The organism is Buttiauxella sp. A111 (assembly GCF_014189855.1).
Taxonomy (GTDB): Bacteria; Pseudomonadota; Gammaproteobacteria; order Enterobacterales; family Enterobacteriaceae; genus Buttiauxella; species Buttiauxella selenatireducens.
The window spans coordinates 57,672-115,342 of record NZ_BJFN01000006.1 but is presented as its reverse complement, the minus strand read 5'-3'; the positions used below and the strand labels follow the sequence as shown (position 1 = coordinate 115,342).

The 57,671-nt window shown below is 51.5% G+C and carries 54 protein-coding genes (2 of these 54 cut by a window edge); 34 read left to right on the top strand and 20 right to left on the bottom strand.

Annotation, left to right across the window (positions count from 1 at the left end):
- The 4 genes from BSPA111_RS17640 to BSPA111_RS17625 form a co-directional block, all read right to left on the bottom strand.
- On the bottom strand, positions 1–3,100 hold the 5' portion of the coding sequence (locus tag BSPA111_RS17640) for a response regulator (protein WP_183272461.1). Its footprint begins 131 nt before the window's first position; the window shows 3,100 of its 3,231 coding nt (coding positions 1–3,100); the start codon lies at positions 3,098–3,100; its stop codon lies beyond the left edge, outside the window.
- Positions 3,101–3,104: 4 nt separating this feature from the next.
- The gene (gene evgA / locus BSPA111_RS17635) at positions 3,105–3,719 is read right to left on the bottom strand and encodes an acid-sensing system DNA-binding response regulator EvgA (protein WP_183272460.1); all 615 of its coding nucleotides are present in this window, start codon (positions 3,717–3,719) and stop codon (positions 3,105–3,107) included.
- Positions 3,720–3,997: 278 nt separating this feature from the next.
- Positions 3,998–4,873 (bottom strand): diguanylate cyclase regulator RdcB family protein, encoded by an 876-nt coding sequence (locus tag BSPA111_RS17630; RefSeq protein ID WP_183272459.1) that lies wholly within the window; start codon positions 4,871–4,873, stop codon positions 3,998–4,000.
- Positions 4,873–7,236 carry a dynamin family protein gene (locus BSPA111_RS17625; RefSeq protein ID WP_183272458.1) on the bottom strand — a complete coding sequence of 788 codons (2,364 nt, stop codon included), beginning with the start codon at positions 7,234–7,236 and terminating at the stop codon, positions 4,873–4,875. The genes BSPA111_RS17630 and BSPA111_RS17625 overlap by 1 nt, the downstream gene beginning before the upstream one ends.
- 367 nt (positions 7,237–7,603) lie before the next feature.
- Between BSPA111_RS17625 and BSPA111_RS17620 the strand changes: the two genes are divergently transcribed.
- Positions 7,604–7,939, top strand: coding sequence for a zinc ribbon domain-containing protein YjdM (locus BSPA111_RS17620; RefSeq protein ID WP_183272457.1), 336 nt, complete (start codon positions 7,604–7,606; stop codon positions 7,937–7,939).
- A gap of 286 nt (positions 7,940–8,225) precedes the next feature.
- Entirely contained in the window at positions 8,226–8,666 is a 441-nt protein-coding gene (yjdN, locus tag BSPA111_RS17615) for a VOC family metalloprotein YjdN (protein WP_183272456.1), read from the top strand.
- Positions 8,667–8,717: 51 nt separating this feature from the next.
- Here yjdN and BSPA111_RS17610 read toward each other — a convergent pair whose 3' ends face one another.
- The gene (locus tag BSPA111_RS17610) at positions 8,718–9,932 is read right to left on the bottom strand and encodes a DUF2235 domain-containing protein (RefSeq protein ID WP_183272455.1); all 1,215 of its coding nucleotides are present in this window, start codon (positions 9,930–9,932) and stop codon (positions 8,718–8,720) included.
- A 192-nt stretch (positions 9,933–10,124) separates the two neighbouring features.
- Here BSPA111_RS17610 and phnC point away from each other — a divergent pair, with 192 nt between their 5' ends.
- The 14 genes from phnC (at position 10,125) to phnP (ending at position 20,957) form a co-directional block, all read left to right on the top strand.
- The gene (gene phnC, locus BSPA111_RS17605) at positions 10,125–10,907 is read left to right on the top strand and encodes a phosphonate ABC transporter ATP-binding protein (RefSeq protein ID WP_183272692.1); all 783 of its coding nucleotides are present in this window, start codon (positions 10,125–10,127) and stop codon (positions 10,905–10,907) included.
- 32 nt (positions 10,908–10,939) lie between these two features.
- A complete protein-coding gene (phnD, locus tag BSPA111_RS17600; RefSeq protein WP_183272454.1) occupies positions 10,940–11,956 on the top strand; it encodes a phosphonate ABC transporter substrate-binding protein in 1,017 nt (338 codons plus the stop codon).
- 144 nt (positions 11,957–12,100) lie between these two features.
- Entirely contained in the window at positions 12,101–12,883 is a 783-nt protein-coding gene (gene phnE, locus BSPA111_RS17595; RefSeq protein ID WP_183272453.1) for a phosphonate ABC transporter, permease protein PhnE, read from the top strand.
- Positions 12,884–12,899: 16 nt separating this feature from the next.
- Positions 12,900–13,625, top strand: coding sequence for a phosphonate metabolism transcriptional regulator PhnF (gene phnF, locus BSPA111_RS17590; RefSeq protein WP_183272452.1), 726 nt, complete (start codon positions 12,900–12,902; stop codon positions 13,623–13,625).
- Complete coding sequence (phnG, locus tag BSPA111_RS17585) at positions 13,626–14,087, top strand: phosphonate C-P lyase system protein PhnG (protein WP_183272451.1); 462 nt, start codon at positions 13,626–13,628, stop codon at positions 14,085–14,087.
- The gene (gene phnH / locus BSPA111_RS17580; protein ID WP_183272450.1) at positions 14,084–14,668 is read left to right on the top strand and encodes a phosphonate C-P lyase system protein PhnH; all 585 of its coding nucleotides are present in this window, start codon (positions 14,084–14,086) and stop codon (positions 14,666–14,668) included. The genes phnG and phnH overlap by 4 nt, the downstream gene beginning before the upstream one ends.
- Entirely contained in the window at positions 14,668–15,732 is a 1,065-nt protein-coding gene (locus tag BSPA111_RS17575) for a carbon-phosphorus lyase complex subunit PhnI (protein WP_183272449.1), read from the top strand. The genes phnH and BSPA111_RS17575 overlap by 1 nt, the downstream gene beginning before the upstream one ends.
- Complete coding sequence (locus BSPA111_RS17570) at positions 15,725–16,570, top strand: alpha-D-ribose 1-methylphosphonate 5-phosphate C-P-lyase PhnJ (protein ID WP_183272448.1); 846 nt, start codon at positions 15,725–15,727, stop codon at positions 16,568–16,570. Before BSPA111_RS17575 ends, BSPA111_RS17570 begins: the two co-directional genes overlap by 8 nt.
- Positions 16,567–17,325, top strand: coding sequence for a phosphonate C-P lyase system protein PhnK (gene phnK / locus BSPA111_RS17565; RefSeq protein WP_183272447.1), 759 nt, complete (start codon positions 16,567–16,569; stop codon positions 17,323–17,325). The genes BSPA111_RS17570 and phnK overlap by 4 nt, the downstream gene beginning before the upstream one ends.
- 9 nt (positions 17,326–17,334) lie before the next feature.
- A complete protein-coding gene (gene phnL / locus BSPA111_RS17560) occupies positions 17,335–18,051 on the top strand; it encodes a phosphonate C-P lyase system protein PhnL (protein WP_183272446.1) in 717 nt (238 codons plus the stop codon).
- Positions 18,038–19,174, top strand: coding sequence for an alpha-D-ribose 1-methylphosphonate 5-triphosphate diphosphatase (gene phnM / locus BSPA111_RS17555; RefSeq protein ID WP_183272445.1), 1,137 nt, complete (start codon positions 18,038–18,040; stop codon positions 19,172–19,174). Before phnL ends, phnM begins: the two co-directional genes overlap by 14 nt.
- Positions 19,171–19,761: a ribose 1,5-bisphosphokinase gene (gene phnN, locus BSPA111_RS17550; protein ID WP_255459306.1), complete on the top strand. Its 591-nt coding sequence runs from the start codon at positions 19,171–19,173 to the stop codon at positions 19,759–19,761. Before phnM ends, phnN begins: the two co-directional genes overlap by 4 nt.
- Positions 19,754–20,221 carry an aminoalkylphosphonate N-acetyltransferase gene (phnO, locus tag BSPA111_RS17545; protein WP_183272443.1) on the top strand — a complete coding sequence of 156 codons (468 nt, stop codon included), beginning with the start codon at positions 19,754–19,756 and terminating at the stop codon, positions 20,219–20,221. The genes phnN and phnO overlap by 8 nt, the downstream gene beginning before the upstream one ends.
- Entirely contained in the window at positions 20,199–20,957 is a 759-nt protein-coding gene (phnP, locus tag BSPA111_RS17540; RefSeq protein WP_183272442.1) for a phosphonate metabolism protein PhnP, read from the top strand. Before phnO ends, phnP begins: the two co-directional genes overlap by 23 nt.
- A gap of 65 nt (positions 20,958–21,022) precedes the next feature.
- On the opposite strand, the gene yjdP is transcribed toward phnP, so the two are convergent.
- The 4 genes from yjdP to BSPA111_RS17520 form a co-directional block, all read right to left on the bottom strand.
- Positions 21,023–21,367 carry a DDRRRQL repeat protein YjdP gene (yjdP, locus tag BSPA111_RS17535; RefSeq protein ID WP_183272441.1) on the bottom strand — a complete coding sequence of 115 codons (345 nt, stop codon included), beginning with the start codon at positions 21,365–21,367 and terminating at the stop codon, positions 21,023–21,025.
- Between the two features lie 376 nt (positions 21,368–21,743).
- A complete protein-coding gene (locus BSPA111_RS17530) occupies positions 21,744–24,308 on the bottom strand; it encodes an ATP-binding protein (protein ID WP_183272440.1) in 2,565 nt (854 codons plus the stop codon).
- A gap of 340 nt (positions 24,309–24,648) precedes the next feature.
- A complete protein-coding gene (locus BSPA111_RS22755; RefSeq protein ID WP_183272439.1) occupies positions 24,649–26,832 on the bottom strand; it encodes an autotransporter domain-containing protein in 2,184 nt (727 codons plus the stop codon).
- 205 nt (positions 26,833–27,037) lie between these two features.
- Positions 27,038–27,334 carry a hypothetical protein gene (locus tag BSPA111_RS17520; protein WP_183272438.1) on the bottom strand — a complete coding sequence of 99 codons (297 nt, stop codon included), beginning with the start codon at positions 27,332–27,334 and terminating at the stop codon, positions 27,038–27,040.
- Positions 27,335–27,858: 524 nt separating this feature from the next.
- Here BSPA111_RS17520 and BSPA111_RS17515 point away from each other — a divergent pair.
- The 7 genes from BSPA111_RS17515 (at position 27,859) to BSPA111_RS22765 (ending at position 34,590) form a co-directional block, all read left to right on the top strand.
- Positions 27,859–29,385 carry a sugar ABC transporter ATP-binding protein gene (locus tag BSPA111_RS17515; protein ID WP_183272437.1) on the top strand — a complete coding sequence of 509 codons (1,527 nt, stop codon included), beginning with the start codon at positions 27,859–27,861 and terminating at the stop codon, positions 29,383–29,385.
- Positions 29,375–30,397, top strand: a complete 1,023-nt coding sequence (locus BSPA111_RS17510) for a ribose ABC transporter permease (RefSeq protein WP_183272436.1) — start codon at positions 29,375–29,377, stop codon at positions 30,395–30,397. The genes BSPA111_RS17515 and BSPA111_RS17510 overlap by 11 nt, the downstream gene beginning before the upstream one ends.
- 45 nt (positions 30,398–30,442) lie before the next feature.
- Positions 30,443–31,375 carry an ABC transporter substrate-binding protein gene (locus BSPA111_RS17505; RefSeq protein ID WP_183272435.1) on the top strand — a complete coding sequence of 311 codons (933 nt, stop codon included), beginning with the start codon at positions 30,443–30,445 and terminating at the stop codon, positions 31,373–31,375.
- Positions 31,376–31,548: 173 nt separating this feature from the next.
- The gene (locus tag BSPA111_RS17500) at positions 31,549–32,232 is read left to right on the top strand and encodes a D-lyxose/D-mannose family sugar isomerase (protein ID WP_183272434.1); all 684 of its coding nucleotides are present in this window, start codon (positions 31,549–31,551) and stop codon (positions 32,230–32,232) included.
- A 22-nt stretch (positions 32,233–32,254) separates the two neighbouring features.
- Complete coding sequence (locus BSPA111_RS17495; RefSeq protein WP_183272433.1) at positions 32,255–33,115, top strand: ketose 1,6-bisphosphate aldolase; 861 nt, start codon at positions 32,255–32,257, stop codon at positions 33,113–33,115.
- A gap of 9 nt (positions 33,116–33,124) precedes the next feature.
- On the top strand, positions 33,125–34,132 hold the full coding sequence (locus tag BSPA111_RS17490; protein ID WP_183272432.1) for a carbohydrate kinase family protein: 1,008 nt from the start codon (positions 33,125–33,127) through the stop codon (positions 34,130–34,132).
- A 128-nt stretch (positions 34,133–34,260) separates the two neighbouring features.
- Positions 34,261–34,590, top strand: a complete 330-nt coding sequence (locus BSPA111_RS22765; protein WP_308738507.1) for a Hok/Gef family protein — start codon at positions 34,261–34,263, stop codon at positions 34,588–34,590.
- A gap of 209 nt (positions 34,591–34,799) precedes the next feature.
- On the opposite strand, the gene BSPA111_RS17480 is transcribed toward BSPA111_RS22765, so the two are convergent.
- Positions 34,800–35,534 carry a response regulator transcription factor gene (locus BSPA111_RS17480; RefSeq protein WP_183272431.1) on the bottom strand — a complete coding sequence of 245 codons (735 nt, stop codon included), beginning with the start codon at positions 35,532–35,534 and terminating at the stop codon, positions 34,800–34,802.
- Between the two features lie 290 nt (positions 35,535–35,824).
- Between BSPA111_RS17480 and fdhF the strand changes: the two genes are divergently transcribed.
- Positions 35,825–37,972 (top strand): formate dehydrogenase subunit alpha, encoded by a 2,148-nt coding sequence (fdhF, locus tag BSPA111_RS17475; RefSeq protein WP_183272430.1) that lies wholly within the window; start codon positions 35,825–35,827, stop codon positions 37,970–37,972.
- 84 nt (positions 37,973–38,056) lie between these two features.
- On the opposite strand, the gene BSPA111_RS17470 is transcribed toward fdhF, so the two are convergent.
- Complete coding sequence (locus BSPA111_RS17470) at positions 38,057–38,848, bottom strand: helix-turn-helix domain-containing protein (protein WP_183272429.1); 792 nt, start codon at positions 38,846–38,848, stop codon at positions 38,057–38,059.
- A gap of 140 nt (positions 38,849–38,988) precedes the next feature.
- On the opposite strand from BSPA111_RS17470, the gene BSPA111_RS17465 reads away from it, so the two are divergent.
- From BSPA111_RS17465 to actP, 4 genes are all read left to right on the top strand, one after another.
- Positions 38,989–39,900, top strand: a complete 912-nt coding sequence (locus tag BSPA111_RS17465; RefSeq protein WP_183272428.1) for a DMT family transporter — start codon at positions 38,989–38,991, stop codon at positions 39,898–39,900.
- A gap of 252 nt (positions 39,901–40,152) precedes the next feature.
- Positions 40,153–42,111, top strand: coding sequence for an acetate--CoA ligase (gene acs, locus BSPA111_RS17460; RefSeq protein WP_183272427.1), 1,959 nt, complete (start codon positions 40,153–40,155; stop codon positions 42,109–42,111).
- 305 nt (positions 42,112–42,416) lie between these two features.
- On the top strand, positions 42,417–42,728 hold the full coding sequence (locus BSPA111_RS17455; RefSeq protein WP_183272691.1) for a DUF485 domain-containing protein: 312 nt from the start codon (positions 42,417–42,419) through the stop codon (positions 42,726–42,728).
- Entirely contained in the window at positions 42,725–44,383 is a 1,659-nt protein-coding gene (gene actP, locus BSPA111_RS17450; RefSeq protein ID WP_183272426.1) for a cation/acetate symporter ActP, read from the top strand. Before BSPA111_RS17455 ends, actP begins: the two co-directional genes overlap by 4 nt.
- A gap of 230 nt (positions 44,384–44,613) precedes the next feature.
- Here the strand turns inward: actP and BSPA111_RS17445 are convergent, their stop codons facing one another.
- On the bottom strand, positions 44,614–46,170 hold the full coding sequence (locus BSPA111_RS17445; RefSeq protein WP_183272425.1) for a hypothetical protein: 1,557 nt from the start codon (positions 46,168–46,170) through the stop codon (positions 44,614–44,616).
- A gap of 86 nt (positions 46,171–46,256) precedes the next feature.
- On the opposite strand from BSPA111_RS17445, the gene BSPA111_RS17440 reads away from it, so the two are divergent.
- From BSPA111_RS17440 to BSPA111_RS17430, 3 genes are all read left to right on the top strand, one after another.
- The gene (locus tag BSPA111_RS17440; protein WP_183272424.1) at positions 46,257–47,552 is read left to right on the top strand and encodes a Gfo/Idh/MocA family protein; all 1,296 of its coding nucleotides are present in this window, start codon (positions 46,257–46,259) and stop codon (positions 47,550–47,552) included.
- Positions 47,553–47,793: 241 nt separating this feature from the next.
- Positions 47,794–48,162 carry a hypothetical protein gene (locus BSPA111_RS17435; RefSeq protein ID WP_183272423.1) on the top strand — a complete coding sequence of 123 codons (369 nt, stop codon included), beginning with the start codon at positions 47,794–47,796 and terminating at the stop codon, positions 48,160–48,162.
- On the top strand, positions 48,162–48,665 hold the full coding sequence (locus tag BSPA111_RS17430) for a YbjP/YqhG family protein (protein WP_183272422.1): 504 nt from the start codon (positions 48,162–48,164) through the stop codon (positions 48,663–48,665). The genes BSPA111_RS17435 and BSPA111_RS17430 overlap by 1 nt, the downstream gene beginning before the upstream one ends.
- Before the next feature lie 176 nt (positions 48,666–48,841).
- On the opposite strand, the gene BSPA111_RS17425 is transcribed toward BSPA111_RS17430, so the two are convergent.
- On the bottom strand, positions 48,842–49,531 hold the full coding sequence (locus BSPA111_RS17425) for an LrgB family protein (RefSeq protein ID WP_183272421.1): 690 nt from the start codon (positions 49,529–49,531) through the stop codon (positions 48,842–48,844).
- A complete protein-coding gene (locus BSPA111_RS17420; RefSeq protein WP_183272420.1) occupies positions 49,528–49,950 on the bottom strand; it encodes a CidA/LrgA family protein in 423 nt (140 codons plus the stop codon). Before BSPA111_RS17420 ends, BSPA111_RS17425 begins: the two co-directional genes overlap by 4 nt.
- Positions 49,951–50,053: 103 nt before the next feature.
- Between BSPA111_RS17420 and BSPA111_RS17415 the strand changes: the two genes are divergently transcribed.
- Positions 50,054–50,941 carry a LysR family transcriptional regulator gene (locus BSPA111_RS17415; protein WP_183272419.1) on the top strand — a complete coding sequence of 296 codons (888 nt, stop codon included), beginning with the start codon at positions 50,054–50,056 and terminating at the stop codon, positions 50,939–50,941.
- Positions 50,942–51,271: 330 nt separating this feature from the next.
- Here BSPA111_RS17415 and BSPA111_RS17410 read toward each other — a convergent pair whose 3' ends face one another.
- The 5 genes from BSPA111_RS17410 to soxR form a co-directional block, all read right to left on the bottom strand.
- Positions 51,272–52,918 carry a Na+/H+ antiporter gene (locus BSPA111_RS17410; protein ID WP_183272418.1) on the bottom strand — a complete coding sequence of 549 codons (1,647 nt, stop codon included), beginning with the start codon at positions 52,916–52,918 and terminating at the stop codon, positions 51,272–51,274.
- A gap of 253 nt (positions 52,919–53,171) precedes the next feature.
- Positions 53,172–54,521 (bottom strand): guanine/hypoxanthine transporter GhxP, encoded by a 1,350-nt coding sequence (gene ghxP / locus BSPA111_RS17405; protein ID WP_183272417.1) that lies wholly within the window; start codon positions 54,519–54,521, stop codon positions 53,172–53,174.
- 219 nt (positions 54,522–54,740) lie between these two features.
- Entirely contained in the window at positions 54,741–54,878 is a 138-nt protein-coding gene (locus BSPA111_RS17400) for a hypothetical protein (protein ID WP_183272416.1), read from the bottom strand.
- 218 nt (positions 54,879–55,096) lie between these two features.
- Complete coding sequence (locus BSPA111_RS17395; RefSeq protein ID WP_183272415.1) at positions 55,097–55,765, bottom strand: glutathione S-transferase family protein; 669 nt, start codon at positions 55,763–55,765, stop codon at positions 55,097–55,099.
- Positions 55,766–56,102: 337 nt separating this feature from the next.
- Positions 56,103–56,558 carry a redox-sensitive transcriptional activator SoxR gene (gene soxR, locus BSPA111_RS17390; protein ID WP_183272414.1) on the bottom strand — a complete coding sequence of 152 codons (456 nt, stop codon included), beginning with the start codon at positions 56,556–56,558 and terminating at the stop codon, positions 56,103–56,105.
- An 85-nt stretch (positions 56,559–56,643) separates the two neighbouring features.
- Here soxR and soxS point away from each other — a divergent pair, with 85 nt between their 5' ends.
- Together soxS and BSPA111_RS17380 are read left to right on the top strand one after the other, a co-directional pair.
- A complete protein-coding gene (gene soxS / locus BSPA111_RS17385) occupies positions 56,644–56,967 on the top strand; it encodes a superoxide response transcriptional regulator SoxS (RefSeq protein WP_183272413.1) in 324 nt (107 codons plus the stop codon).
- A 237-nt stretch (positions 56,968–57,204) separates the two neighbouring features.
- Complete coding sequence (locus BSPA111_RS17380) at positions 57,205–57,486, top strand: YjcB family protein (RefSeq protein WP_183272412.1); 282 nt, start codon at positions 57,205–57,207, stop codon at positions 57,484–57,486.
- 71 nt (positions 57,487–57,557) lie between these two features.
- On the opposite strand, the gene BSPA111_RS17375 is transcribed toward BSPA111_RS17380, so the two are convergent.
- Positions 57,558–57,671: the end of an ABC transporter substrate-binding protein gene (locus BSPA111_RS17375; protein ID WP_183272411.1), read on the bottom strand. Its footprint extends 663 nt past the window's final position; 114 of the gene's 777 nt are visible here — the last part of the coding sequence; its start codon lies off the right edge, out of view; it ends in the stop codon at positions 57,558–57,560.

Genomic DNA, 57,671 nt, shown 5'->3' with positions numbered 1-57,671 from the left:
CCTGAAGCGCTGTGATTTCCAGAATCTGTGCCGAGCCATGCAAACGGTGTAACGCGTGCAAAAACATCTTAGGTTCATCCTGCTCAATTGAGCGCACGGCGACTTGCAAATCATTGGCCGACGCTTCGCGGAACGTTTCCAGAATCTCGTTCATCAACGTCCTGTCACCACCGGTGTTCTCAGTCAGAATACTCAGTTTCAAATGTCGCGTGTTGCCAGAGGACGCACGCCCCATATCGAGTTTACTCAGCTCATGAGTCAACGTTTGAATCGAAATCGGTTTAAACAGGCACTGATTCATCCCACTTTGCAGGCATTGCTCGCGTGACTGCGAAAGTGCACTGGCGGTAAGTCCCCAGATTTGCAGCCGCACATTCTTGCGACGTAAAGATGCCGTCAGCGCGAGGCCATCTTTTTTCGGCATGTTCAGGTCAGTTATCAACAAATCGTACTGCTTGTGGGCGATTTTGGCTTCAGCCTCCTCGCCGTCACAGGCTTCATCCACGTTGTAGCCAATGGCATTCAACTGGCGTTTTAGCAGCAGTCGATTCGTCGGGTTATCGTCAGCAATCAAAATCGACAAACGAGGCAGTGGCGACAAAGCGGCTGGAGTATTCTTCATCGGGGTACGGGTTTGCTGTGCGATTTCAACCGCAAGCGTAATGGTGAAAGTGGAACCTTGCGACTGCTGGCTACTGAGTTCCAGCGTGCCGCCCATCAGCGTCACCAACTCTTTGGTGATAACCAGCCCCAGCCCAGATCCGATATGTTTACGCCCCTGACCTGCCTGAACATAACGGTGGAATAATGTCTTCTGTTCTTCCGTACTGATCCCGCAGCCGGTATCGCTAACCGTCACGGTCAAAGTCCCATGTTTATCCTCACCGGGTGTCAGACGGCAAGAAACCTCTACATGCCCTTGCTCGGTAAACTTCAGCGCATTGCCGACCAGATTGTTGAGAATTTGCCTCCAGGCTTGCGGGTCAATCAGCACACGATCATCCGCCGCAAGATGACTGCTAAAACGCAGCTCTACGCCTTTCTGTCTGGCCAGTGCGTCAAAAGAGTGGCACTGAACGTCGATAAGCTGCGACAAATCCGTCCATTGTGGGGCAATCTGGTATTTGCCGGACTCAATCTTATCAACGTCCAGGATCTTCCCGATCAACCCCAGCAGCGATTGTGCAGTAGCCGCGGCAAGCGCTATCGCCTCTTTGCGCTGAGCGGCGTTGAGATCCGAACTCGACAGCAGCTCTAAAAAACCAACAATCGAACTCACCGGAGTACGCAGTTCGTGGCTCATACTCGCAAGGAATCGACTTTTCGCTTTCGTGGCTTGAATCGCTTTATCTTTTTCAGCCTCCAGCTCATGTGAGAGCGCCTCTTTAAGCTGCAATTCTTCTTCGAGTTGCCGTTGTGACTGTTTTCTTTTGCGCACCTCACGCGAAAGCGATAACCCCCATCCCAGGCTAATGGCAATCAGCACTAACGCGAAGAACACCAGCTGATAAAACTGCTTGCTATAAAGGCTCCAGGTGTCTTTCTGTACGCTAGAAATTTTCGACCACTTCTCCGTCATTTGCAGAATATCGCGTGGAGGAATCGCTTGCAGCGCCTTACTCATAATGGCGTTCAGTTCTGGTTCATCGCGCGCCATCGCAAACCTCAGCGAGGCGCTCGGCATTCCGGGTAGCCGCATGTAGTACATTTTTTGCAGATAATAATGATCAATCATGTAGCGGGCGGATAGCTCGCTCGTAATCGCCGCATCGACCTCGCCCTTCTCCACCATTTTCATTGCCTCAACGATGTTTTCCGTTTCAACCAGGGTCGCCTGCGGATAACGTTGATGTAAATCGTTGGTCAAAATAGTCCCCGCGGCGACGGCAATGCGCAGGGGTTTTGTGAGCAACAGGTCGGCGTTTTCCTGGTGTGGAGTGACAATCACATACGAGATACTCATCAGCGAATCGCTAAACGAGATGAATTTCTGCGGCGCATTATTTAGCGTAGCGGCGGGGATCATGTCCCATTGGTCTGGTGCCATTTTGTTGCCGGAATTAACCATCACCGGCTGAAATTCAAGCCCGGTTTGTAGCTGAATAATATTGAGTAAATCAGCCATGATGCCGCGTAGCTCGCCACCCTGGTCGATAAGCGTAAACGGTGGATAGTTAGGGTTAATCAACACCTTAATATTACGATGTTTTTTAAGCCATTCCTGCTCTTCCTTACTGAACGGAATAGGTGAATTCAGGTAGGAAAGATTGCCGCGATTCAACCAGTTCTGCATCATCCGCATATGCGTTTCATTACTAATAGAAGTAATGAAAGCTTCGAGGATATTTCGCAACAACGGCTGGTTCTTACTGGTGATAAAGTAATTGTATTGCTCTTGCTTGTTGAAGTAGTGAGTTATAACCAGCGATTGCGAGAAGTATTTAGAAATATAATTCCCGGTGGTTACGTTATTACCTATAAAATATTGATTTTTACCGTCCCGCACCGATGACAATGCCTGATAGTCATCATCGTAAAAGGCCATTCTGGCGTTAGGGAAGGCTTCTTTGGCGACACTGGAAAATGCGCAATCCTGCACGCAGGCAAGGGTCACTTCCTTATCCGTTTTTAGCGGCAGCAAGGTATTTTTGAGCGAAGTCACAAGCGTCGGCCAGGTTTTGATCAACGCCGAAGTCGTCAACAGAGCGCTTCCCACATCTTTGTGGACAGACAGCTGAGTGAGCAGCGTATCGACTTCGTGCCTCGAAAGCGCCGCAAGGGCTTCTTTCTCGCTATCGTACTGTTTAATAGTAATTTTAATATGCAGATTTTTTTGCATCAGGGCCAGGTAATCGGCATTCACTCCCTGATAAATTCCCCCGGTACTTTCATAATCGATAGGGGAAACTTCCGGCAACCAGGTACCGACAGTGAGGTTTTTTTTGTGCTCCAGCCAAAACCGTTCTTCCGGGTTTAAACGAATATCCAGCACTGCGGGCTGGTAGTTACTTTTAAGCTCAATAACTTGTGTCGCGCCAAAGGTGGAAAAACTGCTCAAGCCAAAAACAATCATCAAATAAATAAACAAACGAGCCAGCATCTCATTACCCTATTTTATTTCTTTGCGCATAATCGTAGAGTTCCATCAATGAGGAGCAATCTAGTTTTTCCATTAAGCGGGTTTTATACGTGCTCACCGTTTTATTACTGATATTCATTTTGCTGGCGATGGTGGTGTAATCAATGCCATTGAGAATATAACGCAGCACCTTCATTTCCTGGGTCGATAACGTATCCAGTTTGTCTTGCTCAGTAATGCTGGTACCAATAAAACGTTCAAGAGAGAAAGGGAAATAGCTATAACCATTCTTTGCCGCGTCGATGGCGGCGAGAATATTGTTCATCCCCTCTTTTTTACTGACAAACCCATTCGCGCCACACTCTGCGCTACGCTTGCCATAAAACAGTTCGTTTTTGGCCGAGATGATAATGATAAAGCCCGCGAAATGGCGTTTGCGTAATTGTTCCAGCACCTCAATGCCGCTAATGCAGGGGATATCAACATCGATTATCAGCAGATCCGGTTTGAGCCTCTCCGTGGTTTGCACCGCATGTTCGCCGCTATCGAGCTCAGTGATGACGGTGATGCCATTAGTATCGAGTAAATTGCGAATGGCGATCCGCGCCAATGGATGATCGTCAACGATTATCGCGTTCATTGCGTTAAGAAATCCTGATGTAATAAAAAATAGCGAAGTTAGCTATATTATTACTTTTTAGAGAGGATTCAGGGGTGGATGACATTTAGATATACCAGGAAAAGGTGTCCTTAAATATTTACACTGTGTACAACCCAGCAAAGAAAATGGCTTCTATTTATTCAGTTCATTACCTTTCATTTAAATTAATCCTGCTTAATATGATATCGATCATATTCTTGATGACATGTGTAGGAAATGTCTTCAGATATTTTGCCGCATATTCAATCCTGAGATCATCAGATAAACACCTCATCGACCATCGCACTTCCCAGACGCATTGCGGAACAAATGCGTGGCATGCCGAGAGAAACTCCCAAATGCGTTTGGGTGGTAGCAAAACTCACCGGCTGATACTCGCGGTCACAATCGTCACCCAGCCATGTCAGCGCGTCTTTGCTTTCCATCATTGAAGGCGTAGACGGAAACATCAGCCATTCATAATAGTAATGACGAGTGCGAGCGGAGGCATTCACATCTTGCGCCAGCTGCCTGATGGCCAACGCTCGCGCCTGTTCTATCAGCTCACTTGCCTGTAACGTGCTGCCGAAACGCAGCGCATCGCCAAAAGTGCCCCAGTACAGCTCCTGCAACGCGACATAACAGCGTCCAGCGGGCGAAAATGATAAATAGTGTCCAGCCTGCCAGCGGGCAAAAACTTGCTCGCAATGCACGATCCCCAGATGCGTGAGATCGGTGCCGTTTAGTTGCGCCTCCAGCTTGCCAATGCGCAGCGCCAGTTGCTGTTGCACGAGAGCAAACAGCTGTCGAGTTTCCAGGGCCTCGTTATTCATTCGCGCAGAAGCGGCGGACATAGAACAGACGCTGTCATAGACTTTCGTCATCGCCCGATGTTTTTTCACCACACGTTGGCAGAGCTGCCCGAGCATCGCTAACGTGAATTCAGGCGTCTCGAGTAACACATCGTCCACCGCCCATTTTTGCAACTGGCTGCTGCCAATAAACTCGCCGGTCAGCCGTTGGAAATACGCTTTGCTTTGCTGGCTGTGCCACAACTCACGTGTAACCCCCCTATTTTTTGCAAAATCGACGACAAATTTCTCTGCAACACATTCCAAAGCGCGGGTTTGAGTACCCTGTACCAGGCTGTTCATTACTGTTCTACCGTAAATAGCGTCTGAATATCGTCCCGCAGCAGGCGGGTGTCTTCGTGGATGTAGCGCGTGGTTCGCACGCACAGCTCAAGCCGCTGACGCAAAGCCATTACCGCGTCTTCATTTTGCTGACGCGCCAACAAACTTTGTTGCAGATTCAGGCGTATCGCATCCAACGTCTGGGAAAAATCGGCAAAGAAGGCTGTCATTCCCTCACTCACTGCATTCTCAATTTGCATAGCCAGGGTGCGATTGAGCTGCAACAGGAAACTGGCAACATGCTCGCACAGCTTGCGTTGTACATCGGGCAACGAAATGACATAGCGACTTTGCATCACGGTGTACCCTTCCCAACCCCACTCCTCGCTATTGAGCCAGCGTGCGACGGTGCCTCGCATCCCAGCCGGACGGCGTAATTGCGCGACCGGAATATCCTGCTCTTCGATAAGCTCATTGAATGCTTTATGGGCATTGAAATTTAACAATCCGACATGGAACACCGGCAGGCTGAAATGGGTACGAAACCCTGCCTGGGCGAGCCCTTGTGAGACTCGGGATTCAATGGGTTTTAAGATGTTACGCAGCGTATCCGCCAGTTCAACTTCCAGATAACTGAACAGATGCATCAGCTCCTCATTCATCTTTTCTTGCGCAGCGGTCAGGATGATTTCGCATGAGGCGCGGATTCTGTGCAGCGCAATTTGCGCCGATTGTTCATCGTCAAAATTCAGCGTTTCATCGCGGGCGTCAAAATCGACACTGCGACGAGTTCCAAACGACATCACCGGGCGAGTCAGTTTTTCAGGCACCATGCCTTGCTGGAAATAATCGGCTACGTTGGCATTAATCTGTTGCTCATAACGGCGGATAAAATCCCCCATCGCTTGCACAGCCTGGTTTACGTTACTGCGCGCAACCGCACTTGCCGACTGCTGGCTTTCAGCGGCCAGGCTCATGTCCTCTTCAATTGCCGCAATATTCTGCTGCAATTGCTCACTGGCGATGCGCAAGCCCTGGCGGCGAAAATTCAGGTATTCTTCCGCGCCCTGCGTGTAGTTAAGTAATTTCTGGCAGGCAGACCGCAGTGCGTACATCGAGGCATTGGCGTGTGCGGCATGAAGCACCTTTTTGATGGGTTCGGCAAACTGCGAGTCTTGCCAAAGCAGTTCCGCCGCCTGGTGCACAACATCGCTATCCGCCAAATCATCACGTTTCCAACGACGGCCCAGCGCGGCATCAGCAAAATCTTGCACCCAGCGATGTTCATCGGGGTTCGGCAACTGAGTGTGTAATGCCAGTTCATGACGCGCGCGATTGGCCAGATATCCCCACATGGAAGAAACCGGGAAAACATGGCTCGGCTCAATCATCCCTTTCATCAGCGTGCCGGAAATCAATGCTTTAATTTGTTCTTCGTCGTCGCCGTTTCTGTCTTTTTGATCAAACTTGTTCACCAGCGCGTACAACGGCACGGAAGAACCGGTGCCTAATATCGCTTTTCGCACATCTTCGTCAGAAACTGACTTCAACTGGGTGTAATCCAGTACTGCCAGCACAGCAGACGCTTGCGCCAGTTGTTCCTGTAGCATTTTTTTCAGATGCGGTTGCCCGGCTTCATTCGGGCCAGGCGTATCTAATAATGTCAGTTGCCCATAACCTTCATTAATTCCCGCTAAATGGACAAACTCCACTTCAATTACCGGAACATGTTCAATTGCTGCATAGGCTTTAAAGGGAAAAGCAACATCCAGCGCTTTGGATAAACGCACTAAATCATTAAGGCTTTTCAGACAATGAAAAATAGGCTGAGCCCCCAGATAATGTTTAGCGAAAGATTCCCCTTCAGTTATTCTGGTTAATAACGCCGCCATATCCCGATCAATTTCTAAATGCCTGCCAAGCGTTGCTCTGTCGGTTTGTTGCAAACGAAGTTGCAACGCATGCATTAATTGGTCGATGGGTTGCACGTAAGGAAAATGCAAAACTGGCTCACGCTGGCCTGGCGTGTGACGAATCAATGTCGGTAATGCTGTCATCGGGCGATTGCGATTAGGCAAAACTTCTGTGCCAATAATGGCGTTGATGGTGGTGGATTTCCCTGCTTTTACCGTGCCTACAATGGCCAGCACCATCTCATTCTGGGTGATTTTGCGTAATTCATTTTGCAGCATTGCCTGCTGCTGTTGAAGGGTGTGCGGGCAAAACGCAGACGGGACAACCGGCCCCATTTGCGATTGCCCAGCGTTATTTTCTTCATTCTGTGTAGTAAAAGAGGTTGCTTTTAAGGAATTAAGGTTTTGCAGGGCGAGTTGTAATAGCCGCTCAGCCTCCTGACTTAACTCAAATATTGCTTGTGTGTGCATAAAAAATCCTTACTTAAATAAAATTATCCGGATTTTTATAAAAATAGTTATATTTACAGGTCAATTCAGTACCGGAAATTATAATTTCGTGCGGAAATCAATTATTCGATATTTTTATTAAGCTTACGTTTCAAAAAAATTTATCTGATGATATAGACAAAGAAAGAAACAATAGCGCATTTCAATAAGCTAATTCTGTATTTTCATCCCGAATTTAGCAATTGATTACAGATACAAAATATCAATCTTTGCGTTCAACTCATCCTCATGGCGCAAGGCGTAGCGGCAATAATCCCTGCAAAAGTAGGGTTTTAATGTATAATTGCGCTACTTTTGGCGGAAAGCCGCTATTTTTGAGGATATTAAGATGACTCTCCCTCATTGCCCGAAATGCAGTTCCGAGTACACCTATGAAGACAACGGTATGTTTGTCTGCCCGGAATGTGCGCATGAATGGAATGATGCCGAACCCGCACAAGACAGCGACCAGCTGATTGTTAAAGATGCCAACGGCAACCTGCTGGCTGACGGCGATAACGTCACCGTAGTGAAAGATTTGAAAGTTAAGGGCAGTTCTTCAATGCTGAAGATCGGTACCAAAGTGAAGGGTATCCGTCTGGTTGAAGGCGACCATAACATTGATTGCAAAATCGATGGTTTTGGCCCGATGAAATTGAAGTCAGAGTTTGTGAAAAAGAACTAAGTCTTTTCCCTCTCCTAATGGGTGAGGAAGAACACCGAACAATCCCCTCTCCTTCAAGGAGAGGAAGAACTCCAGACCATCCCCTCTCCTTCAAGGAGAGGGTTAGGGTGAGGATGGTTTTCAGTTTTAATGAGAATTGCCCTCACCCCAGCCCTCTCCCCCAGGAGAGGGAGAAACCGTACCATCCCTTCTCCTTCAGGAGGGTGAAAAGCGTCCGTCCCCCGCCTGGCTTGCCCTTATTCCCACATCTACACTTCATATGCACTCCGCATATGAGGAAAAAACCATGTCTGTTGGCCCCTACATCTTTTTTGACGGCACCTGCGAAGAAGCTATCGCGTTTTATAAACAAGCTATCGGTGCTGAACTGCTGTTTAAAATGACTTTTGGCGAAATGCCAAAGGAGGAAGCAAACAATGCAGCAGAAGGCTGCAACAGTGGATTTAACTGGCCTGATGATAAAATCATGCATGCCAATGTCCGAATAGGTGACAGTGAAGTCATGATGAGTGACGGCAATATGGCCACCGATCAGGTGAAACATTCAGGCTACTCACTGAGCCTGACCAGTAAAGATGTCGACGAAGGTAAACGGTGGTTTGATAACCTGGCCGCCGGTGGAAATGTCACTATGCCATGGGGCGAAACATTCTGGGCCAAAGGCTTTGGCATGTTGACCGATAAGTACGGTATCCCGTGGATGGTGAATGTCGAAAAACCGATGTAAAACGTTTTAGGGTGCTGCCGCCTGCGATGACAGACGGCAGCACCTCTACACCTACCGCGCTATTGCCCAGTTAATAGGGATGGCGCCCTGCCCATGTAAATAGTTCTGTAACGGTTGCGGCGCATAAGGTCCTGGCAGACATTCCCCGGTTATCGCTGACTGCTGCAACAACATTGGGCCGCCACTTAGCCGCTCGATAACCGACTGGTGAACCATCATTGACGAAGTCACCGGTGGAGGAAGCTGTCGAGGGGTGATGCGCAAATATCGGGTTGGTGGATACCAATCGCAATGCAGCAGCCCAAGCGGGTCTGCAATAACCTCGCTGGGTGCAAGATTAATCCCCAAATCGTCGAGCGCATCATGCATCCACAAATACGCGCCATTCGACAAACCGCGGTCCTCCTGAGTGTTTTGATATCCCCCACCCACATCCTGATGAATACCAGGAAACATCACCTGCAAAATACGATCGCGGTTGTCCCACAATACGGGTTCTAAATCGACACGCTGCTCATCAATCGCCAGTGCTTGTAGCCCGTATTTCACCCGTGGATGCAGCTCGGTATTGTTAAAGCGGAAAACGTTGTAGCGTTTATCGGTGAAATACCTGGGGATGCCCATCAGCCCGACCGTTTCCCACACCGCGACAGCCTCAATGGAGGCCGGACGCGAAATACAGGTAGGGTCAACGCTGTCGCAAAAAAAACCCGGCAACTCGCGCACCACGCTCCCTAGCAGGCTCGGGCTCATTTCCGGCGAATGGGCAAGAAACTGCGCACACACCGACGCGGCAAACCGCCACGCCTCATCTTTATTGCGCTGATTTAATTTCAGCTTTTCACGATTTAATAAGCCACGATCGATGATCATCTCCGCCAGAACACGCGCGGTATAGGCACCGTGGCTAAATCCCACCAAATAGATCCGATCGCCCGGCTGCCAATGGCGGCTGATAAAGGTGTACCCGCGAATGATCGGCACGATCAAATCTGCGCCAAATGCGCCACCCAATCGCTTGATCAGGCCATTATGCGGATCACCCATTCCATAAATGTATTTCGCGACTTGCACCACATTGCCGCTGCTATCCGTCAGCGTTTTTTCTTGCTCATTGGCTAACAACAAACTTTGCTGGTCAACAATACCTTTAAAATCAATAAATAACTGATAAACATTACTGGCGACGGTTTCATCATCCGGCTTTGATTCAAAACCGGGAGCGGTCCATGTGCCATCGGCACAAAAAATAATATTCTTGCTCATTGTTACCTTCCCAATGACCGGCGGGTAACTGTAAGCAAAGCCAAAAACGAAGCGCCAAACAATACGACAAATAGCTGATTAGCTTGATGACTTCCAGGCTACCGCTCACTCTTCATCATATCGAAACTTATCTTTAACAAAATCGTCACATTCTATCGGCACCATGAGGCAACTTTTTTAAGGAGCCGAATGATGCAAACAATTATTCGCGTCAACAAACTGAGCAAAACCTTCAACCAACATCAGGCGCTGAATGCGGTTGATCTGGTTGTTAATGAAGGTGAGATGGTTGCTCTGCTGGGGCCGTCTGGTTCAGGCAAATCTACCCTCTTACGTCACCTGAGCGGCCTGATTACTTCCGATAAATCAGCAGACTGCCACGTTGAATTGCTCGGCCGCACCGTACAAAAAGCGGGTCGCCTGGCAAGTGACATACGCAAAAGCCGCGCCCACACCGGCTACATCTTCCAGCAGTTCAACCTGGTGAATCGCCTGACGGTACTGGAAAACGTACTGATTGGCGCGCTCGGTTCCACGCCGTTCTGGCGTACCTGTTTTAACTGGTTTACCCGCGAGCAGAAACAACGCGCATTGCAGGCACTGACCCGTGTCGGCATGGCGCAGTTTGCGTATCAGCGCGTCTCCACCCTGTCCGGTGGGCAGCAGCAGCGCGTGGCAATTGCCCGTGCGCTGATGCAGCAGGCGAAAGTGATTCTGGCCGATGAGCCGATTGCCTCCCTCGACCCGGAATCTGCACGCATAGTGATGGAAACCCTGCACGACATTAACCGTCTGGACGGCATCACCGTGGTGGTGACGCTGCATCAGGTGGACTACGCCCTGCGCTATTGCGAACGCATTGTCGCACTGCGCCAGGGTCATGTGTTTTACGACGGAAGCAGCTCAGCGTTCGACAACGAACGGCTGGGAAATCTTTACCGCAGTATGAATCGCGTCGACGCGGTCGCTGCTTAATACTTTTATCCACCTTCAGGAATAAGTCAGCCATGAGCTACAAAGCCGCTAAAGCCCTTGTCTTTACCAGCCTGTTAAGCGTCAGCACCCTGTTCAGCGCAGCTCATGCGGATGAACAAGAGAAAGCGCTGAACTTCGGCATTATCTCGACAGAATCGCAGCAAAACCTGAAACCACAGTGGGACCCGTTCCTCAAGGATATGGAGAAGAAACTGGGCGTGAAAGTGAATGCTTTCTTCGCGCCGGACTACGCAGGGATCATCCAGGGGATGCGTTTTAACAAAGTGGATATCGCCTGGTACGGCAACCTTTCCGCGATGGAAGCGGTAGACCGCGCTAACGGGCAAGTATTTGCTCAGACCGTTGCGGCAGACGGTTCTCCGGGTTACTGGAGCGTGTTGATCGTCAACAAAGACAGTCCGATCAACAACCTGCAAGACATGCTGGCGAAGCGCAAAGAGCTGACTTTTGGCAACGGCGATCCTAACTCTACATCGGGTTATTTGGTCCCTGGGTATTACGTCTTCGCTAAGAACAACGCGGCTGCCAATGAATTTAAACGCTCCGTGAATGCCAACCACGAAACCAACGCCCTGGCCGTCGCCAACAAGCAAGTGGATGTCGCGACCAACAACACTGAAAACCTCGATCGTTTAAAGAAAACCGCACCTGAGAAATTCAAAGATCTGAAAGTCATCTGGAAATCCCCGTTGATCCCAGGTGATCCGATCGTGTGGCGTAAGAACCTGTCCGAAACCACCAAAGACAAAATTTACGACTTCTTTATGACTTACGGCAAAACCCCGGAAGAAGCGGCCGTGTTGAAAGGCCTGACATGGGCACCGTTCCGCCCATCCAGCGACCTGCAACTGGTGCCAATTCGCCAGCTTGCTCTGTTCAAACAGATGCAAGGCGTGAAGGACAACAAAGGGTTAGCCGAGCCGGAAAAAAACTCCAAAGTCACCGAGATTCAAAACCAGCTTAGTGATCTGGACCGCCTGACCGCCGCGCTTTCTGCGATGAGCAGTGTGAATAAAGCGGTTCAGTGATCGATTAGCCCTCACCCCGACCCTCTCCCCCAGGAGAGGGGGAAACTACTCGGTCAGCCCCCTCTCCCTCAGGGAGAGGGTTAGGGTGAGGGTGGTTTTCAAAGGGTGAGGGCGTCCGAACTCATACGATTAACGGAGCACCACATGCAACAAACCATTCAAGTCGCCGCACCCAAACGTAGCTGGTTCTCGCTACTCAGCTGGGCGATTTTGCTGGCGGTACTCGTTGCCTCCTGGCAAGGCGCGGAAATGGCCCCGCTCACCTTGTTCCGCGATGCGGGCAATATGGCGACCTTCGCCGCCGACTTCTTCCCACCTGATTTCAGCCAGTGGCAGCAATACCTCAGCGAAATGGGCGTCACGCTGCAAATCGCCGTCTGGGGTACCGCACTTTCCATCGTCCTTTCCATACCTTGTGGACTGATGTGCGCCGACAACCTGGTGCCATGGTGGGTTTACCAACCGATGCGCCGCCTGATGGACGCCTGCCGCGCCATCAACGAAATGGTGTTCGCGATGTTATTCGTGGTCGCCGTCGGCCTGGGCCCACTCGCAGGTGTTTTAGCACTGTTTATCCACACTACCGGCGTGCTCTCGAAACTGCTTTCTGAAGCGGTGGAAGCCATCGAACCCGGCCCGGTTGAAGGCATTCGCGCCACCGGTGCCAACAAACTTGAAGAGATCATTTACGGCGTGCTGCCACAAGTGATGCCACTGCTTATCTCCTACTCGCTCTACCGCTTCGAGTCGAATGTCCGCTCGGCAACGGTGGTCGGCATGGTGGGCGCAGGCGGGATTGGCGTAACACTTTGGGAAGCGATTCGTGGATTCCAGTTCCAGCAAACCTGCGCGCTGATGATTGTCATCATCATCACCGTCAGCCTGCTGGATTTCCTGTCGCAACGACTGCGTAAGCACTTTATTTAACGAGGCTTTGTTGACGATGCACTTATCCAGACATCCGACCAGTTACCCGACGCGTTATCAGGAAATCGCCGCCCTGCTCGAACAGGAGCTGCGTAAAAACTACCGCTGTGGCGACTACCTGCCAGCCGAAAGCCAACTGGCGGCACGTTTTGAGGTGAATCGCCACACGCTGCGCCGCGCCATCGACCAGTTAGTCGAAAAGGGCTGGGTACAGCGCCGCCAGGGAATCGGCGTGCTGGTGTTGATGCGTCCGTTCGATTACCCGCTGAACGCGCAGGCTCGTTTTAGCCAGAACCTGCTCGACCAGGGAAGCCACCCCACCAGCGAGCGCTTACTCGCCGTATTGCGCCCGGCCTCAAGCCATGTGGCTGACGCGCTGGGCATCACCGAAGGTGAGAACATTATTCATCTGCGCACATTGCGCCGCGTTAACGGCATCGCGGTGTGCCTGATTGACCACTACTTTGCCGACCTTTCCTGGTGGCCCACGCTGCAACACTTCAACAGCGGTTCGCTACACGACGTTATCCAGGCACAGCTCGGTATCAGCCTTAAACGCACTCAAACACGCATCAGCGCACGCCGCGCTCAGGCCAAAGAAAGCCGCCTGCTGGAAATCCCCAATATGGCGCCGCTGCTCTGCGTACGCACCCTTAACCACCGTGAAGGCCACGCCAGACCTGCGGAATACTCCGTCAGTCTGACCCGTGCCGACATGATTGAATTCACCATGGAGCACTAAATGGACGCACCGCATTTTGATGTCGCACAGCGCCAGCAGTGGATGGCCGTGCTCGCCCACAGCCAGCCACAAGAACTGGCAGCACTTTGGGCAGAACAAAAACTGAATCCTGAATATCAGGTTATCCGCCAACCCGAAACTGGGCTGGTACAGATTCAGGCGCGGATGGGCGCAACCGGGCAACGCTTTTTTGCCGGTGATACCACGCTAACCCGCGCCGTCGTGCAGCTTGCCAATGGCACTTACGGTTACAGCTATTCATTAGGGCGCAATAAAACCCACGCTGAACTTTGCGCAGTCATCGACGCGCTGATGCAGGAAAAAGTTCGATTTCGGACTTTGCAGGAAACCTTAATTGCGCCGCTGGTAGCAAACCGCGAACAGCGCCTGGCCGCACGCCGCACACAAATTAATAGCAGCCGAGTCGACTTCTTCACTCTGGTTCGCGGAGATAACGCATGACCCTGATGACCGCTTTTAACCTACCCGTGCAGGATGCCCAACAGAGTTTCCGTCGTCTGCTCAAAGCGATGAGCGAACCGGGCGTGATCGTCGCCCTGCATTCGCTGCAACATGGCTGGAAACCGTTGAATGTCGCCTCCACCAGCGTGCTGCTCACACTTGCCGACAACGACACGTCGGTATGGATTAGCGAGGCGTTAAGCAATGACGTAGCGCTGCAAAATGTCCGTTTTCATACAAATGCCCCTGTAACTCAAACACCAGAACATGCGCAGTTTGCCGTCGCCGATAGCACGATTACTGCCGAGCAACTCAACGCACTGGCGCAAGGCACCGACGTCGCTCCCGACACCAGCGCGACACTGATTTTGCAAGTGCCAAGCCTGAGCGGTGGCCGCATGTTGCGCTTAACCGGTGCGGGTATTCGCGAAGAACGCATGATTGCCCCGCAGTTGCCGGACTGCGTGATTCACGAACTCACCGAGCGCCCGCACCCGTTCCCGCTGGGCATCGACTTAATCCTGACCTGCGGCGACCGCCTGCTGGCTATTCCTCGCACCACTCACGTGGAGGTGTGCTGATGTACGTCGCCGTCAAAGGGGGCGAAAAGGCGATTGCCGCCGCCCACGAACTCCAGGAACACAACCGCCGTGGCAGCCAAAACCTGGCTGAACTGAACGTCGCACAAATCGAACAGCAGTTAGGGCTGGCGGTTGACCGCGTGATGACCGAAGGCGGCATTGCCGACCGCGAACTGGCGGCACTTGCCATCAAACAGGCCAGCGGCGATATGGTCGAAGCCATCTTCCTGCTGCGCGCTTACCGCACCACGCTGCCGCGTCTGGCCGTAAGCGAACCGCTGAACACCGCCGATATGCGCTTAGAGCGCCGTATTTCCGCCGTCTACAAAGACGTGCCGGGCGGCCAGTTGCTCGGCCCGACTTACGATTACACCCACCGTCTGCTGGACTTCACCTTGCTGGCAAACGGCGAAACGCCACAGCTTAAAAAGGATGACGACAACGCAGAGCCCGCACCGCATGTTTTCAGCCTGCTGGAAAAACAGGGGCTGGCAAAAGCCGAAGAAGACAACGGCGAACAGCCTGATGACATCACCCGCCAGCCGCCGGTTTATCCGTGCTCACGCTCCTCGCGCCTGCAACAACTGGTGCGCGGCGACGAAGGTTATTTGCTGGCACTCGCCTACTCCACCCAACGCGGTTACGGGCGCAACCACCCGTTCGCGGGGGAAATTCGCAGCGGTTATGTGGATCTGGAAATCACGCCGGAAGAGCTGGGTTTTGCGGTGAACATCGGCGAACTGCTGATAACCGAGTGCGAAATGGTGAACGGCTTTGTGGCACCAGAGAACGAAGATCCACACTTCACCCGTGGCTACGGGCTGGTGTTTGGCATGAGCGAACGCAAAGCGATGGCGATGGCGCTGGTTGACCGCGCCCTGCAAGCCCCGGACTACGACGAAACCGTCGCTGGCCCCGCGCAGGATGAAGAGTTCGTGCTGGCCCATGCCGATAACGTCGAAGCCGCTGGCTTTGTCTCGCATCTGAAACTGCCGCACTACGTCGATTTCCAGGCCGAACTGGAACTGCTGAACCGTCTGATTAAGGAGCGCGCAAATGGCTAATTTAAGCGGCTACAACTTTGCTTATCTTGATGAACAAACCAAGCGCACCCTGCGCCGCGCCATCCTGAAAGCGGTCGCCATTCCGGGTTATCAGGTGCCGTTTGGCGGGCGTGAAATGCCGATGCCCTACGGCTGGGGAACCGGCGGCATTCAAATTACCGCCAGTGTGATTGGTGAAAACGACGTGCTGAAGGTGATTGATCAGGGCGCAGACGACACCACCAATGCGGTGTCGATTCGCAACTTCTTCAAGCGCGTGACCAACGTTGCCACTACCGAATCTACCGCCGACGCCACGCTGATTCAGACGCGCCACCGCATCCCGGAAACGCCGCTGACTGAAGATCAGATCCTGATTTATCAGGTGCCGATCCCTGAGCCGCTGCGCTTTATCGAACCGCGTGAAACCGAAACCCGCACCATGCACGCGCTGGAAGAGTACGGCGTGATGCAAGTGAAATTGTACGAAGACATCGCCCGTTTCGGCCACATCGCCACCACTTACGCCTACCCGGTGAAAGTGAACCAGCGCTACGTGATGGACCCGTCACCAATTCCGAAATTCGACAACCCGAAAATGGACATGATGCCCGCGCTGCAACTGTTCGGTGCCGGGCGTGAAAAACGCATCTACGCGGTGCCCCCGTATACCCGCGTCGAAAGTCTCGATTTTGACGACCATCCGTTCACCGTTCAGGAATGGGAAGAACCGTGCGCCATCTGCGGCTCTCACCAAAGTTACCTGGATGAAGTGGTGCTCGACGATGCGGGCAACCGCATGTTCGTCTGCTCCGATACCGATTTCTGCCGCCAGAACAGCGAGGCCGCAAGCCAATGACTCAACCCTTACTTTCCGTCAACAATCTGACGCACCTTTATGCACCCGGCAAAGGCTTCAGCGACGTTTCATTCGAGCTTTATCCCGGCGAAGTGCTGGGGATTGTGGGCGAATCTGGCTCTGGCAAAACCACGCTGCTGAAATCGATCTCGGCGCGCCTGGCACCGCAAAACGGCGAAGTGGTTTACCTGGATTCGTCGCTGTACGGCATGAGCGAAGGCGAGCGCCGCCGCTTACTGCGCACCGAATGGGGCGTGGTTCACCAACACGCGATGGACGGCCTGCGCCGCCACGTTTCGGCAGGCGGCAATATCGGCGAGCGTTTAATGGCAACCGGTGCGCGCCATTACGGTGACATTCGGGCCACCGCCCAGCGCTGGTTAGAGGAAGTGGAAATCCCGGCCTCGCGTATCGACGACTTGCCAACGACATTTTCTGGCGGCATGCAGCAACGCCTGCAAATCGCACGCAACCTGGTGACGCACCCGAAGCTGGTGTTTATGGATGAGCCAACCGGTGGGCTGGACGTTTCGGTACAGGCGCGTTTGCTCGATTTATTACGCGGCCTGGTGCGCGAGCTGAACCTGGCGGTGGTGATTGTGACTCACGATTTGGGCGTGGCGCGTTTGCTGGCTGACCGCCTGCTGGTGATGAAGCAGGGGCAAGTCGTGGAAAGTGGCCTGACTGATCGCGTACTCGACGACCCGCACCACCCGTATACCCAACTGCTTGTTTCTTCCGTCCTTCAGAATTAGGTGCACACGATGACCAGATTACGGGTTGAAAACCTGAGCAAAACCTTTGTGTTACACCACCAGCACGGCATTCGTCTGCCGGTGCTGTCGAACGCCTCGCTTGAAGTGAAAGGTGGAGAATGCGTCGTGCTACACGGCCACTCCGGCAGCGGAAAATCCACGCTTTTACGCTCGCTGTACGCCAACTATTTGCCGGATGTTGGGCATATCTGGGTCAAGCATAACGAGCAGTGGCTGGATATTGTGCAAGCTCCGGCGCGTGACGTGCTGGCAGTGCGCCGTCAGACCATCGGCTGGGTCAGCCAATTCTTGCGCGTTATCCCGCGTATTTCAGCGCTTGAAGTGGTGATGCAGCCACTGCTGGATTTAGGCGTATCGCGTGACGTCTGTGAAGACAAAGCCTCCATGTTACTCACCCGTCTGAACGTGCCGGAGCGCCTGTGGAACCTCGCTCCGTCCACGTTTTCCGGCGGCGAACAACAGCGTGTGAATATCGCCCGTGGCTTTATCGTTGATTACCCCATTTTGCTGCTGGATGAACCGACTGCCTCGCTGGATGCGAAAAATAGCGCGGCGGTCGTAGAGCTGATTCTGGAAGCCAAAGCACGAGGTGCTGCGGTAGTTGGGATATTCCACGACGAGGCCGTGCGTAATCAGGTCGCAGACAGACTGCACAATATGGCAACCCCGATGGCAGCAGTGGAGGCACAGCATGATTATCAATAACGTAAAATTAGTGCTGGAAAATGAAGTGGTGAGTGGGTCGCTGGAAGTGAGTGAAGGGGTGATTCGTAACTTTGCCGACAGCCCAAGTCAATTGCCACAAGCGCAAGACGGCGAAGGCGGCTGGTTGCTGCCAGGGCTTATCGAACTGCATACCGATAACCTCGATAAATTCTTCACCCCGCGCCCGAAAGTCGACTGGCCGGCGCATTCTGCGATGAGTAGCCACGACGCGATGATGGTCGCCAGCGGTATTACGACGGTGCTGGATGCCGTGGCGCTGGGCGATGTACGCGACGGCGGTGACCGTCTGGAAAACCTGGAGAAGATGATTAATGCGGTGTTGCACAGCCAGGCGCGTGGCATCAACCGCGCCGAGCACCGCCTGCATCTGCGTTGCGAACTGCCGCATCACACCACATTGCCGCTGTTTCAGCAGTTAATCCAACGTGATGGCGTGTCGCTGGTGTCATTGATGGACCACTCGCCGGGCCAGCGCCAGTTCGCAAATCGGGTCAAATATCGCGAATATTATCAGGGAAAATATTCACTGAGCGACGCCGATATGAATAGCTATGAAGCCGAGCAACTGGCTCTGGCCGAACGATGGTCGCAGCCTAATCGCGTGGCGATTGCCGCCGAGTGCCGCGAACGCAATATCGCCCTTGCCAGCCACGACGATGCAACTAAAGCGCACGTCGCAGAATCCCACGAACTGGGCAGCGTGATTGCCGAATTCCCCACCACGCTTGAAGCCGCACAGGCCTCACGCGAACATGGCTTGAGCGTACTCATGGGCGCGCCGAATATCGTGCGAGGCGGCTCGCATTCCGGCAACGTGGCAGCCCATCAACTGGCACAAGTCGGCCTGCTGGATATTCTCTCCTCGGATTATTATCCGGCCAGTTTGCTGGACGCGACTTTCCGCGTGGCGCAAGACGAAACCAACAGCATTACGTTGCCGCAAGCCGTCGCGCTGGTGACGCGTAACCCAGCCAAAGCGCTGAATCTGGCCGATCGCGGCATACTGGCAGAGGGTAAGCGTGCCGACATGGTACTGGCGCATCTTCATAACGATCACATCCACGTCGGCCATGTCTGGCGTCAGGGAATACGGGTGTTCTGATGAGCAAAATAGTCTGGTTGATGGGGCCGTCAGGCTCAGGAAAAGACAGCCTGCTGAGCGCGCTGCGCCAGCAGGAGAATAATCAACTGCTGGTGGCTCACCGTTACATCACTCGCGCCGCCGACGCGGGCTGTGAAAATCACGTCGCGCTGAGTGAAAAGGAGTTCACCCAGCGCCAGCAGCAAGGTTTGTTCGCTTTGTACTGGCAAGCGCACCACCAACGTTATGGCGTCGGCATTGAGTTGGATATCTGGCTCGAGTCTGGCTTCGATGTGGTGGTGAATGGCTCACGCCAGCATCTGGCGCAAGCGCGGGCGCGTTATGGCGAAGCACTGGTGCCGATTTGTCTGCATGTTTCGACCGATGTTTTGCGTAAGCGGCTCGAGCAACGCGGGCGCGAAAGCACACAGCAAATCGAGCAACGCCTGCAACGTGCGGCCTTCTATGCCCCGGATTTAGACGATTGTCTGGTACTTAATAACGATGGCAGCCTGGCGGAGGCTGTCTTATCGTTTATGCGTATGGTAGAAAGCCAGCGCAATACCAATATCGTCCATTTTTACAAAAAAGAGCCGCGCCATGTCTGACACTATTGAATTACGCCCTGCGACACTTGCCGACACCGATGCCGTTTACGCTTTGATTTGCGAGCTAAAGCAGGCCGAATTTAACCGCCAGGCGTTTAATGCTGGGTTTGCGGCAAACCTCGCAGATAGCCATTTGCATTACCAACTCGCGGTGCTTAACGGTGAAGTGGTCGGCATGATCGGTTTGCATATGCAGTTCCACCTGCATCATGTGAACTGGGTCGGTGAGATTCAGGAACTGGTGGTGATGCCGCAGGCACGCGGCTATGGCGTGGGCAGTAAATTATTGGCCTGGGCCGAAGATCATGCGCGTCTTAACGGCGCGGAACTGACCGAGCTTTCCACCAGCAAAAAGCGCCTCGATGCCCATCGATTCTACGAACGAGAAGGTTATCAACCAACGCATGTTCGCTTTACCAAACCGGTGGAGAACCCCTATGAGCCTGACACTCACGCTTAGCGGTACCGGCGGTGCACAACTGGTTCCTGCTTTTGGTTGCACTTGTGCGGCCTGCGAGCGGGCTCGCAAAAAACCGCAATATCGCCGCAAGCCTTGTAGCGCAGTGGTGAAGTTCAACGATGCGGTGACGCTTCTGGATGCGGGCATTCCTGATTTGATGGACCACTGGCAGCCTGGCGAATTTCAGCAATTTTTACTGACGCATTACCATATGGATCACGTGCAGGGCCTGTTCCCGCTGCGTTGGGGCGTGGGCGAGAAGATCCCGGTTTATGGCCCCGCCGATGAACACGGCTGCGACGATCTGTTTAAACACCCCGGCATTCTGGATTTCAGCCACCGGCTTGAACCCTTTGTTGGGTTTACGCTGCAAGCGCTGCGCATCACGCCTCTGCCACTTAACCATTCAAAACTCACGCTCGGTTATCTGTTCGAAACGCCGCACAGCCGCGTGGCATGGTTAAGTGATACCGCCGGGTTGCCGGATAAGACGTTGAAGTTTCTGGCAAACAACAAGCCGCAGGTTATCGTGATTGATTGCAGCCACGAGCCGAGAGCGCAAACGCCTAACAACCATTGCGATCTGAATACCGTCGTTAAACTGAATGAATACATCGGCTGCCCGCGAGTGATCCTCACGCACATCAGCCATCAGTTTGATTGTTGGTTGATAGAGAACGAACTGCCAAAAGGGTATGAAGCTGGGTTTGATGGAATGGTGATTTGCGAGGCGTAGCATGAATTGAGAGCAGATGACGTAGCAACTCGCCACCCGCCCGAAACTCATCTCATACAAAAAACTTAACGATAATCCTCATCCAGGCGGCGTTCATCGTCTTCAAGCTGGCGACGTTGATTATCTAACTGGCGTTGCTGCTCATCCAACTGGCGACGCCGGTCTTCAAGCTGCCGCTGGCGATCCTCATACCGACGTCTTTCATTGTCGTTATTACGCGCGCGCGAATCATCCTCATACGAGTTATTGTCGTCATTGTTGCGGCCATTGTCAGGATGGTAGGCATCATTAAGTGCCTGCGAAATTGAGCTGACAATGGAATTATCAAACAGACCATCCAGCGCATCAGCACGGGCAAATGTTGCCATGGTCAGGCTGCCGAGCAGCAGTAAGGTGGAGTATCGATTCATAAGCCTGTCTGATGTCTGGTAACTCTGAAAACGATAGGGAAAGTCCCCGCATCTCAACAGCGGAGTATTCTCAATTCGTAGAACAACTCTTTTTCAGTGATACCAGGTGTCGATAATTTAATAACGTGTCATTGACGTTGATTCAACAGGTGACATGCGGAAAGAGGGGTAAAGTCAGCCCCTCTTTGCAGAGGGGCTTAGTCCTTGCTACAGGATGATCAATGAGGTGCATAACAATAAATGTGGCGGCTAAGTTGTGTTCCTAAACCCACCCACTTCCTCCTGGGATACTGGAAGGGGTCTTTCTATTAATGTCTTCTTCTGGACTCTGAGTCAATTGTTTGCGAGTGACCTTTTCATTGATTTGCAATGCAGCTTACGAATGTCTACTTCTGCGTAAAGATTGTGCCAGTTTTTGCTGATTAAAAGGTTTGCGCAGGAGCTCCACCTGGGGAAATTGCTGGCTGCTGCGGCGCAAATCCTGGCCGCTGATCAGCAAGCACGTGAGATGTGGATAGTTATCGCGAGCGTGTTGGATAACATCAGCGCCACTCATCGGCCCGGGTAACATCAGGTCGCTAATCAGAACCTGAATCTCCGGTACATCCTTGAGAAATTGCAGCGCCTGCTGGCTGTCGCCGGTTTCCAGCGTCAGATAGCCCAATTGATGTAACTGCTCACACAGCGTCTGGCGCACGTCGAGCTCATCTTCCAACACCAACACCAATTGATCTTCATCGGTATTCGCCGCCAGCGGCTCAGGCAAGGCTTCGCTGAGCGCTTGTGCGGGCGCTCGTGGGAGCTGCAAACGCACCAGCGTTCCTTGCCCAGGCGCACTTTCAATTTGTACTCGCCCCCCTGACTGGCGCACAAATCCATAGACCATCGATAAACCCAGACCACTTCCGCTGCCGGTCTGTTTGGTGGTGAAGAACGGCTCAAATACCTGGGCTTTGACCTCCTCTGACATACCATGACCACTGTCGATAACCTCCAGCGCCACCATGTCCTGTTTGCCCCCATCCGTGCGCACAACTCGCTGATTCCAGGTGCGGATCTTAATCGTGCCACTTTGCCCATCCATGGCATCCCGCGCATTCATCACCAGATTGATAATCGCATTCTCAAGTTGATTCACATCGATCCATGCAGGCCAGGCGGGATGCTGCGCTTCAATCTCAAGCGTCAGGGCTGCGGGGAGCGAGTGACGAATCAGTGGATCGAGATTTTCCAACAAGTTTTTCATCGAAACGGCGTGCGGATGCAGCGATTGCTTGCGAGAAAACGCCAGCAAACGCTGAGTGAGTTGCGCCCCCCGCTCAGCGGCTTTTAAGGCTCGCTGGATGCGTACTGCGTCGGGTGAATCCACCGATGTCAGCTCAAGGCTGCCGATAATCACCGCCAGCAGATTATTAAAATCATGCGCCAGGCCACCGGTTAACTGCCCTACCGCTTTCATTTTTTGGCTGTGAACCAGCGCTTCTTCCAGTGCTTTGCGCTCGGTACGCTCCAGTACGACGTTCACCATTCCGCGCCCCGGCACAGGGCTAAAACGCAACTCAATAGTGCGATTATCTGCCAGCCGCAGTTCTTGTGGTTTGGGTAGCGGGCGTGAGAGGTTTTCGAGAATATGCTCCTGCAAGGGCGTCACGTGTTTGAGCAGGCTTAAATAGTGTTGTCCGCGCTGTAGCCGCTCTGCTGGAAGCCCCAGCAACAACGGATATTGCGGGTTCCACACGACTAAGATCCCCTCGTTATCAAACAGGGCAAAACCGTCGCGCATCGCATGAAAAGTGGTTTCCAGTTGGGTGCTTTTTTCTTTGAGTAATTTAGAGGTGTGTTCAAGCGAGGCGGTATTACGTGCAAAAACGTTAAATGCTCGCGCCAGTTCGCCCAGTTCATCACGCCGCTGTAACGCAGGTACGCTGACATCCCTCTCGCCACGGGCCAGCCGCGTCATGGCATGGGAAATCGCCGTGAGATTTGAGCCAAGATTGCGGTAAATGTACCAGCCAGCAAAACCGGTGATCACCAGCGCCAGTAGGGCAAACAGACCGATAAAAGCAATCATCGATTGCAGCTCTTTATGGCTTTGGTCTGTACGGTTGAGCGACTCCTGCGCCACCTTTTGCACATACTGGTTGATGTCCTGATTCAGGAACGCCACTAGCGCTTTGATGTGATACATAAACCAGGCGATGCCTAGATCGCTGTTATCCAACGCCTGAGAAAGCGGCAGCAACTGACGCAAATGCGCCGTGAACTCCTGCAATATGCCATCAACCAGTGGCGAATCGGCATGGGTCGGAAGCTGTGTCATCACTTCAGTAAGCTGCACCACGGTGGCTTTTGGGGAAGGCGTTTGAATGGCGATCAGAATCAGCCGGTCCATTTCAGTTAACAGCCGGGCTTCGGGAACGTCTAATCCGTCCCGGGCATTAATATCCTGAATATGATGCAGATAACTTTGGTTCTGATACAGCGCACTGAGTAGCGCATTACGTTCCAGATGGCGGCGATGGCCGAGTTCCAGCATGCGTGTCACGCTGCTTTCCAGTTCGTTGCTCCGCTCGGTAATGCGTTTGACCAGCGCGGGTTCGTGGTGAGCTAAAGGCGCATTCGCCAGGTGATTAAGTGAGTTTTGCAACGCAAGCTGTGTTTGTTTCAAACGCTGCGCTTCACTTTGGTATTCCAGCGCACCAACCACCTGCGTGAGGCGCACCGCTGCCGTCGCCACATTCGCTGTATCCCGCGCCAGCTCCATGCTGCCAGACATGTCACTGAGCGTTTGTCCCTGAACCTGTTCTTGTAAACGGCTGGCGTGATTAAACCCCAGCACCGCCACGCCACACACCAACAATGTTACCGCCACCACCAGAAGGTTGAAGGACAACAGGCGTCCTCGGGCGCTTGCGAAGAACGGTGTGCGGGGTTGCGGCATGGTTGGCTCCGTGCTGATTTGGCTCCCTCGCTCTTTGCAAGGGAATGACCCGGCTTTCCCTTCGTCATAACAACCGAAAACAGAATCGCCTGATTCTCCAACCTATGTCTAGTATTCCTCCCAGCAGAAGTAAAGCACCCACACCTTAAATAAAGAGATGAATAAGCGAATCAGCCTCTCCTCTAAATTTAATGGGCGAAAAAAAACCGGAAGTGAATATTCCTTTCCGGTTTTGTTCGATGCTTTATATTCAGCGTTATTTTTTAGACTGCTAATGAATACCCAAACCCTTCAGGTTGCAGTCAACGTACCTGCAACCTGAAGGGCAGAGGGAATAAAATTACCAGTGGTAAGAATAACTCAACCCAACCTGCATACCGTCATTTTGGTAATCGGTAGTCTGGTAACCCACATTGCCACGCAGAGTGGAATTAGGGGTAATGTAGTAATTGACGCCAACTCGTGCATAAGGCTTAACGCTTTGGCTATCTCCACGATCGTAAATAGAGTCTGCGTCGTTTACATACTGAATCAGCCCAGTAAATGCATCACGCTTGTGATTAAGCTTAATATCAGCACCAATACCACCGTCTAATTCGATAGTTTCCGTGAGCTGATGATTCATATCAACGCCTAATTGAAGATCGAAGTTTTCATTCCCCATGCGCCCATAAGTGGCAGGGAAATTAATATTATCTTGTTCAGTGTAACCCGCACGATAAACATTATGATATTTCAGCGCAGCCAAAGGTGTGATGCGTGTTTGTTCACTGGCAACAATACCGTAGCTCGCGGTTAACTTCGCGTAGTAACCTTTAATCTTAGAATTTCCTTCACCTGCTTCAGTACCATATTGAGCGGCACGGGTGATATCCAGCCCTTGTTGCAGGAAGGCTGCGGAAATTTCTGAACTGAAACCAGCGTTATCTTTATTCTCCTGGTAACGCAACCATGTGCCCACACCAGGATGGTTGTTACCACTGGTTTTATAACCTTCGACCAGATTCGTGTTATTGGCTAAATTCAGGGATGCACCCATAGTCCAGTTTTCTGCCGGGAAGCGGAATGAACCAAACAGGCCCGTAGCAATACGGTTATTTTGGTGAACATTATCATACTGAGTAAATAAACCTACGCAGTAGTCGCTATCGCCCAGCTGGCAGCGACTTTCAGCCAGGTTGTATAGCGCGGTCTGATAAAGGTCGAGGATCCTGTAGCCATTTTCTGCCATTTTGTTGATTGACTGGCGCGTTTTATTGATATCAATAGGGTCTGATATTGAAGGCCCACGCGGTTCCGGCGGCGCAATTGGGTCAACTGGCGGCTGCGGAGCAACAGGGTCAACCGGTGTAGTTGGTTCAGCAGGGTCAACTGGCGTCAGCGGTTCAACAGGGTCCACGGGCCTGGACGGCTCAAGTGGCAGCATGTCCGGGGTATAATTTAATTTCCACAGCACCGCACTCGTTTCGCCATTGTTCGCCTCAACATAACCGGCAACGACTTTGCCATCATCAGAAATCGCCTCGGCACTGGTCTCGCCACCCTGTTGATTACCCAGAGGTTTGAGCTCATACATTTTTTTCGCGCTGGAGACATAGACAAATCCGCGCTCAGAATCATCTTCGTTCCACGAAGAACCGACAATAAATTCACCATCATGCGAGACGCCGGAAGCGGATGAATAACCGGTATTATCTTTTTTCAGAGTACCCAGATCTTTCATGCCTTCTGCATCAGTATGGCGAATGGCATGCATTTCATTCTGGTCATTTTCTGAATAACCAACAGTCACCAGCCCATTTGAAGAGACGGCATTAGCGCTTGATGCACCATCATTGGCTTTACGCAATGTCCCTAAAGAGACCATACCTTTAGCTTCGGTATATTTAAATGCCTGAGCTTCGTTATTAAATGTCGCTCTGCCAACAATAACATTGCCATCATAATTGACACCATTGGCGCTAGAAAAACCAGAATTGCTGTTAGATAAAAATGAAAGCCCTTGAGTTTCTGAGAAGCGATATGCGCGCTCGTCGGCTAAACCAACAATGGTGTTACCATCACCAGACACCGCAAGTGCAGAAACTTCCTTAAGGCCTTTATCTTTACCTACAATTTTTACGCTGTCCGTTTTCAGATTATAAATATAGGCTTCTGATTCATTGGATTGAACATCATTAAAATAACCGGTGGCGACCTCACCATTATCTGAAATACCGGTAACATAAACGTTACGGCCATCATTGTTTAATACTGAGATATCAATATCTTTCCCGTCTTTACGAATAAAGGAACGGTAAACATCATTAGATAGCTCATACGTACCACCGGTCACGCTACCATCGGATGATATGGCTGCAGCTTGTCCAACATCTTTTAAAACCGAGAGATCATAATCCATTTTCGCATGAGAAATGGAGACATTAGACACGGTCAAATACGCCAGTAATGACAATTTAAAATTGTTACGTTTATTTAATTTCATAATCTTATATATTATTTTTAGAAAATAGGTGCTCAGCATAGATATAATACTTATCTATACCCTATATAATTCGAGTTGCAGAACAAAATACAATATCGCATTTGAATTATACAAATGCTGGCTCATACAACTTGAATGATGACAAAGAGTTGCGCTACTTCTCTCGAAGGTGCATGTTCTGCTTGAAATGATTTTTTTTCATAACTTCCTGTAATAACAATATCCGTACATAACCAGAAACTGCTTAAGAGAGGTCATAAGCAGACTTACTACCTGAAATGGGATGAAACTGTATCGGGGCGAAATATAATGCAACATATGCACAATAGACAAGGTAATTATCATTATTTTTATTAAAAAAATAACAGTCATAACTAATATGACCAAATAAGAAAGTGATTTCTGGAAATAATAAAATAAATACATCTTTTCCATTATCTGATTGAAAAACATGACTTAAGTCACACTTTTCAACGACGCATTCAGCCCCATTAACATACTTTTTCTCTGCTGCCGGGAGCATCAGCTTAGCTCCAGGCATCAGCATAAGATCAAGTTGATTGTATTGATAATTACTCTCAACACAGCAACAACAACCAAGTTAAAGAGGTAAAAAAGCACATTTTACACTACAAAAAAACACAAACAGCAGACTAATAATCTATCTCTATAACCGTTCATTTTGTGTTGATTTTGGCCCTTTCCGTTACGGATCCTCAAGCTGAGCGGTGTTCATTCGTGATATACGCGTTACAGATATGCTGGCTGATTTAATAGCTTATTCACTGAGTATGCTTTCAGTGGATCAACATTATCGTCACCCAATAATAAATGGCTAATAATGTCTTTATTGAACTTCATTTATATGGGTCAAAATTAATTGTCGTAAATAATAATCAAATAGCCCACAAACAATTTACCCATCCTCATACGCGTTGCAACCAACACACCAGCATCCTGAAGAAGAATAGATATATGACAAATATGAACGGCTTTTGACATCTTCCATTTACCTGGGCGTGTTTAACTGCGAGCAATGAAAACTTCACCCGCAGGAGTCGCGCCATGAATCGCGTTCCCATTCTGGAGATGCGCAATATTGCCAAGTCATTCGGCAAGTTTTATGCGTTGAAAGGTGTCGACTTAACGGTATTCCCCGGTGAAATTCACGCATTAATGGGGGAAAACGGCGCGGGGAAAAGCACGCTGATGAAGATTTTGGCCGGTGCCTACACCGCCACCAGCGGCGAAATCCTGATTGAAGGAGTGCCTTACAGCATTAAGGGGCCAAAAGACGCACTCAGCGCAGGCATCACGCTGATTTATCAAGAGATGCAACTCGCCCCCAACCTGACGGTCGCCGAGAACATTTTTCTGGGCAGCGAGCTTTCACGTGGCGGTTTAGTGAAACGCAAAGAGATGGTGGTGCAGGCCCAAACGGTTATTGACCGTCTGGGTGCGCAGTTTAAGGCCAGTGATTTAGTCTCACGTCTGACGATTGCCGAGCAGCAACAGGTGGAAATTGCCCGCGCACTGCACCGCAAGAGCCGCATCCTGGTGATGGATGAACCCACCGCCGCCCTTTCTTCTCGTGAAACTCACCGCCTGTTCGAACTGATTATGCGACTGCGCGATGAAGGGATGGCGATTATCTATATCAGCCACCGCATGGCGGAAGTGTACGAACTTTCTGACCGCGTAAGCGTACTGCGCGACGGACAATACGTCGGCAGCCTGACCCGCGAGCACCTTAACGCCAATGAACTGGTGCGCATGATGGTGGGGCGTCCGCTGAGCGATCTGTTCAATAAAGAACGCGATATTCCACTGGGCAGCGTGCGCCTGAATGTTCACCACCTGACGGATGGGGCCAAAGTTCAACCGGTGAGTTTACAGGTGAAATCTGGCGAAATCGTCGGGCTGGCGGGTCTGGTCGGTGCCGGACGTTCCGAACTGGCACAACTCATTTTCGGTGTGCGCAAATCCACCGGTGGGAGCATCGAAATTGACGGCAAACCCGTCAAGATTCATTCACCTCGTGAAGCTATTCACCACGGCATTGGCTTTCTCACAGAAAACCGCAAAGAGCAGGGTTTGTTCCTCGAACTCGCCGCACAAGACAACATCACTATGGCAACGATTGAGCGTGACGCGCACTACGGCTGGCTCGACCGCAAAAAAGCCCAGACCATTTCTGACGATGCCATCAGCCTGCTGAATATCCGCGTACCACATGCACAAGTTCGCGCTGGCGGTTTATCCGGAGGCAATCAGCAAAAGTTGCTGATTTCACGCTGGGTGGCGATCGGCCCGCGTATTTTGATCCTTGATGAGCCCACGCGCGGTGTCGATGTCGGCGCGAAAAGTGAGATCTACCGAATCATGAGCCAGATGGCAAAACAGGGCGTGGCGATCCTGATGATCTCCAGCGAATTGCCGGAAATCGTCGGGATGAGCGACCGGGTTTATGTGATGCGCGAAGGTAGCATCGCGGGCGAATTACACCCCGCCGACATCACTCAAGAAAATATTATGACGCTGGCAACCGGTGTCGAAGATGCCCACAAAAAGGCGGTTCACCATGGCAATTGATCAACGTAAAGCAACGCCGCTGGCGCCAACCACACCGCAACACGTCGGCAAATCCGCCTCGTTGAAAAAAGCGTTATTCGGCGATTTGATGCAAACCGTCGGTATTTTGCCGATTTTGATCCTGATCGTGGCGGTATTTGGTTTTATTACGCCGAACTTTTTTACCGAATCTAACCTGCTGAACATTGCCCGCCAGTCGTCGATCAATATCGTTCTCGCCGCCGGGATGACTTTCATTATTTTGACCGGCGGTATCGACCTTTCTGTCGGCTCGATTCTTGGCACCACAGCGGTGACTGCGATGGTGGTTTCGCTGATGCCGGGCTGGGAATCGCTGTCGATTCCTGCCGCACTGATGATGGGTACCGGGCTTGGATTGTTTAATGGCATGTTGGTCGCCTGGGCAGGATTACCGCCGTTTATCGTCACGCTCGGCACCTATACCGCTTTGCGCGGTGCGGCCTATTTACTGGCTGACGGCACCACGGTGATTAATTCCAATATCAATTTTGAATGGATTGGTAACTCATATCTCGGACCGATTCCGTGGCTGGTAGTGATTGCGCTGGCGGTGATTGTAGTGTGCTGGTTCATCCTGCGGCGCACCACGCTCGGCGTTCATATTTATGCGGTCGGCGGCAACATGCAGGCGGCACGTCTGACGGGGATTAAAGTCTGGATGGTTCTGCTGTTCGTTTATGGCATGAGCGGACTGCTTTCAGGCCTGGGCGGTGTGATGAGTGCATCGCGATTATATAGCGCCAACGGCAACCTCGGCGCAGGTTATGAGTTGGATGCCATTGCGGCGGTTATCCTCGGTGGCACCAGTTTTGTCGGTGGTATTGGCACGATAACCGGCACGCTGGTTGGCGCATTGATTATCGCCACGCTTAACAATGGCATGACGCTGATGGGCGTTTCGTATTTCTGGCAACTGGTGATCAAGGGTGCGGTGATCATCATTGCGGTGCTGATCGACAAATACCGTACCCGTCACCATCAAAGTGCATAGCTGTATCCATAACAACAAAACTCAACCCTACGTGAGGAAAACAACATGCGTTTAAAGCTAATAGCCGCTGCACTCCTGATTGCGAGCGCGCCATTTGTTCAGGCAAAAGAACTGAAATCCATCGGGGTGACGGTGGGCGATCTCGCCAACCCGTTCTTCGTGCAGATTACCAAAGGGGCGGAGCTTGAAGCCCGCAAACTTGCAGGCGATAACGTGAAAGTGACGCTGGTTTCCAGTGGTTACGATCTCGGCCAGCAGGTTTCTCAAATTGATAATTTTATCGCTGCCAAAGTCGACATGATAATCCTCAACGCGGCGGACTCTAAAGGGATCGGTCCTGCGGTGAAACGCGCGAAAGATGCCGGGATCGTGGTGGTAGCGGTTGACGTTGCCGCGGAAGGTGCGGATGCAACGATCACGTCGAACAACACCCAGGCGGGTGAAATGGCCTGTAAGTACATTTCGGATCGTCTGAAAAACAAAGGCAATGTGGTGATCATCAACGGGCCTCCAGTTTCCGCCGTGCAGAACCGTGTTGAAGGCTGCGAAACCGAGTTTAAAAAGCATCCAGAGATCAAAGTGCTTTCATCTAACCAGAACGCCAAAGGCAGCCGTGAAGGTGGTCTGGAAGTAATGACGTCATTACTGGCGGCGAATCCGAAGATCGACGGCGTATTTGCGATCAACGATCCGACCGCGATCGGCGCCGATCTGGCAGCGAAACAGGCACAACGTAATGAGTTCTTTATTGTTGGCGTGGATGGCAGCCCGGATGCGGAAGAAGCGCTGAAACGTGGTGGAAGTACGCTGTTTGTGGCAACGCCTGCGCAAGATCCGCAAGTGATGGCGGCGAAAGCGGTAGAGATTGGTTACGACATTCTGCAAGGCAAACCTGCGCCGAAAGAGCCAGTGCTGATCCCGGTGACGATGATCGATAAAAACAATATCGGGACTTATAAGGGCTGGACGGTGAAATAACCTTTTCCCCTCACCCCGGCCCTCTCCCAAAGGAGAGGGGGAAAATCGTACCGTCCCTTCTGCCAACGGTGAGAGGGAAAACGATCCCCGCGCCTTCATCCCCTCTCCGCACTGTCCCCTCTCCCCGTGGGAGAGGGTTAGGGTGAGGGCGAAGGTGGTTTTCAGGAGACAAAATGAAACGCTCCGAAGTGAACGAGATCCTCTCACAGACGCGTCATTTCTTTATGCAGCACGACGTTCATCTGCCGCCATTCGCCTCATTTGACCAGGCAAAATGGCAACAGGTGGATAAACAAATCTGGCAGGAAGTGTTCGATCTCAAATTGGGCTGGGACGTGACAGCGTTCGGTGGTAACAACTTTCTTGCTCAAGGCCTGACGCTGTTCACGCTACGTAACGGTTCACCCGATGGCACGCCGTATGCCAAATGCTATGCCGAAAAAATCATGCATGTGCGTGAAGGACAGCTCACGCCGATGCATTTTCACTGGCGCAAACGCGAAGACATTATTAATCGCGGCGGCGGTAATTTGATTGTTGAACTGTGGAATTCCGATCAGTTCGAGCAGACCGAAGAGACCGACGTCACGGTCGTTATCGATGGCTGCCGCCAGACTCACGCGGCGGGTAGTCAGTTGCGCCTCTCACCAGGGGAAAGCATTTGCCTTATACCGGGTATTTACCACAGTTTCTGGGGCGAGCCAGGCTATGGCGACGTGCTGGTTGGGGAAGTGTCGATGGTCAATGATGACGACCGCGACAACCGTTTTCTTAAGCCACTCGAACGCTTTAACACCATCATCGAAGACGCTCCCGTGCAGCAGTTGCTGTGCAACGAATATCGCCAACACCTTTAATTTATGTTCAAGGGGGATCCTCATGGCTTTAATTTCACTCGCAGATGGATTGGCTCATGCACGTGCAAACGGCTATGCATTAGGGGCGTTTAACGTGCTCGACAGCCATTTTCTACGTGCCCTTTTTGCCGCTGCAAAACAGGAAAACTCACCCTTTATTATCAACATCGCTGAAGTCCATTTTAAGTATGTGTCACTGGATTCACTGGTTGAAGCCGTCAAATTCGAAGCGGCGCGCCACGATATTCCGGTGGTGCTCAATCTCGATCACGGTCTGCATTTTGAGGCAGTCGTTCGCGCTTTACGCCTTGGTTTTAGTTCAGTGATGTTCGATGGTTCTACACTTGAATATGAAGAGAATGTTCGCCAGACCCGTGAGGTGGTGAAGATGTGCCACGCGGTGGGAGTTTCGGTTGAAGCAGAACTTGGCGCAGTAGGCGGTGATGAAGGCGGCGCGCTGTATGGCGAGGCCGACAGCGACAAATTCACCGACCCTTCTGTTGCGCGTGATTTTGTCGACAGAACCGGTATCGACACGCTGGCCGTCGCCATCGGTAATGCTCACGGCAAATATAAAGGCGAGCCGAAACTCGATTTTGATCGTCTGGCCGCTATTCGTCAGCAAACTGGTCTGCCGCTGGTGCTGCACGGTGGTTCAGGTATTAGCGACGAGGATTTCCGCAAAGCGATAACCCTCGGTATCCACAAAATCAATTTCTATACCGGGATGTCGCAGGCTGCTCTCGGCGCGATAGAGCAACGGATGAATCAACGACACGCCATTTATGACGAATTCGCCGAGTTACTGTTGGGGATTGAGGAGGCGATTACTGACGTTGTCGCCCAGCAAATGCAGGTTTTTGGCAGTTCAGGCAAGGCGTGAGGAGGGACTATGACAGAGCGCAGCGGGATTATTGCCGCCGGAAATATGTTGGTCGATCATGTGCATCAAATTGTGCAATGGCCGCAACGCGGGTGGCTTGCGGAAATTGTCCACAGTGAACGTTCAACCGGTGGCGCACCTTTAAACGTGTTGCTGACGCTGGCGAAAATGCACGTCGGCCTGCCGCTTCAGGCGGTGGGTCTGGTGGGAGACGACCACGACGGCGACTACATTATGGCGATGTTGGATCAGTATCATGTGAATCGCCAACACGTGCACCGCACCACTTTCGCGCCGACGTCAATGTCTCAGGTGATGACTGACCCGAGCGGACAGCGCACGTTTTTTCACTCACCGGGTGCCAATCGCCTGCTCGATTTACCCGCCTTTGACCGCCTTGAATCGTCGTTCAAAATCTTCCATCTCGGTTATTTATTACTGCTCGATAGTCTGGATATGGAAGACGCGGAGTATGGCACGCGCAGCGCCAGATTGTTGGCGATGATGGCGCAGCAAGGTTACGAAACATCGCTTGATTTAGTCTCACGCCAGGGCGACCCGCGCTACCGCCCGATGGTGCTCCCTGCCCTGCGCTGGCTGGATTATCTGGTGATTAATGAACTGGAAGCCGGTGAGTTTAGCGGGCTGGACATTCGCCACACGGATGGCTCACCCCATATCGAACATATCGCCCAGGCAGCAAACCAACTGCTGGAAGCGGGCGTGCGGCAACGCGTCGTTATTCACTGCCCAGAAGGTGCATGGGGTGTTGAACCGGGAAGCGAAGGGATTTGGGTGCCGTCGTTTATGTTAACTCAGAAAGAAATTATCGGCAGCGTCGGTGCCGGTGATGCGTTCTGCGCCGGAATATTATATGGCTGCCATGAAAAATGGCCGCTTATCGATAGCCTGAAATTAGCCCACGCCTGCGCCCGCGCGAATCTTTTATGCGCCAATGCGATTGATGGTGCAAAAACCCTGACGGAATTACAGATATTTATTAGTGATAATGGTTAGTCTTTATTAGACGATCCATTAATAATAACGGCATCAATATTTAGAATTTATTTTGCGAGAGAGATTCCAGAACAATGTAATTTTAAATAATAAATTACATTATTAATTTCATTTGAAATAAATAAAAAATGCGTAGAATACGCGTCGGGTGCTTAGGGCTTTCAGTCCTGAGCATGAGTGAGGGATATTCTTTGAATTCAAGGAATAAGAAAGCCCCGGGCAACTTTGACGTTAACCCGAGGCTATCCCCAACCCCTAGACAAGTTGAGGTTAGCCTCTTACTCACCGAAAGGCAAGGAGTAACAGGCATGAAGCCGACAAAAACTGTTGTCATTTGTTTATTAATTGTTTGTGTAACACTAATAGCGATTACCTTATTAACACGACGTAATTTATGCGAAGTGAAAATAAGGAATGACAAACAGGAGGTAGCGGCCAGGCTGGCCTGCTCCGAATAGTAAAGCTATCCGGGCGGGGTTCGCCCCGCCCAACTTGTGAAGGAGAAGGGATAAGTCTTAAGCACCCATTTTATACTCGTCATAATTTAAGCCGCAGCGTTGTTGGCTGCCCTCGCGCACCCCAGTCACTTAATTTAGTAAGCTACTCTGGATTTGCCCACTTGCCGCCTGGCTGCGACTTCAATTATTTAGAGAATATAATTTCTGTATTACGCAGCACTATTCTCAGCCTGAATAACATCTGCCGAAAATACATAACCTATGCCACGAATAGTTTTAATTAATGCAGGCTGGTGTGGGTTTATTTCTATTTTCCTGCGCAAGCGCATAATGAGCACATCTATAGTTCGGTCGAATACTTCCAGGCTTTCGCTGTGAGTCAGTTCCAGCAATCTTTCACGCGATAGTACTTTGCGCGCGTTTTGCATCAGCGCCAGTAATAAGCCGTATTCGCCCTGGGTTAGGTCAATCTGTTCAAGCTGTGGGTTTAAAAGCTGGCAACGTTCGGTATCCAGTCGCCAGCCATTGAAATGCAGGCCACTGGTTTTTGTTGTGGTTGTTTCGATCGCCAGCGCCCCGCTGCGGCGCAGCACGGCTTTGACGCGAGCCACCACCACACGCGGGTTAAACGGTTTGGCGATGTAATCATCTGCGCCCATTTCCAGCCCGACAACCACATCGGATTCGCTACCCAGCCCGGTTAGCATCACCACCGGTAAATCCGGGCGCTGGCGCTGAATGTGTTGCAGCACAAGCAGCCCATTGATATCAGGTAGGATCATATCCAGCAGCACCAGCGCGATTTCCGGCTGTTGGGTTATCGCTGTCAGCGCGTCGTTCCCCGAATGGCAAACCCTCACCTCAAAAACGTGTTCATTGAGCACGTCGCGTAGCACATCACAAATTGCCAGATCGTCATCCACCAGCAATATGGCAGGCTTCATGGTTCATCTCCGTGGAGGATGCAGGTTTGAAATAATCATTGTGGGTGATAGTTGAAGGAGTGCCGCATACCCATGCTGAATTTTCAACCAGTGTCACAAACCCTGCTTAAGTCGACACGTCACTTTTGACGATGACCTGTTTTTCGTCAGCGTTTTGCCGTTTTTATCGCCGTAAGATGGCTGTTATTCCCTTTCTTTTTATATGGCATAGATAATGCATTGGAATGGGAAGATGTGATCAGCTGTTTAGTGTCACACCACCTATAACAGCATTGACTGGAGCAACACTGATGAAAAAAGTCGTCACGGTTTGCCCCTATTGTGCCTCAGGTTGCAAAATCAACCTCGTGGTCGATAACGGCAAAGTCGTCAAGGCGGAAGCGGCTCAAGGTAAAACTAACCAGGGCGATCTTTGCCTGAAGGGTTACTACGGCTGGGATTTTATTAACGATACTAAAATCCTTACCCCGCGCCTGAAATCACCGATGATTCGTCGCCAGAAAGGCGGCAAACTCGAAAATGTTTCCTGGGATGAAGCACTGAACTACGTCAGCACTCGTCTTAGCGAAATCAAAGCGAAACACGGCTCCGATGCCATCATGACCACCGGTTCTTCCCGTGGTACTGGCAACGAAACCAACTATGTGATGCAAAAATTTGCGCGCGCCGTTATTGGTACCAATAACGTTGACTGCTGCGCACGCGTCTGACACGGCCCATCGGTTGCAGGTCTGCACCAATCGGTCGGTAACGGCGCTATGAGCAACTCAATCGTCGAGATTGAGGATACCGATTTAGTGTTTGTGTTCGGGTACAACCCGGCAGATTCACACCCTATCGTTGCTAACCGCGTGATTCGTGCGAAGCAAAAAGGGGCGCAAATCATTGTTGTCGATCCGCGAAAAATTGAAACCGCGCGCATCGCTGATATGCATTTGCAGTTAAAAAATGGTTCTAACATCGCCCTGCTTAACGCAATGGCGCATGTGATTATTGAAGAAAACCTGTATGACCAGTCCTTTGTGGCTGCCCGTACCGAAGGTTTCGACGAGTATCGCAAAATTGTTGCAGGCTACACGCCTGAATCCGTTGAAGAAATTACTGGCGTGAGCGCGTCGGAAATTCGCAACGCAGCGCGTATGTATGCAAACGCAAAAACGGCCACAATTCTGTGGGGCATGGGCGTGACCCAGTTCTATCAGGGTGTGGAAACCGTTCGCTCGCTGACAAGTCTTGCGTTGATGACCGGTAACCTGGGTAAACCAAACGTTGGTGTAAACCCGGTTCGTGGCCAGAACAACGTTCAGGGCGCTTGCGATATGGGCGCACTGCCGGATACCTATCCGGGCTATCAGTACGTGAAAGATGAAGCAAGCCGCGAGAAGTTCGCAAAAGCCTGGGGCGTAGATTCTTTACCTGCGCACACCGGTTATCGCATCAGCGAATTGCCACACCGCGTCGCCCATGGCGAAGTGCATGCGGCGTACATCATGGGTGAAGATCCGCTTCAAACGGATGCGGAGCTTTCAGCCGTACGTAAAGCGTTTGAAGAGCTTGAACTGGTGATTGTGCAAGACATCTTCATGACCAAAACCGCGGCTGCGGCCGATGTGATTTTGCCGTCCACCTCCTGGGGTGAACATGAAGGCGTTTATACCGCCGCTGACCGTGGTTTCCAGCGCTTCTTTAAAGCGGTAGAACCGAAGTGGGATTTGAAAACGGACTGGCAGATTATCAGTGAAATCGCCACCCGTATGGGCTACCCGATGAGCTACAACAACACCCAGGAAATTTGGGATGAGTTGCGTGGCTTGTGCCCTGACTTCTATGGTGCCACCTACGAGAAAATGGGCGAATTGGGTTATATCCAGTGGCCTTGCCGCGATGTTGCGGAAAGCGACCAGGGAACTTCGTTCCTGTATGACGGTAAGTTCGACCGTGAAAATGGTCTGGGTGAATTCTTTACCTGCGACTGGGCGCCGCCAATCGACAAAGTCACCGAAGAGTACCCAATGGTGCTTTCAACGGTGCGTGAAGTGGGCCACTACTCTTGCCGTTCAATGACCGGTAACTGTGCGGCACTGGCTGCGCTGGCGGATGAACCAGGATACGCGCAAATCCACATCGACGATGCCGCTCGCTTGGGTATCGAAGATGAAGCGCTGGTGTGGGTCAATTCCCGCAAAGGTCGCGTCATCACGCGTGCGAATGTGAGCGAACGTCCGAATAAGGGCGCGGTTTACATGACGTATCAGTGGTGGATTGGTGCCTGTAACGAGCTGGTGACTGAAAACCTCAGCCCGATTACCAAAACGCCGGAGTACAAGTATTGCGCCGTGCGTGTGGAGCCGATTGCCGATCAGCGTGCCGCCGAGCAGTATGTGATTGATGAGTACAGCAAGCTAAAAGCCAGTCTGCGCGAGAGCGCTGCGGGCTGATTTTAGTCGGGCTGTGTCGGGTGGCGCTGACGCTTACCCGACCTACAAAACACAAAGCACCGGAGATTTCTTCGGTGCTTTTTTTTAAAACTCAAATCGCGAAGGCGGCACGCCAAACAATTGCCGGAAGGCATAAGTAAACGCCGACGTACTGCTATAGCCCAGATTCAACGCCACCTCCGTCACCGGCTTATGCTGGCGCAGCATCACAATCCCCTGCAATAAGCGCATCCGCTGCTTCCAGCTATTAAACGGCATTCCCGTTTGCTGACTAAAATGGCGGGAGAAAGTGCGTTCCGACATGTTCATGCTTTTTGCACATTCGTCCTGAGTATGAGGAAGATGCGGTGAGTTCTGCATGGAAAAACAGAGCTTACGCCAGCGTTCATCTAACGGCCACGGTAGCGCGAATTGGGCTTCCGGCAGATCTTCTATCAACTCCAGCAACACCAAAAGCAGCCGATCGTCTTTACTTGCGATGTCATAAAGCCTGGGAACATGCAAAGTCACGTGGTGAATCAGCTCGCGCACCACGTTGTTGACCAGCAGCACCCGGCATTGGCTTTGTTGCAAGATGGGTACGTCGGGTTGAACATCCAGGCTTTCCAGAAAAACATCATCCAGCGCCCACACTTCATGTTCGATGTTGGCCTGGATCCACATGCCATACAGCGTTGGGATCACCCAGCTTGTGCCGTTCACCGCAATACGCATATTGCCAGCACGTGCGAATAAAAATTGCGCGAAGGAGTGCGTGTGCGGCGCAAAATGCGTTCCGCTATACATGGTGTATGAACGGCTGTGAATTGGGCGCGGCAACTCTTGTAAATCAACAACATCCATCGGCAAAGGTGGCCGTTTATCTTTCAGGAGCATGGCATGTTTTCAGATTGGCGGGTATTCGATACATATTGACAGCTAATGAGGATTAACGCCAAGAGAGAGCTGCAATAATAACGCCATTCGGAAACGCCGCATCGCGGCAAACCTCCCTCTTTCTATTTCGCAGGTTCACCATGTCTGATTCAAAAAACAGCCGCCTCGCTCTTGCAGGGCTTGCCTTTATTACGCTGGTCTGGAGCTTTCACTGGATTGTGCTGAAATCCGTGATGCAATACATGGGTGCGTTTGATATCACCGCCCTGCGCTGTTTACTCGGCGCGATATTGCTGCTGGTTCTGGTGAAAGTACGCAGCGGCAAGCTCAAACCGCCGCCGTTTAAATCCACTCTACTGATTGCGATGCTGCAAACCGTTGGCATGAATGGTTTGTCGCAGCTGGCGCTAATTAGCGGCGGCGCAGGGAAAGTGGCCATTCTGACTTACACCATGCCGTTCTGGGCAATATTGCTGGCAGTACCGCTGTTGAACGAACGTATTCGTCGGATTCAGGGTACATTTATGGCCGTCGCCCTGATTGGGTTAGTGTTGATTCTGCAACCCTGGAATATGACAGGCTCGTTATTAAGCCCGATTCTGGCGCTGCTTTCTGGCCTTAGTTGGGCGGCTAGCGCACTGGTTATCAAGAAGATGTATCAGCGCCAGCCCCATCTGAATTTGCTCTCATTAACCGCCTGGCAAATGCTTTACGGGGCGCTGGTGCTGTGCGTTCTGGCGATCATCTTCCACCACCAGCCGATTGTGTGGAATAGCTATGTCTTTGGTGCACTGGCCTACTGTGCAATTCTCGCCACCGCCATCGCCTGGGTGACGTGGCTGTTTGTTCTCAAACATTTATCCACGGCAGTCGCCAGTATGAGCACCCTCGTCATTCCCTTATTAGGCGTGCTGTTTGCCTGGTGGTTGTTAGGTGAAGTACCCAATACTCTCGAAGGTGCCGGGATTGTACTTATCGTTCTCGGGCTATGCGGCATTAGCTTTAGCGGGAAGAAAACGTTAGTGGAAGAGATTGAAGAGTATCCGTGGTAATCACGCCGCATAAAGCAAACGGCATCTTCATAGTGTGATTAAGATGCCGTTCCAAAATACTCCTGTTTATCAATACCCTCTCTGTGCAACAACCTCGCCAAATACGCTCTCCTTGCTGGATTTATTGATTAGATTTTCAACAATTTAATTAATGCGTGATCTGTCGCCCAAAAAGTAAACAAAGCCCTCAAAAGCCCTATTATTAACGTTTGCTTGACATATTATTAACATCCTACAAGGAGAAAAAAAGCCATGAGCCAAATACATAAACACGCCATTCCCGCAAATATTGCGGACAATTGCCTGATAAACCCGGAGCAATACCAGTCCATGTACCAACACTCGGTACATGATCCCGATGCATTCTGGGGCGAACAAGGGAAGATTCTTGATTGGATCAAACCTTATAAAAAGGTGAAAAACACCTCTTTCGCCCCTGGTAACATCTCTATCAAATGGTATGAAGACGGCACCCTAAATCTGGCCGCCAACTGCCTGGACAGGCATCTGAAAGATCGCGGTGATCAAACGGCGATCATCTGGGAAGGCGATGACGCGACCCAAAGTAAAACCATTACTTATCGCGAACTGCATCGCGAAGTGTGCCGTTTTGCCAATACCCTGGTAGAGCTGGGCATCAAGAAAGGCGATGTGGTCGCAATTTATATGCCGATGGTGCCGGAAGCCGCCGTTGCAATGCTGGCCTGTGCGCGTATCGGTGCCGTGCATTCGGTGATTTTTGGCGGCTTTTCGCCGGAAGCGGTCGCGGGCCGTATTATCGACTCCAACTCTCGTCTGGTGATTACCGCCGATGAAGGCGTACGTGCCGGGCGTTCTATTCCACTGAAGAAAAACGTCGACGACGCGCTGAAAAACCCAGGCGTTAAAACCGTTGAGCACGTTGTGGTACTGAAACGTACCGGTGGAAATGTTGAGTGGCATGAAGGCCGCGATCTGTGGTGGAACGAACTGGTCGAAAAAGCCAGCACACACCACCAGCCAGTGGAGGTCAACGCTGAAGATCCGCTGTTTATCCTTTACACCTCCGGTTCAACCGGCAAGCCAAAAGGCGTGCTGCACACCACGGGTGGCTATCTGGTGTATGCCGCCACCACCTTTAAATATGTATTCGATTACCACCAGGGCGACGTTTACTGGTGTACCGCAGACGTGGGTTGGGTCACCGGCCACAGCTACCTGCTTTACGGCCCGCTGGCGTGCGGTGCCATCACGCTGATGTTTGAAGGCGTACCAAACTGGCCAGCACCAAACCGCATGGCGCAGGTGGTTGATAAGCATAAAGTGAATATTCTCTACACCGCACCGACTGCGATCCGTGCGCTGATGGCTGAAGGCGATAAAGCGATTGAAAATACCGATCGTTCGTCGCTGCGCATTTTGGGTTCAGTGGGTGAGCCTATTAACCCGGAAGCGTGGGAATGGTACTGGAAGAAAATCGGTAATGAAAAATGCCCTGTGGTCGACACCTGGTGGCAGACCGAAACCGGCGGTTTCATGATTACTCCGCTACCTGGCGCAATCGAGCTGAAAGCAGGTTCCGCCACACGCCCATTCTTTGGCGTTCAGCCCGCTTTAGTGGATAACGAAGGTAATCCGCAACAGGGTGCAACCGAAGGCAACCTGGTGATCACCGATTCGTGGCCAGGCCAGGCGCGCACGCTGTTTGGCGACCACGAACGTTTCGAGCAGACCTATTTCTCGACGTTTAAAAATATGTACTTCAGCGGTGACGGCGCGCGTCGTGACGAAGACGGTTATTACTGGATTACCGGACGCGTGGACGATGTGCTGAACGTTTCCGGTCACCGTCTGGGCACCGCAGAAATCGAGTCAGCCCTGGTGTCGCACCCGAAAGTCGCTGAAGCGGCGGTGGTTGGGATCCCGCATAACATTAAAGGCCAGGCGATTTACGCGTATGTGACGCTAAACCACGGCGAAGAACCGACACCTGAGCTGTATACCGAAGTGCGTAATTGGGTACGCAAAGAGATTGGCCCACTTGCCACACCGGATATCCTGCACTGGACTGATTCACTACCGAAAACGCGCTCCGGCAAAATTATGCGCCGCATTTTGCGCAAAATCGCCGCCGGCGATACCAGCAACCTTGGTGATACTTCAACGCTTGCCGATCCGGGTGTTGTTGAGAAGCTGCTGGAAGAAAAACAAGCCATTACCATGCCTTCGTAAACATTCCCCCTCTCCCTTGAGGGAGAGGGTCGGGGTGAGGGGGATGCAAGCAACATAATGCCCTCACCCTAACCCTCTCCCCCAGGAGAGGGAAATCGGATGCAATCAACATAATGCCCTCACCCTAACCCTCTCCCCCAGGAGAGGGAAAATAAAAACCCTTTCCCCACAGGATTTTGCGTTGCAGGAAGGCGGCAAACGAGCGTGTCCCCAGGAGCATAGATAACTATGTGACTGGGGTGCGCGAGAGCAGCCAACACACCTGCGGCGTAAAAGACGAAGGGGAAACCTCTGGAGAATCTGTGATGAATAACATTTATCAACAGATAGAAGACAGTGAGCATTTCAGGGAGTTAGTCGCTAAACGGCAACGGTTTGCCACCATTTTATCTCTCATCATGCTGGTGATTTACGTCAGCTTTATTTTGCTGATTGCCTTTGCTCCCGGCTGGTTGGGCACGCCTTTACACGAAGGCACCACCGTGACACGTGGAATTCCCATTGGTGTTGGCGTGATTTTGATCTCTTTCTTCCTGACAGGGGTCTATGTCTGGCGGGCGAACGGCGAATTTGACCGCCTGAATAATGCCGTTGTGCGCGAGGTGAAGGTATCATGAAACGTCTTTTCGGCCTCCTTGCCGCACCGCTCCTGAGCCTGCCTGCGTCTGCCTTTGCGGCTGATGCGATTACGGGGGCTGTGCAACGCCAGCCAACCAACTGGCAGGCGATCATTATGTTCATCATTTTCGTCGCCTTTACTTTAGGCATTACTTACTGGGCGTCCAAACGCACACGCACCCGTAGCGATTACTACACCGCAGGCGGCAATATCACGGGCTTCCAGAATGGCCTGGCGATTGCGGGCGATTATATGTCTGCCGCGTCGTTCCTCGGGATTTCGGCGCTGGTATTTACCTCCGGCTATGACGGCCTGATTTACTCACTGGGCTTTTTGGTCGGCTGGCCGATTATTCTGTTCCTGATTGCTGAACGTCTGCGAAACCTGGGCAAATACACCTTTGCGGACGTGGCATCGTATCGCCTGAAACAAGGGCCAATTCGTATTCTGTCGGCCTGTGGTTCACTGGTCGTCGTGGCACTGTACCTGATTGCCCAGATGGTGGGCGCGGGCAAACTGATCCAACTGTTGTTCGGCCTGAACTACCACGTTGCGGTGGTGCTGGTTGGCGTGTTGATGGTGATGTACGTGCTGTTTGGCGGCATGCTGGCAACCACTTGGGTGCAAATCATCAAAGCAGTACTGCTGCTGTTCGGCGCAAGTTTCATGGCCTTTATGGTAATGAAACACGTCGGCTTTAGTTTCAACAATCTGTTCGCTGAAGCGATCGCAGTCCATCCGAAAGGCATCGCCATCATGAGCCCTGGCGGGTTGGTGAAAGACCCAATATCAGCGCTTTCGCTGGGGTTAGGTTTGATGTTTGGTACCGCCGGTTTGCCGCACATTCTGATGCGTTTCTTCACCGTAAGCGATGCCCGCGAAGCACGTAAAAGCGTGCTTTATGCCACCGGTTTCATGGGTTATTTCTACATCCTGACCTTTATCATCGGCTTTGGCGCAATCATGTTGGTGGGGGCAAACCCTGCCTTTAAAGATGCGGCTGGCGCATTGATTGGCGGCAATAACATGGCAGCGGTTCACCTGGCTGATGCCGTGGGTGGCAGCTTGTTCTTAGGCTTTATTTCGGCAGTGGCCTTCGCCACGATTCTGGCGGTGGTCGCCGGTTTAACGCTTGCAGGCGCATCAGCGGTTTCGCATGACCTCTACGCTAACGTATTCCGCAAAGGGGCATCTGAACGTGATGAGCTGAAAGTGTCGAAAATCACCGTTCTGGTGCTGGGTGTGGTGGCTATCCTGCTGGGGATTTTGTTCGAGAAACAAAACATCGCCTTCATGGTCGGCCTGGCGTTCTCGATTGCGGCGAGCTGTAACTTCCCTATTATTTTGCTCTCAATGTACTGGTCAAAACTGACCACACGTGGCGCGATGGTAGGTGGCTGGCTCGGCTTGCTGACTGCGGTCATTCTGATGGTCCTCGGCCCAACGGTTTGGGTACAGGTTCTCGGTCACGCTTCAGCCATCTTCCCGTATGAATACCCTGCGCTGTTCTCGATTCTGGTGGCGTTTGTCGGTATCTGGGTATTCTCCATCACCGATAACAGCCCTGAAGGCAATCTGGAACGTGAGAAATTCCGTGCTCAGTTCATCCGTTCCCAAACAGGGATTGGTATCGAACAAGGTCGCGCACACTGATCGTTTTCCCCTTCCCGGCTCGCCTGAGCCGGGAAATTTCTCGCCGATCGACTTCGCATTTTCCCTCGCTTAATACGCCGTTGCTCACAGTTTCCCGCCCAACAAAAGTGATTCGCGTCACAGAGAATTTCTCCATTTTGCGAGATTGATCGCGAGTTTAGCCATTGCCAGTCGTAGCGCGGTTTTGCGCGCCGATTGCCGCACGACAATCCCATTCCACCTTCATATGATTATCTCAGCAGGCTCGCGGCGAACTCACGTAACCGTTCAGCATTGAGCAGTAATGAAACATAGTGCGGGCTACCTGCTGGCGGCGAATCAGCCCAACGTTCCAGCGTATCTGCAAAACGCAGCAGTGTTTCCCGGTGCCCGGTGGACATCTTCAACACCTGGGCGGCATCACCATAATGTTCGCTCATTTGCATGTCGCTGACGGCGAAAGCAACGCGTGAGAACAGCTGGCCGTACATTTCGGCGTTACGCCAGGCGGCTTCAAGGCGTTCCAGCGTGTCGTTGGGGCAGGTGATGCGTAGTTCGCGGAGTTGTTGTACCGCAGAGGTTGCAAGAAACTGGGCGCTCTCTTTTTCAAGTCCAATCAACTGGCGTTGATCGGCACCGAGTTTGGGATCGTCGGTTGGAAACAGCGGCTGAAAAGCCTGTACCCAGTTGGCGCTACGAATGTCGGTATGCAGCAGTTGCTGCGCCTGAGCATAGCTTTCCGGGATTTGGCTTTGGTAGTGCATGCGCCGCCCGAGAAGATTCGGTGTTTTGCATAGCCAGTCGTAACTTGAGGTGTACAAATCGCTAAAACGCTGGCGGTCCAGCTTGCTGTGGAAACCCAGTTTTTGCTGCTCAATCCAGCGGTCGATGACAGAAGAAGGCGCGGTGTTATTCGCGGCACTTAAGCCGAAAAGATTGATGGCATTGGCAGATTCCATCGTCAGACCGTCAGGCAGCCACTGCCAGGCAACGCGTGATGTGATGGTTTCGATGTTGTGGTCAGCGAGGCTGGTCGCCCAGCTTAAACGCCCCTGGATTTCATCGCCCAGATAGCAGGGCAGGATCGTCCAGCCGTAGCCGGTGCCCCAGAGATCGTATTCGATCCATTTTTTACGCCCGCTGAGCGCCACAATATGCGGGTGGTTAGCAAAACCGGGATGGTAATCCAGTTCCGTGGCTTTTATCGAAGCGCGTACATCATCCGGCAGGCCGGATAACACGCGAGAAAGTTGTTGGCGCGGCCAACTGGTATCAATGAAATCGCGCAGAATGAGTTTTTTACCCTGAGCCCGTAACAGGCTCCAGACGTGATGCAGGCTTTGCTGCCAGCCGTCAGTCTGAAACTGCGGGGTGGTCAGGCTCAATATCAAACCGCTGAGGTGCGGTAATAACGGTAATAACCGGGTCAATATCGACGAATAAAACTGTTTCCAGAAATCAGGCGTACTGCGCTCATCAAAAGAAAACTCAGGAAATTTACGTCTGATGATGTCATCGGTCGGCGCGGCTTCGCCTTGTAGCCAAAAGCTGAGGTTATTTTCCTGCAAATAAGCACTGACCTTTTTTAAATATTGCAGGGCGTTTTTTTGCTGGTGAATAAGATTTTCAACGTCGTGGCGGTAACTCAACGGTGACGGTGTTGCCAGCAGCGAAAGCAACTCCTGCTGATGAAGAATAATGCCGGTAAAACCATGAATTCTGGCGGCATTGACACAAGAAACAAACCACGGCCAGTGCCAAATAAACGGGCTGTTTAACTCCATTAATTGATGCGGAACCAGTTTCATACGCATTACCGGAAATAAAGCCAGGTTGGAATTGTAGGGTGGATAAACGTCAGCGTCATCTACCCCTTATTGAATATGAGGATATTATGAAAAAATATGCGTTGGTGGGAACCGGTGGCCGAGCGGGCTTATATATCGAGGCGATCGGCGGAAAATGGAAAGACAATGCGCAGTTAGTCGCGTTTTGCGACACCAATCAGACGCGCATGAATTACGCCAATAAGCTGCTGACCAACACCGGTGCGGCACAGGCGTCCACCTGGAAAGCTGCGGATTTCGAAACCATGATCCGCGAAACGCGCCCGGATATTGTCATTGTCACCACCATGGACCGTACGCATGACGATTACATCGTGCGAGCGCTACACGCAGGGTGCGATGTGATTACCGAAAAACCGATGACCATTGATGAGCAGCGCGCCCTGCGCATTCTGGATGCCATCGAACAGACTGGCCGGGAAGTGCGCGTCGCATTTAATTATCGTTATGCGCCGCACCACAGCAAAATCCGTGAACTGCTGATGGATGAAACCATTGGTGAAGTGTTCTCGGTGCATTTCGAATGGTTACTCAATACCGAACATGGTGCGGATTATTTCCGTCGCTGGCACCGCGAAAAACGTAACAGCGGCGGCCTGCTGGTGCATAAATCCACCCATCACTTTGACCTGATGAACTTCTGGCTGGGCAGTTATCCGGAACGGGTGTATGCGGAAGGCGGCCTGCGTTTTTACGGTAAAGAGAATGCAGAAAAGCGCGGTGTTTCGCAGTTTTATCCACGAGCCCATGGTTTTGCTGCGGCCAAAGATGACCCGTTTGCGCTACACATGGAGGACAATGCGCAGCTCAAGGCGCTATATCTGGAAGCGGAACATGAAGACAATTATTTCCGCGACCAGAGCGTATTCAGCGACGGGATTAACATCGAAGACACCCTGTCGGTGATGGTTAAATACCAAAACCAGGTGCAGATGACCTATTCACTGAACGCATATTTGCCGTGGGAAGGGTTGAACGTGGTGTTCAACGGTAGTCGCGGACGGCTTGAGATGAAACTGGTGGAGATGTCTTATGTCAATGCTGGCGGCGAACGTGAAAATGAAGGCAGTCTGGAAAGCTGTGACATCACTGTGTTCCCGATGTTTTCAGCACCTTACAAAGCCGATTTCAGTATTGGCGCGGGTGGGCACGGCGGTGGCGATAACGCGATGCTGGCCGACTTATTTGGCGAACCGGGTCACGACCCACTCAAACGTGCCGCCGATCACCATGACGGGGCGATGTCGATCCTGACCGGTATTGCCGGGAATATTTCGATGCAACAACAGCGCCCGGTTTGCTTTAAAGAGTTTGAGTTGGTTTCACGGCTAAAAAGTAAGTAAGCACTTACTGGGTGATGTCGGGCAGTGCTTCACTGCCCGACGCAACATTCACGATTAAAGTTATAATCATCAAGAATAATATCTCTAAATATCAACTAGTTAAAAGCCTCTCTTACGTTCATCCACATTACCCATGCATCAACAGTTTCTATACTTTTTATCTATGGCACCTTATGCAATAAAACCATTTTAAATCAGTGGTTTATTTGTGGTTTTCACAATATCAAAAAAGGAAATCACGATGGGATGGAACAGAAATGCGGCTGTAGAACACGCCAGAGGGCACGCAAACGCCAGCTCTCATGGTCGTTGTGCTGAATACACCAGAGAAGCGATCAATGCAGGCGGGGTCGAAATTGGCCACACCAATTCAGCTAAAGACTATGGAGTATTGTTGGAGAACGCAGGTTTTAGAGCTATAGGCAAAGGAGAAAATTTACTCGCTGGAGATGTTGTCGTCATTCAGCCCTATCCAGGCGGAAACCGGAACGGGCATATGGCGATTTTTGATGGCACCACCTGGTACTCTGATTTTCGCCAGCGTGATATGTGGGCAGGGCCTGGCTATCGCAGTTCTCATCCATCGTATGTTATCTACAGGAAAAATTAATGCGCGCATTATTGCTGGTATCACTCCTGCTAATGGGTTGCACCACTCACGCACAGACGCCTGAAGCAACCGTCAGTGATTTTTATCATTTTTACTTGGCAGATTTTGTCTCAGATAGTCACGAGAACCCACTGACCTCCTCCAAAATGCAGCAGTACGTCGCGAAAGAAACGCTGACAAGGCTTAAAGCCATTCAGGATATCGAAGAGCAAGAGATTGTAGAGGCGGACTATTTCACTTACTGCCAAGATTATGCTGCCGAATGGATACCCGCTCTTGAAGTCGGAACCGCCAGAGACGATGCAGGGGGTAAAGTGCTGGATGTCTGGCTGGGTATTCAGGAGGGCAAAAAACTTAAGCTTCGTGACTATCTGCGCCAGGAAGACAGGAATTGGAAAATCTACCGGGTGGTGGATGTTTCGAACGGGTTTGAGCAAAACATATTTGATGATAAAGCGATTAGTGCGGCCAAAGCCCACGCAGCCACGCTCTCCAAAAACTAGCGATGAAATGTCGGGCAGTGCTTCACTGCCCGACACAATATTCACAGCTCATACCCAATGGATTTCGAGTTGTAGGCAGGCGGCAAGAGAAGGAGTCCCGATGAGCTTACTTAAGTAAGTGATTCGGGCGAGTGACCGCAGCCAACGCACATACAGCTTGAAAGACGAAGGGTATATTAGAACATCAACCAACTCACAACGGGTGCCAGCACCACCAAAACGACGCCGGAAAACATCATCACCAAACTGGCAACTACGCCTTCCTGCGGACCCAGCTCGTAAGAACGCGCAGTACCCGCACCGTGAGAAGCGGCACCGAAACCAGCCCCTTTTGCCATCCCTTCACGAATCGCAAGACGCAAAAACAACACATCACCGACAGCCATTCCAAATACGCCGGTCACTACCACAAACAGCGCCACAAGTTCAGGTTGCCCGCCGAGAGGTTTTGCCGCCGCCAGTGCAAAAGGTGTGGTAATCGAGCGCACCGCAAGGCTGCGCTGGATTTCATCCGACAAAGTAAATAACCGCGCCAGCCAGACCGAACTGGTCACCGCCACAACCGTTGCGGTGATAACGCCTGCGGTGAGTGACATCCAGTGACGTTTTATCACCTTGAGGTTGTCATAAACCGGTACGGCAAATGCAATTGTCGCCGGGCCAAGTAGCCACAATAGCCAGTGCGCCTCACCCATGTAACTTTGATAGGAGATATGGCCAAAAATGAGCATTGCCACCAGCAGTAATGGGGTCAAAACCAGCGGCATTAACGGCAGTTTGCGAAATCGGCGATAGAGTTTTTTATTGGCAAAATAGAGCCCGAGAGTGATCACCAGGCACAGAATACTCAACTGGAAATTATTCACAGCTTAGCCTGCCTGCGCGCTTCTCGCGCCAGTTCAAAACGGTAGACCTTATCCACCACCAGTGCGGTTGCACCGAGCACCAGCGTCGTACTGATAGCAATGACCAGGAAAATGCGCCAGCCATCGACCATCAGCAGTTCTGCGTAATTCACCACCGCGACCACCGCAGGCACAAAGAACAGCAACATTTCAGCCAGTAACCAGCGAGAGCCTGCACGCACCCATTTCAGCGGCACCACACGACAAAGGATCAGCGCCAACAGCAGCAACATCCCGACCAGGTTTGCAGGCAACGGCAAATGCCACCATTCCACTAACTGCTGAGCAAAAACAAACAATCCCGCGTATAGAGCAACTTGTACTGGCACTTGCATACGGCGAAAAATAACCGGCGTAAATCCACGTATCGCCACATACATGAGAGTGGCACTCCAAAAAAATATGAGGAGGCGATTATAGTTAGCCAACGTCATTGAAAGAAATGAATTAAAATCATCAGAGGTATAGTCAACGGGAATAGTTATGGACATCAGGACACTGCGTTATTTTGTTGAGGTGGTTCGCCAGCAAAGTTTTACCCGCGCTGCCCAGAAGATGTTCGTCACTCAGCCGACCATCAGCAAAATGCTGCGCAATCTCGAAGATGAACTCGGCTGCACGCTGCTGATTCGTGATGGGCGAAAACTCTTACTGACGGATACCGGTGAGGTGGTTTACCAACACGGCTTGGCTATTTTGGCGGAATTTCGCCAGTTGGAAGCCGAATTGGGTGACATTAACCATCTCAACAAAGGCGTGCTACGCCTCGGCATTCCCCCTATGGTCGGCATGTTAATGGCGGGGCCCATTAGCCTGTATCGCCAGCGTTACCCGGGCGTAGAGCTGAAGATTTCTGAATTTGGCGGTTTGACGGTGCAACAGGCGGTGCTTAATGGCGAGCTGGATTTAGCTATGACCGCCCTTCCGGTAGAAGACGAGCATACGTTCTCCACGTTGCCCTTGGTCCAGAATCCGCTCTGCGTCTTGGTGCCGCGTTCAGGCCCGTGGACGACACGCGAAAGTATCGAACCTGGCGAACTGGCCGCTCATCCGTTACTCATCTACAACGAAGATTTCGCATTAAGCCGCCAGTTAATTCAGCTGTTTCAGGAGCATGGATTTACACCGCGTATTGCGGTGCGCAGCGGGCAGTGGGATTTCCTCGCCGCCATGGTGCAGGCGGGCGTTGGGATTGCGATTTTGCCAGAGACTATTTGCCAGCGGCTTGATAAAAACACGCTGATGTGGCTGCCGCTAAACAGCGATTTGACGTGGCAACTGGCGATGATTTGGCGCGAAGGGGTTTATATTTCGCATAGCGCTCAGGCGTGGATTTCATGCTGTAAGGAGTTTTGGCCGGAGCATCCGTAGGATGCCCTCACCCCAACCCTCTCCCCCTGGAGAGGGAGAAAACCGCCCTCAATCATTTCGCCAGGCAGTCCCTTCTCCCTCAGGAGAGGGAGAAAACCGCCCCCAATTATTACGCCGAGCAGTCCCTTCTCCCTCAGGAGAGGGAGAAACCGCTCCCAACTATTCCGCCGAGCTATCCCTTCTCCCTCAGGAGCGGGAGAAAACCGCCCTCAATTATTTCGCCAGGCAGTCCCTTCTCCCTGAGGAGAGGGAGAAAACCGTCCCCAACTATTTCGCCGAGCAGTCCCTTCTCCCTCAGGGAGAAGGTTAGGATGAGGGTTGTTTTGCCAGTTACTGCTGTTCGATTAGCAGCGCTTCGAGCAAATCGAGATCGTGCAGCAGCTTCATCAAGGTGTCATTGCTGATTTTCTGCGTCGCGCGTAAATGGTAAAGCTCTGCACGCTCGGCACGTAATGCGGCAAGACGGAAACGGCGCTCAAGGTTCTCTTCCAGTTCACTGCTTTCCATGTCATTTCGCCCATCAGCCCGACGGCGCAAGTTCCCTATCACGCGTGAACTTACCTCTTTGAGCAACTGATCATCGAGGTTCTCATTAACGTCAGATTGCAGGCGTTCTTCCATTTTCTCAATCGCGGTAATCGCGACTTCTGCCGTTGCCGCACGGGCAACTCGCTCTTCCTGGCGTGCCACCGACTTATCAGGAACTTCCACATTGCGCAGCAAAATCGGCAACATGATAACCCCGGTAAACAGTGAGAAAAGAATCACGCCTGCCGCGAGGAAGATAAGCTCATAACGCGCCGGGAATGGCGTTCCGTCACCTAACAGCAGCGGAATGGATAACACACCGGCAAGGGTAATAGCCCCGCGCACACCAGCAAACGAGGCAATGCCCAACTCGCGCATAGTGTAAGAGCCGAACTCCAGCGGACGTTTTTTCATAAAGCGTAAACTGATGCGTTTCATCGACCACAGCCACAAGAAACGCACGCCAATCAGGGCGAAATAGATAAGCCCGACATCGACAAACAGCATCCACAATTCTACGTTCGGATCCGCGTTTGCCGCCGCAATAGACGTCTTCATGATGCCGGGTAATTGCAGGCCTAACAGCAAGAACACCATGCCGTTAAACACAAACTCGAGCATTGCCCAGACGCTGTTTGCACGCAGGCGCATTGCCAGCGGCGCACTGCGCAACACGCCAGAACGGGTGATGGTCATCCCGGCGGCAACCGCCGCCAGAATGCCGGAAACGCCGATGTGTTCCGCAATCAGGTAAGACGCGAATGGCAGCAGTAACAGCAACAGGATTTGCGTGGCGGGTTCGTCACCGCTCCAGCGGCTCATCAGACGTAACGATTTGCCGTAGAGCCAGCTCACGGCTATCCCCGCCAGCAGGCCGCCAATTGCCACTTTGAAGAACTCAAATGTTGCCCCGCCGACGCTAAACACCATCGTACCCACGGCAACCGCCACGGCCATTTTCAACGAAACCAGGCCGGAAGCGTCGTTCATTAGCGCTTCGCCCTGCAAGATCCCCATGATTTTCTTCGGAATACGCCCTTCTCCGACGATGCCCGAAAGCGCCACGGCATCTGTCGGCGAGAGCACCGCCGCCAGCGCAAATGCAGGAATTAACGGGATCCCCGGCACCACAGCATAAATCAGGAAGCCAATACCGACGACGGTGACCAGCACCAGAACCAGCGCAAGGCCGATGATTTCGCGCCCATGATGGAGAAATTCGTTTGTCGGGGTTTTCCAGCCATCGGCAAACAGCAACGGTGGAATAAACAGCACCAGAAACAGTTCCGGGTTGAAATCGACATGCAAACCGAAGTGCGGCCAGGCGAGCACCGCACCTATCGCTATCTGCATTAACGGGAGCGGGATCTGGAATGGCAGCATACGTGTCGCAACCCCAGACAAAGAAACCACAAGGGTCATGATGAGAATAGTAAAGAAGATTTCCATGCTTTCCTTAGTCGCGGTGTTTTGTGAAACCCTTTTTGCAGGATGTTGTTCTTATCATAAAACAACTTTATACACCGGAAGGAAACAGGAAAAGACTTGAAGTGGTTTTAGACGGAGTGTTCTAAAAATCTTTTAATCAAAATAATTCGCGTTGCAGCAAGGCGGCAAAGGAACTCATCCCCAGGAGCTTACACAAGTAAGTGACTGGGGTGAGTGAGTGCAGCCAACGCAGCTGCAACGTGAAGTATGAAGATTAAATGGCCCAGCCGCCCGCATAGAACGCGACTAATGCGATAGCGATGACTACGGTACCGATATTCAGCTTGCGCCATTCACCCGATACGATGCGTCCAATCACCAGTGAGGCAAAACCAATCATGATGCCGGTAACGATGTTACAGGTCAGCACGATGAATACCGCGGTAATCAGGCCAGCCATTGCATCAACGAAATCTGCGAAGTCGATTTTGGCAACGTTGCTCAGCATCAGCAGACCCACGTACATCAGCGCCGGAGCGGTTGCGTATGCAGGAACAAGGTAAGAAAGCGGAGAAAGGAACAGAATCAGCAGGAACAGCACACCAACGGTGATGGCTGTCAGGCCGGTTTTACCACCCGCCGCAGTACCTGCCGCAGACTCGATATATACCGCTGCTGGAGCTGCACCCACCAGGCCTGAGAACACGGAGCTCAAGGAGTCGGTGGTCAGCGCTTTGCCGCCATCAATGATTTGACCGTCTTTATCCAGCAGATTTGCCTGGCCTGCAACAGCACGGATGGTGCCAGTTGCATCGAATACCGCCGTCATCACCAACGCCAGAACGCTTGGCAACACCACCGGATTCAGTGCGCCCATAATATCCAGGCTACCAATCAGCGAGTTACCCGCTTCATCTTTCAGCGATGGCATTGCGAAGATGCCAGAGAAATGTACAGATGGGTCGAAGATCAGACCGAAAATAGAAATACCGATAATGGTCAGCAAAATGCCGCCAGGGACTTTCAGTTTTTCCAGACCAATAATCACCGCCAGGCCAATCAAAGACATGATGACAGGGAAGCTGGCGAAATGGCCGAGTGCGACAGGCAGACCATCCAGTGGGTTTTTGATAACCAGGCCGACACCGTTTGCAGCGATCAGCAGCAGGAACAGGCCGATACCGATGCCAGTACCATGCGCAACACCCATCGGTAAGTTACGCAAAATCCAGCTACGAATGCCGGTCGCGGAGATGATGGTGAACAGCACACCCATCAGGAATACTGCGCCCAGCGCAACAGGCACGCTGATGTGTTGGCCCAATACCAGACTGAATGCGGTAAAAGCCGTCAGTGAAATGGCACAACCAATTGCCAGCGGCAGGTTTGCCCAAAGGCCCATGACAAGTGAGCCAACACCGGCGACCAGGCAAGTTGCCACAAAGACCGCCGCAGGAGGGAAACCTGCTTTACCGAGCATGCCCGGAACGACGATCACGGAGTACACCATCGCAAGGAAAGTGGTTAAACCCGCCACAACTTCCTGACGAACGGTACTGCCACGTGCAGATATTTTGAACCAGGCATCAAGACCGCCGGTTGCACGCGGAGAATGATTAGACATAGTGAAAAATCCCCTGAGATTTTTATGATTACGTCGGTATACGTGGTGGACAATCCACTGCTGATTAAACGTTCAAATTCTAAAATACTACGAATCAATCCCTGTGCTGCATTTGTGACAAAAAGGGGCGTCACAAAAAAAGCAAACGTTTAACTCCGCGTATACAAACTGGGTGTAAATATTAAGGCAAACGATTATCCGGCCTTCTTACATGGATTTTCAACCGAACTTTGCCGCTTTTTGCTGAAAAACGCGTTGGCTGGCTAAATTATCGCCACCCCGTGCGCAAACGTTATCGTCGATGCGCAATTTAGCAACAATGATGCAAGATACCGGTAATGAATTTTCCTGACTCATAGGATTTTTCGATACGTTAATTTGCATACCCAATGGATTTCGAGTTGCATTGCGGCGGCGACGTAGTGACAAATTCGTCGGGAACGAATTTGACCAGCCAAAGGCTGGCCTCCGGTGAGAGACAGGAGTCTCTCATTAATCCCCAGGAGCTTACACAAGTAAGTGACTGGGGTGAGCGAGGAAGCCAACAAAAAGGCAACTTGAAAGACGAAGGGTATTTAGCCGCCAGGGATTTCGAACGGCCCCCCCTGCTGAATTGCTCGCAGCCAGGCCGGTCGTTGTTGTACTTTATCAAACCAATTTTGCAGATTGGGTAAATCGTTGATGCCGCCGCGAGACAGTAAAGCGACGACCGGAAAACTCATTTGAATATCCGCCGCACTGAAGGCCTGACCTGCAAACCATGGATTTTTTTGCAGTGAATCTTCGAGATAACGCGCATGAGTCATAATCTGTTTGTTCAGATAAGCCTTTTGCACTCCCTGCCCCAATAAATTACCCACCGGACGCAGCAACCACGGCACAGGTTCTTTCCCCAGACTGCCGAACACCAGTTTCATCATTAACAGTGGCATTAACGATCCTTCGGCGTAATGCAGCCAAAAGCGATAACGCAGCTTTTCTTCGCTGGAAATTGGTTTGTAGCGACTTTCGAGATCGTAGGTTTCTTGCAGGTATTCAATGATTGCGCCCGACTCCGCGAGGATGTTGCCGTTATCTTCCACCACCGGTGACTTACCCAACGGGTGCACAGCTTTTAATGACTCGGGTGCCAGCATGGTGGATTCGCGTTGATAACGAATAATCTGGTACGGCACCTGCAGCTCCTCAAGCATCCATAAAATACGCTGTGAGCGAGAGTTATTGAGATGATGGACGATAAGCATGAGTTAACCTTCTGTTTAACAAGATGAGTTAACTATAGGTAAATGGGCAAAAAGTGAAGTATTAGAAGTGTACAAAAAATACTCAAATAGCCTTGAAACCTGGCGAAGGGGATCTACACTTAAATTGTCAGTGCAATCCGGAACCTCCTGAGAATGTGTGATTGAGGGACGCTGATGTCGGGGGAAACCCTCCTTGCGAAAAGCGGGATAGATCGAAAGACAAAGACCGGGAAAAACTAAAGCGCCGATGTTTGGCGCTTTAGTTTTTCTATCAATAAATGAATTTTCATTCTTGCTGAGTGACACGGCTTAGCGCAGCGATATCCACCCGCCATTTTTACTCTTCCAGAAGACGCGCGCCCGTCCCCTGCTCACCCAACGCGTCACCCGGATTGCGTAAGGGACAATCGGCACCGGACAGACAGCCGCAACCAATGCAGCCATCCAGTTCATCGCGCAAAGCCGTTAGCGTATGAATGCGCCGCTCGAGTTCTTCGCGCCATTGCGACGACATCTTTTTCCAGTCGTTTTTATTAATTTTATGCCCGTCAGGTAGCACACCAAACTCTTCACCAATCGTCGCCAGTGGAATGCCAATGCGCTGCGCAATTTTAATGATTGCCACGTTTCGCAGCACATCACGCGTGTAGCGCCGTTGGTTTCCACTGTTACGTACGCTTTTGATGAGTCCTTTGCTTTCATAAAAGTGCAACGCAGAAACCGCCACACCACTGCGCTTCGCAACTTCACCAGGGCTTAGCAAAGATTTAAATCGGGGTGATTTCTTTTCCAAAATGGTCTTTACCTTAAGTTAACTTGAGGAATTATACTCGCTGCCAACAAAACCTGCTAATTGTAATCGGGCTTGGGGAAGGCTTATGGCACATCAGGATATTATTCAAACTTTGACTGAATGGATTGACGATCATATTGATCAACCGCTGAACATTGATGTTGTGGCAAAAAAATCTGGTTATTCAAAATGGTATCTGCAAAGGATGTTCCGTACCGTGAAGCGCCAAACTCTGGGTGAATATATTCGGCAGCGCCGTTTGTTGATGGCGGCGAAAGAGTTACGCAACACCCGACGCCCGATTTTTGATATCGCGATGGATTACGGTTATGTCTCTCAGCAGACTTTCTCACGCGTGTTTCGCCGTGAGTTTGACCGCACGCCAACTGACTATCGTCATCACGCCTGACGCGGTTTGCCAGAATTTTGTCGCTTAGCACGTCGATAAAGCGGAACAGAAAATGCGCTACAAGTGTGGTGATTAAAAGAACAAATGTGATATAGTTCACACATCCTGTGTAACGGGATTCTTCTTACATTTTCTGTACCCACTCATTTTCCAGACGGTCCCTGTGCTGTAATTGCTGCGCCTTGTGTCGCGCATAACCGTTGAGCGTAATGAGTTATGTGATAAAGGACAATTTTCATGGCGGCAATCACTACCAGCGTTTTATTAATGCGCTGGCCTTTAGTCAGTGCAGTTCTGATGTTTTTAGCGAGTACGTTGAATATCCAGTTTCGCAAATCCGATTACACGTTTTTTGCCATCGTCAGCAGTATGTTGGGGATTGCATCTGCCTTGTGGTTTGCGACGGGTTTGCTGGGGCTGAAGTTGGCCGATTTCCCGATCATCTGGGCATCGTTTAAAGACATTATGATTGAGATCTCAAGTCATGCCCCGCCGGAATGGCCGATGGTAATGACCTGATGAGTCTGTGTTGAAAATGTAAATGGCCTCTTTCGAGGCCATTTTTGTTTTTGTGCATCGACAGCGTACGTTTAGGTTCCTGAGTAGATATCAAAACTAAAGTATTTTGATGCCAGCTTTTTATAGGTTCCATCGGCGAGGATCTGGCTAATCGCGCCATTAATCGCTTCGCGCAATTCCGTGTC

Excerpts from the sequence above, each read along its gene's own strand:
- BSPA111_RS17445 (WP_183272425.1), bottom strand. The coding sequence starts at position 46,170 with ATGAAACTGGTTCCGCATCAATTAATGGAGTTAAACAGCCCGTTTATT.
- ghxP (WP_183272417.1), bottom strand. The coding sequence starts at position 54,521 with ATGTCTAATCATTCTCCGCGTGCAACCGGCGGTCTTGATGCCTGGTTC.
- BSPA111_RS17395 (WP_183272415.1), bottom strand. The coding sequence starts at position 55,765 with ATGCTTATCGTCCATCATCTCAATAACTCTCGCTCACAGCGTATTTTA.
- BSPA111_RS17420 (WP_183272420.1), bottom strand. The coding sequence starts at position 49,950 with ATGTATGTGGCGATACGTGGATTTACGCCGGTTATTTTTCGCCGTATG.
- phnF (WP_183272452.1), top strand. The coding sequence starts at position 12,900 with ATGCACTTATCCAGACATCCGACCAGTTACCCGACGCGTTATCAGGAA.
- BSPA111_RS17490 (WP_183272432.1), top strand. The coding sequence starts at position 33,125 with ATGACAGAGCGCAGCGGGATTATTGCCGCCGGAAATATGTTGGTCGAT.
- phnO (WP_183272443.1), top strand. The coding sequence starts at position 19,754 with ATGTCTGACACTATTGAATTACGCCCTGCGACACTTGCCGACACCGAT.
- BSPA111_RS17400 (WP_183272416.1), bottom strand. The coding sequence starts at position 54,878 with ATGAGTCAGGAAAATTCATTACCGGTATCTTGCATCATTGTTGCTAAA.
- BSPA111_RS17510 (WP_183272436.1), top strand. The coding sequence starts at position 29,375 with ATGGCAATTGATCAACGTAAAGCAACGCCGCTGGCGCCAACCACACCG.
- evgA (WP_183272460.1), bottom strand. The coding sequence starts at position 3,719 with ATGAACGCGATAATCGTTGACGATCATCCATTGGCGCGGATCGCCATT.
- phnL (WP_183272446.1), top strand. The coding sequence starts at position 17,335 with ATGACCAGATTACGGGTTGAAAACCTGAGCAAAACCTTTGTGTTACAC.
- BSPA111_RS17515 (WP_183272437.1), top strand. The coding sequence starts at position 27,859 with ATGAATCGCGTTCCCATTCTGGAGATGCGCAATATTGCCAAGTCATTC.
- BSPA111_RS17430 (WP_183272422.1), top strand. The coding sequence starts at position 48,162 with ATGCGCGCATTATTGCTGGTATCACTCCTGCTAATGGGTTGCACCACT.
- BSPA111_RS22755 (WP_183272439.1), bottom strand. The coding sequence starts at position 26,832 with ATGCTGAGCACCTATTTTCTAAAAATAATATATAAGATTATGAAATTA.
- BSPA111_RS17435 (WP_183272423.1), top strand. The coding sequence starts at position 47,794 with ATGGGATGGAACAGAAATGCGGCTGTAGAACACGCCAGAGGGCACGCA.
- BSPA111_RS17480 (WP_183272431.1), bottom strand. The coding sequence starts at position 35,534 with ATGAAGCCTGCCATATTGCTGGTGGATGACGATCTGGCAATTTGTGAT.
- BSPA111_RS17380 (WP_183272412.1), top strand. The coding sequence starts at position 57,205 with ATGGCGGCAATCACTACCAGCGTTTTATTAATGCGCTGGCCTTTAGTC.
- actP (WP_183272426.1), top strand. The coding sequence starts at position 42,725 with ATGAAACGTCTTTTCGGCCTCCTTGCCGCACCGCTCCTGAGCCTGCCT.
- BSPA111_RS17440 (WP_183272424.1), top strand. The coding sequence starts at position 46,257 with ATGAAAAAATATGCGTTGGTGGGAACCGGTGGCCGAGCGGGCTTATAT.
- soxS (WP_183272413.1), top strand. The coding sequence starts at position 56,644 with ATGGCACATCAGGATATTATTCAAACTTTGACTGAATGGATTGACGAT.
- phnC (WP_183272692.1), top strand. The coding sequence starts at position 10,125 with ATGCAAACAATTATTCGCGTCAACAAACTGAGCAAAACCTTCAACCAA.
- BSPA111_RS17410 (WP_183272418.1), bottom strand. The coding sequence starts at position 52,918 with ATGGAAATCTTCTTTACTATTCTCATCATGACCCTTGTGGTTTCTTTG.
- BSPA111_RS17620 (WP_183272457.1), top strand. The coding sequence starts at position 7,604 with ATGACTCTCCCTCATTGCCCGAAATGCAGTTCCGAGTACACCTATGAA.
- yjdN (WP_183272456.1), top strand. The coding sequence starts at position 8,226 with ATGTCTGTTGGCCCCTACATCTTTTTTGACGGCACCTGCGAAGAAGCT.
- yjdP (WP_183272441.1), bottom strand. The coding sequence starts at position 21,367 with ATGAATCGATACTCCACCTTACTGCTGCTCGGCAGCCTGACCATGGCA.
- phnH (WP_183272450.1), top strand. The coding sequence starts at position 14,084 with ATGACCCTGATGACCGCTTTTAACCTACCCGTGCAGGATGCCCAACAG.
- BSPA111_RS17455 (WP_183272691.1), top strand. The coding sequence starts at position 42,417 with ATGAATAACATTTATCAACAGATAGAAGACAGTGAGCATTTCAGGGAG.
- BSPA111_RS17500 (WP_183272434.1), top strand. The coding sequence starts at position 31,549 with ATGAAACGCTCCGAAGTGAACGAGATCCTCTCACAGACGCGTCATTTC.
- phnD (WP_183272454.1), top strand. The coding sequence starts at position 10,940 with ATGAGCTACAAAGCCGCTAAAGCCCTTGTCTTTACCAGCCTGTTAAGC.
- BSPA111_RS17530 (WP_183272440.1), bottom strand. The coding sequence starts at position 24,308 with ATGCCGCAACCCCGCACACCGTTCTTCGCAAGCGCCCGAGGACGCCTG.
- acs (WP_183272427.1), top strand. The coding sequence starts at position 40,153 with ATGAGCCAAATACATAAACACGCCATTCCCGCAAATATTGCGGACAAT.
- BSPA111_RS17470 (WP_183272429.1), bottom strand. The coding sequence starts at position 38,848 with ATGCTCCTGAAAGATAAACGGCCACCTTTGCCGATGGATGTTGTTGAT.
- BSPA111_RS17575 (WP_183272449.1), top strand. The coding sequence starts at position 14,668 with ATGTACGTCGCCGTCAAAGGGGGCGAAAAGGCGATTGCCGCCGCCCAC.
- BSPA111_RS17570 (WP_183272448.1), top strand. The coding sequence starts at position 15,725 with ATGGCTAATTTAAGCGGCTACAACTTTGCTTATCTTGATGAACAAACC.
- phnG (WP_183272451.1), top strand. The coding sequence starts at position 13,626 with ATGGACGCACCGCATTTTGATGTCGCACAGCGCCAGCAGTGGATGGCC.
- phnM (WP_183272445.1), top strand. The coding sequence starts at position 18,038 with ATGATTATCAATAACGTAAAATTAGTGCTGGAAAATGAAGTGGTGAGT.
- phnP (WP_183272442.1), top strand. The coding sequence starts at position 20,199 with ATGAGCCTGACACTCACGCTTAGCGGTACCGGCGGTGCACAACTGGTT.
- BSPA111_RS17520 (WP_183272438.1), bottom strand. The coding sequence starts at position 27,334 with ATGCCTGGAGCTAAGCTGATGCTCCCGGCAGCAGAGAAAAAGTATGTT.
- BSPA111_RS22765 (WP_308738507.1), top strand. The coding sequence starts at position 34,261 with ATGCGTAGAATACGCGTCGGGTGCTTAGGGCTTTCAGTCCTGAGCATG.
- BSPA111_RS17505 (WP_183272435.1), top strand. The coding sequence starts at position 30,443 with ATGCGTTTAAAGCTAATAGCCGCTGCACTCCTGATTGCGAGCGCGCCA.
- BSPA111_RS17495 (WP_183272433.1), top strand. The coding sequence starts at position 32,255 with ATGGCTTTAATTTCACTCGCAGATGGATTGGCTCATGCACGTGCAAAC.
- phnK (WP_183272447.1), top strand. The coding sequence starts at position 16,567 with ATGACTCAACCCTTACTTTCCGTCAACAATCTGACGCACCTTTATGCA.
- phnE (WP_183272453.1), top strand. The coding sequence starts at position 12,101 with ATGCAACAAACCATTCAAGTCGCCGCACCCAAACGTAGCTGGTTCTCG.
- BSPA111_RS17610 (WP_183272455.1), bottom strand. The coding sequence starts at position 9,932 with ATGAGCAAGAATATTATTTTTTGTGCCGATGGCACATGGACCGCTCCC.
- BSPA111_RS17415 (WP_183272419.1), top strand. The coding sequence starts at position 50,054 with ATGGACATCAGGACACTGCGTTATTTTGTTGAGGTGGTTCGCCAGCAA.
- BSPA111_RS17630 (WP_183272459.1), bottom strand. The coding sequence starts at position 4,873 with ATGAACAGCCTGGTACAGGGTACTCAAACCCGCGCTTTGGAATGTGTT.
- BSPA111_RS17625 (WP_183272458.1), bottom strand. The coding sequence starts at position 7,236 with ATGCACACACAAGCAATATTTGAGTTAAGTCAGGAGGCTGAGCGGCTA.
- BSPA111_RS17465 (WP_183272428.1), top strand. The coding sequence starts at position 38,989 with ATGTCTGATTCAAAAAACAGCCGCCTCGCTCTTGCAGGGCTTGCCTTT.